The sequence below is a fragment of the Corynebacterium faecium genome, assembly GCF_027257105.1.
In the GTDB taxonomy this organism is placed as follows: Bacteria; Actinomycetota; Actinomycetes; order Mycobacteriales; family Mycobacteriaceae; genus Corynebacterium; species Corynebacterium lehmanniae.
In genome coordinates this window covers 229005-278662 of sequence record NZ_JAPYJX010000004.1, presented here as the reverse complement: position 1 = coordinate 278662, position 49658 = coordinate 229005, and the positions used below count along the sequence as shown (strand labels likewise).

50 protein-coding genes, 1 tRNA gene and 1 rRNA gene (1 of these 52 only partly in view) are annotated in these 49658 nt (G+C 66.0%); 32 read left to right on the top strand and 20 right to left on the bottom strand.

Features of this window, described 5'->3' with window-relative positions; genetic code table 11:
- The 19 genes from rrf to O5O53_RS06225 all read left to right on the top strand — a co-directional run.
- Positions 1 to 95 (top strand): 5S ribosomal RNA (gene rrf, locus O5O53_RS06315); the annotation flags it as partial.
- A gap of 975 nt (positions 96 to 1070) precedes the next feature.
- Complete coding sequence (locus tag O5O53_RS06310; protein WP_367616727.1) at positions 1071 to 1796, top strand: tetratricopeptide repeat protein; 726 nt, start codon at positions 1071 to 1073, stop codon at positions 1794 to 1796.
- 4 nt (positions 1797 to 1800) lie between these two features.
- On the top strand, positions 1801 to 2784 hold the full coding sequence (locus tag O5O53_RS06305; protein WP_269510029.1) for an HAD-IIA family hydrolase: 984 nt from the start codon (positions 1801 to 1803) through the stop codon (positions 2782 to 2784).
- 5 nt (positions 2785 to 2789) lie between these two features.
- Positions 2790 to 2960 (top strand): hypothetical protein, encoded by a 171-nt coding sequence (locus O5O53_RS06300; RefSeq protein ID WP_269510026.1) that lies wholly within the window; start codon positions 2790 to 2792, stop codon positions 2958 to 2960.
- Between the two features lie 22 nt (positions 2961 to 2982).
- Positions 2983 to 3807, top strand: coding sequence for a TlyA family RNA methyltransferase (locus tag O5O53_RS06295; RefSeq protein WP_269510023.1), 825 nt, complete (start codon positions 2983 to 2985; stop codon positions 3805 to 3807).
- A complete protein-coding gene (locus tag O5O53_RS06290; protein ID WP_269510020.1) occupies positions 3808 to 4728 on the top strand; it encodes an NAD kinase in 921 nt (306 codons plus the stop codon). It begins immediately after the preceding gene.
- A gap of 21 nt (positions 4729 to 4749) precedes the next feature.
- A complete protein-coding gene (gene recN / locus O5O53_RS06285; protein WP_269510017.1) occupies positions 4750 to 6477 on the top strand; it encodes a DNA repair protein RecN in 1728 nt (575 codons plus the stop codon).
- 53 nt (positions 6478 to 6530) lie between these two features.
- A complete protein-coding gene (gene steA, locus O5O53_RS06280) occupies positions 6531 to 7763 on the top strand; it encodes a putative cytokinetic ring protein SteA (protein WP_239355724.1) in 1233 nt (410 codons plus the stop codon).
- A gap of 14 nt (positions 7764 to 7777) precedes the next feature.
- Positions 7778 to 8626, top strand: a complete 849-nt coding sequence (locus tag O5O53_RS06275) for a copper transporter (RefSeq protein ID WP_269510014.1) — start codon at positions 7778 to 7780, stop codon at positions 8624 to 8626.
- A 19-nt stretch (positions 8627 to 8645) separates the two neighbouring features.
- Positions 8646 to 9293 carry an NUDIX domain-containing protein gene (locus O5O53_RS06270; RefSeq protein WP_269510011.1) on the top strand — a complete coding sequence of 216 codons (648 nt, stop codon included), beginning with the start codon at positions 8646 to 8648 and terminating at the stop codon, positions 9291 to 9293.
- A 3-nt stretch (positions 9294 to 9296) separates the two neighbouring features.
- Positions 9297 to 10217 (top strand): site-specific tyrosine recombinase XerD, encoded by a 921-nt coding sequence (xerD, locus tag O5O53_RS06265; protein ID WP_269510008.1) that lies wholly within the window; start codon positions 9297 to 9299, stop codon positions 10215 to 10217.
- A 44-nt stretch (positions 10218 to 10261) separates the two neighbouring features.
- Positions 10262 to 11395 (top strand): hypothetical protein, encoded by a 1134-nt coding sequence (locus O5O53_RS06260; protein WP_269510004.1) that lies wholly within the window; start codon positions 10262 to 10264, stop codon positions 11393 to 11395.
- A gap of 61 nt (positions 11396 to 11456) precedes the next feature.
- Complete coding sequence (locus O5O53_RS06255) at positions 11457 to 12326, top strand: ParA family protein (RefSeq protein WP_181888381.1); 870 nt, start codon at positions 11457 to 11459, stop codon at positions 12324 to 12326.
- Positions 12326 to 13147, top strand: a complete 822-nt coding sequence (locus O5O53_RS06250; RefSeq protein ID WP_269510002.1) for a segregation and condensation protein A — start codon at positions 12326 to 12328, stop codon at positions 13145 to 13147. The genes O5O53_RS06255 and O5O53_RS06250 overlap by 1 nt, the downstream gene beginning before the upstream one ends.
- Positions 13148 to 13187: 40 nt before the next feature.
- Positions 13188 to 13760, top strand: coding sequence for an SMC-Scp complex subunit ScpB (gene scpB, locus O5O53_RS06245; protein ID WP_269509999.1), 573 nt, complete (start codon positions 13188 to 13190; stop codon positions 13758 to 13760).
- A gap of 11 nt (positions 13761 to 13771) precedes the next feature.
- Positions 13772 to 14701, top strand: coding sequence for a pseudouridine synthase (locus tag O5O53_RS06240; protein WP_269509996.1), 930 nt, complete (start codon positions 13772 to 13774; stop codon positions 14699 to 14701).
- A complete protein-coding gene (gene cmk, locus O5O53_RS06235; RefSeq protein ID WP_269509993.1) occupies positions 14702 to 15403 on the top strand; it encodes a (d)CMP kinase in 702 nt (233 codons plus the stop codon).
- A gap of 83 nt (positions 15404 to 15486) precedes the next feature.
- Complete coding sequence (gene der / locus O5O53_RS06230) at positions 15487 to 17031, top strand: ribosome biogenesis GTPase Der (RefSeq protein ID WP_269510057.1); 1545 nt, start codon at positions 15487 to 15489, stop codon at positions 17029 to 17031.
- A 5-nt stretch (positions 17032 to 17036) separates the two neighbouring features.
- The gene (locus O5O53_RS06225; protein WP_269509989.1) at positions 17037 to 17750 is read left to right on the top strand and encodes a CE1 family esterase; all 714 of its coding nucleotides are present in this window, start codon (positions 17037 to 17039) and stop codon (positions 17748 to 17750) included.
- Here the strand turns inward: O5O53_RS06225 and O5O53_RS06220 are convergent.
- Positions 17747 to 18529: a class I SAM-dependent methyltransferase gene (locus O5O53_RS06220; protein WP_269509986.1), complete on the bottom strand. Its 783-nt coding sequence runs from the start codon at positions 18527 to 18529 to the stop codon at positions 17747 to 17749. The two genes, O5O53_RS06225 and O5O53_RS06220, sit on opposite strands and share 4 nt — an antisense overlap.
- A 20-nt stretch (positions 18530 to 18549) precedes the next feature.
- Between O5O53_RS06220 and O5O53_RS06215 the strand changes: the two genes are divergently transcribed.
- The 4 genes from O5O53_RS06215 to O5O53_RS06200 are packed head-to-tail and all read left to right on the top strand — an operon-like array spanning position 18550 to position 22022.
- Positions 18550 to 19491 carry a CE1 family esterase gene (locus O5O53_RS06215; protein WP_269509984.1) on the top strand — a complete coding sequence of 314 codons (942 nt, stop codon included), beginning with the start codon at positions 18550 to 18552 and terminating at the stop codon, positions 19489 to 19491.
- Between the two features lie 48 nt (positions 19492 to 19539).
- Positions 19540 to 20505, top strand: coding sequence for a diacylglycerol/lipid kinase family protein (locus O5O53_RS11740; protein WP_269509980.1), 966 nt, complete (start codon positions 19540 to 19542; stop codon positions 20503 to 20505).
- Positions 20506 to 20548: 43 nt separating this feature from the next.
- Positions 20549 to 21085: a gamma carbonic anhydrase family protein gene (locus tag O5O53_RS06205; protein ID WP_269509977.1), complete on the top strand. Its 537-nt coding sequence runs from the start codon at positions 20549 to 20551 to the stop codon at positions 21083 to 21085.
- A gap of 55 nt (positions 21086 to 21140) precedes the next feature.
- Positions 21141 to 22022: a 3-hydroxyacyl-CoA dehydrogenase gene (locus O5O53_RS06200; RefSeq protein ID WP_269509974.1), complete on the top strand. Its 882-nt coding sequence runs from the start codon at positions 21141 to 21143 to the stop codon at positions 22020 to 22022.
- Here the strand turns inward: O5O53_RS06200 and O5O53_RS06195 are convergent.
- Positions 22019 to 22240 carry a helix-turn-helix domain-containing protein gene (locus O5O53_RS06195; RefSeq protein ID WP_269510056.1) on the bottom strand — a complete coding sequence of 74 codons (222 nt, stop codon included), beginning with the start codon at positions 22238 to 22240 and terminating at the stop codon, positions 22019 to 22021. The two genes, O5O53_RS06200 and O5O53_RS06195, sit on opposite strands and share 4 nt — an antisense overlap.
- A gap of 142 nt (positions 22241 to 22382) precedes the next feature.
- Between O5O53_RS06195 and O5O53_RS06190 the strand changes: the two genes are divergently transcribed.
- Complete coding sequence (locus tag O5O53_RS06190) at positions 22383 to 22742, top strand: VOC family protein (protein WP_269509971.1); 360 nt, start codon at positions 22383 to 22385, stop codon at positions 22740 to 22742.
- A 47-nt stretch (positions 22743 to 22789) separates the two neighbouring features.
- Here the strand turns inward: O5O53_RS06190 and O5O53_RS06185 are convergent.
- From O5O53_RS06185 to O5O53_RS06175, 3 genes are all read right to left on the bottom strand, one after another.
- Positions 22790 to 22863: transfer RNA gene (locus O5O53_RS06185), tRNA-Pro, on the bottom strand.
- A 97-nt stretch (positions 22864 to 22960) separates the two neighbouring features.
- Positions 22961 to 23362, bottom strand: coding sequence for a YchJ family protein (locus tag O5O53_RS06180; protein WP_269509968.1), 402 nt, complete (start codon positions 23360 to 23362; stop codon positions 22961 to 22963).
- The gene (locus tag O5O53_RS06175; RefSeq protein ID WP_269509964.1) at positions 23362 to 24588 is read right to left on the bottom strand and encodes a bifunctional alpha/beta hydrolase/OsmC family protein; all 1227 of its coding nucleotides are present in this window, start codon (positions 24586 to 24588) and stop codon (positions 23362 to 23364) included. The genes O5O53_RS06180 and O5O53_RS06175 overlap by 1 nt, the downstream gene beginning before the upstream one ends.
- Before the next feature lie 109 nt (positions 24589 to 24697).
- Between O5O53_RS06175 and secA2 the strand changes: the two genes are divergently transcribed.
- The 5 genes from secA2 to O5O53_RS06150 all read left to right on the top strand — a co-directional run bounded on the left by secA2 (position 24698) and on the right by O5O53_RS06150 (position 29529).
- Positions 24698 to 26989 (top strand): accessory Sec system translocase SecA2, encoded by a 2292-nt coding sequence (gene secA2, locus O5O53_RS06170; RefSeq protein ID WP_269509960.1) that lies wholly within the window; start codon positions 24698 to 24700, stop codon positions 26987 to 26989.
- An 87-nt stretch (positions 26990 to 27076) separates the two neighbouring features.
- A complete protein-coding gene (odhI, locus tag O5O53_RS06165) occupies positions 27077 to 27502 on the top strand; it encodes an oxoglutarate dehydrogenase inhibitor Odhl (protein WP_181888397.1) in 426 nt (141 codons plus the stop codon).
- A gap of 20 nt (positions 27503 to 27522) precedes the next feature.
- Positions 27523 to 28284, top strand: a complete 762-nt coding sequence (gene ftsR / locus O5O53_RS06160) for a transcriptional regulator FtsR (RefSeq protein ID WP_370645816.1) — start codon at positions 27523 to 27525, stop codon at positions 28282 to 28284.
- Positions 28284 to 28844, top strand: a complete 561-nt coding sequence (locus tag O5O53_RS06155; protein ID WP_269509957.1) for a bifunctional nuclease domain-containing protein — start codon at positions 28284 to 28286, stop codon at positions 28842 to 28844. Before ftsR ends, O5O53_RS06155 begins: the two co-directional genes overlap by 1 nt.
- Before the next feature lie 127 nt (positions 28845 to 28971).
- Entirely contained in the window at positions 28972 to 29529 is a 558-nt protein-coding gene (locus tag O5O53_RS06150) for a MerR family transcriptional regulator (RefSeq protein ID WP_181889576.1), read from the top strand.
- Positions 29530 to 29696: 167 nt separating this feature from the next.
- On the opposite strand, the gene O5O53_RS11735 is transcribed toward O5O53_RS06150, so the two are convergent.
- From O5O53_RS11735 to gnd, 6 genes are read right to left on the bottom strand one after another with little or no spacing between them, the layout of a single operon-like run.
- Positions 29697 to 31160 (bottom strand): vWA domain-containing protein, encoded by a 1464-nt coding sequence (locus O5O53_RS11735; RefSeq protein WP_269509955.1) that lies wholly within the window; start codon positions 31158 to 31160, stop codon positions 29697 to 29699.
- Positions 31161 to 31208: 48 nt separating this feature from the next.
- Positions 31209 to 32066: a 3-methyladenine DNA glycosylase gene (locus tag O5O53_RS06140; protein ID WP_269509952.1), complete on the bottom strand. Its 858-nt coding sequence runs from the start codon at positions 32064 to 32066 to the stop codon at positions 31209 to 31211.
- Positions 32067 to 33119: a hemolysin family protein gene (locus O5O53_RS06135; RefSeq protein WP_269509949.1), complete on the bottom strand. Its 1053-nt coding sequence runs from the start codon at positions 33117 to 33119 to the stop codon at positions 32067 to 32069.
- A complete protein-coding gene (locus tag O5O53_RS06130; protein ID WP_269509946.1) occupies positions 33116 to 34516 on the bottom strand; it encodes a hemolysin family protein in 1401 nt (466 codons plus the stop codon). The genes O5O53_RS06135 and O5O53_RS06130 overlap by 4 nt, the downstream gene beginning before the upstream one ends.
- A 17-nt stretch (positions 34517 to 34533) precedes the next feature.
- The gene (locus O5O53_RS06125; RefSeq protein ID WP_269509943.1) at positions 34534 to 35862 is read right to left on the bottom strand and encodes a DEAD/DEAH box helicase; all 1329 of its coding nucleotides are present in this window, start codon (positions 35860 to 35862) and stop codon (positions 34534 to 34536) included.
- Positions 35863 to 35904: 42 nt separating this feature from the next.
- On the bottom strand, positions 35905 to 37374 hold the full coding sequence (gene gnd / locus O5O53_RS06120; RefSeq protein ID WP_269509940.1) for an NADP-dependent phosphogluconate dehydrogenase: 1470 nt from the start codon (positions 37372 to 37374) through the stop codon (positions 35905 to 35907).
- A gap of 52 nt (positions 37375 to 37426) precedes the next feature.
- Here gnd and O5O53_RS06115 point away from each other — a divergent pair, with 52 nt between their 5' ends.
- A complete protein-coding gene (locus tag O5O53_RS06115) occupies positions 37427 to 37876 on the top strand; it encodes a PaaI family thioesterase (protein WP_239355745.1) in 450 nt (149 codons plus the stop codon).
- On the opposite strand, the gene O5O53_RS06110 is transcribed toward O5O53_RS06115, so the two are convergent.
- From O5O53_RS06110 to O5O53_RS06090, 5 genes are all read right to left on the bottom strand, one after another.
- Positions 37877 to 38947: a magnesium and cobalt transport protein CorA gene (locus O5O53_RS06110; protein WP_181888405.1), complete on the bottom strand. Its 1071-nt coding sequence runs from the start codon at positions 38945 to 38947 to the stop codon at positions 37877 to 37879. It lies immediately after the preceding gene.
- A gap of 187 nt (positions 38948 to 39134) precedes the next feature.
- Positions 39135 to 40010, bottom strand: a complete 876-nt coding sequence (gene pflA, locus O5O53_RS06105) for a pyruvate formate-lyase-activating protein (RefSeq protein ID WP_181888406.1) — start codon at positions 40008 to 40010, stop codon at positions 39135 to 39137.
- A 3-nt stretch (positions 40011 to 40013) separates the two neighbouring features.
- Entirely contained in the window at positions 40014 to 40265 is a 252-nt protein-coding gene (gene grcA2 / locus O5O53_RS06100) for an autonomous glycyl radical cofactor GrcA2 (protein ID WP_181888407.1), read from the bottom strand.
- Between the two features lie 45 nt (positions 40266 to 40310).
- Complete coding sequence (locus tag O5O53_RS06095) at positions 40311 to 42428, bottom strand: pyruvate formate lyase family protein (protein WP_269509937.1); 2118 nt, start codon at positions 42426 to 42428, stop codon at positions 40311 to 40313.
- 265 nt (positions 42429 to 42693) lie between these two features.
- Complete coding sequence (locus tag O5O53_RS06090) at positions 42694 to 44031, bottom strand: NAD(P)/FAD-dependent oxidoreductase (RefSeq protein WP_181888409.1); 1338 nt, start codon at positions 44029 to 44031, stop codon at positions 42694 to 42696.
- A 134-nt stretch (positions 44032 to 44165) separates the two neighbouring features.
- On the opposite strand from O5O53_RS06090, the gene O5O53_RS06085 reads away from it, so the two are divergent.
- Positions 44166 to 45485: an SAM-dependent methyltransferase gene (locus O5O53_RS06085; protein WP_269509934.1), complete on the top strand. Its 1320-nt coding sequence runs from the start codon at positions 44166 to 44168 to the stop codon at positions 45483 to 45485.
- Positions 45486 to 45636: 151 nt separating this feature from the next.
- Here O5O53_RS06085 and O5O53_RS06080 read toward each other — a convergent pair whose 3' ends face one another.
- Entirely contained in the window at positions 45637 to 46347 is a 711-nt protein-coding gene (locus O5O53_RS06080) for a YceI family protein (protein ID WP_269509931.1), read from the bottom strand.
- A 7-nt stretch (positions 46348 to 46354) separates the two neighbouring features.
- The gene (locus tag O5O53_RS06075) at positions 46355 to 46705 is read right to left on the bottom strand and encodes a hypothetical protein (RefSeq protein ID WP_420840227.1); all 351 of its coding nucleotides are present in this window, start codon (positions 46703 to 46705) and stop codon (positions 46355 to 46357) included.
- Between the two features lie 115 nt (positions 46706 to 46820).
- On the opposite strand from O5O53_RS06075, the gene O5O53_RS06070 reads away from it, so the two are divergent.
- Entirely contained in the window at positions 46821 to 47198 is a 378-nt protein-coding gene (locus O5O53_RS06070; protein WP_070473852.1) for an RNA polymerase-binding protein RbpA, read from the top strand.
- A gap of 81 nt (positions 47199 to 47279) precedes the next feature.
- On the opposite strand, the gene O5O53_RS06065 is transcribed toward O5O53_RS06070, so the two are convergent.
- Positions 47280 to 48275, bottom strand: coding sequence for a polyprenol monophosphomannose synthase (locus tag O5O53_RS06065; protein ID WP_437177845.1), 996 nt, complete (start codon positions 48273 to 48275; stop codon positions 47280 to 47282).
- A 4-nt stretch (positions 48276 to 48279) separates the two neighbouring features.
- A protein-coding gene (gene lnt / locus O5O53_RS06060) for an apolipoprotein N-acyltransferase (RefSeq protein WP_269509924.1) crosses the window boundary here: on the bottom strand, positions 48280 to 49658 show its 3' portion. It continues 199 nt past the right edge of the window; the window shows 1379 of its 1578 coding nt (coding positions 200-1578); the start codon falls outside the window, past its right edge; it ends in the stop codon at positions 48280 to 48282.

Genomic DNA, 49658 nt, shown 5'->3' with positions numbered 1-49658 from the left:
AAACGCCCGGTCCCATTCCGAACCCGGAAGCTAAGCCCGCCCGCGCCGATGGTACTGCCCCCGGGAGGGAGTGGGAGAGTAGGTTACCGCCGACCCAACAACTTCACACACAGCACCCGCCACGCAACCGTTTGTGTGGCGGGTGCCTTCTTTTGGTGTTGCATGTTTGCGGGTGTCCGCATTGCGGACAACCCCACCCCCACCAACAATTGGTGTGCACCCACGGATTGTACGAATCAACACAACACCCCCGCCGACGCAAACCCGACCTGGGGAAACGCAACATCGCCGTCGATTCGTGCACAACCGGTGCCCCGCATAGCCTCCTCGTCGCCGTCTAACGCTTGCGGACTTGCGCATTGCGGACAACACCGAGCTCACCAATAATGGGTACGAACCAACCAATGAGCCCGGCGGGGAAGTGGCGGTCTCGTAAATCCTGACAACGTTGATCCACGACTTTGGGAAACAGCGGGCGAAAACCGTGCGGTCGTCAACTTCTACGAGACCGCCCCCGGCTGCCGGCGCCCTCGCGGACTTACGCATTGCGGACAAACACCCCTGCGCCCATCATTGGTGCACACCCACGAATTGTACGAATCGACGAAACAGTCTCTTCGCCGGAGCATCGACCTGGGTAAACACGGCACCCCTGTTGATTCGTGCACAAAAGCGGCAGATAGACCAGCAGGTTGATCCCAGATATTGACGCAATGAGGCCGGGCGGGGTGGGGGAAGGCGCAGGTGGTGGGAGCCAGATGTGCCCGGGTGCTCGGCTTTCCTATAATGGTCGAGATTAGAAACGGAGGTCCCCAATGGCAGATGTGGACGAAGGAAGAGGGCAGGAGCGCTCTTTCGGTGACAGCGGTCGCGAGGACCGCCCGCGTAGGGAGCGCGGTGGTCGTGACGCCCGCAACCGCGATGGTCAGCGCGGGGCTCGCGGAAACGACTCCGATCGCGGAGAGCGCCGGGGCGAGGGCCGGGACGGACGGCGCGGCGAGCGTCGGGGCGACGGCCGCCGTGGCGAGCGTCGTGGACGCGACGGTGACCGCCGCCGGGGTCGCGGTGGTGTGCGCCACGACCGTTCCAACCCGCGCCGCGAAGGCTTCCGCGAGGACCGCATGGCGCAGAGGGAGCTGGAGCCTGATCTGCCGCAGGGCCTGGAAATCTCCGACTTGGACCCGTCGGTGCTGCAGGATTTGAAGGTGCTGTCGAAGGATAATGCGGAGCGCGTCGCAAAGCATATGCTCATGGCGACCGACCTGCTGTACGACGACCCACAGCTTGCGCTGCAGCACGCCCGCGCCGCGAAGAACCGCGCGGGACGCGTGGGCGTGGTGCGCGAAACCAACGGTGTGGTGGCGTACCACGTCGGCGAGTGGAAGGAGGCGCTGTCTGAGCTTCGTGCCGCGCGCCGAATTTCCGGCGGTCCCGGCCTGCTTGCCGTGATGGCGGACGCGGAACGCGGTCTTGGGAGGCCGGAGAAGGCACTGGAGCTCGGTCGCAGCCCCGAGGCACGCGAGTTGGACGAGGAGGGTCAGATTGAGCTGGCCATCGTTCTGGCTGGTGCGCGCCACGACCTTGGGCAGCACGACTCAGCGGTGGCGCAGTTGCAGCGACTGAATCCGTCGCTGGATTCCCAGGGTTTTGAACAGGCGCGGCTGAGCTACGCCTACGCAGATGCGCTCTTGGCCACCGGCGAGAAGGCGGAGGCGAAGCGGTGGTTTGAGCACGTCGCCAAGATTGACGTGGACGGCATGACCGACGCGTCCGAGCGTGTGGCGGAGCTGGGCTAGAGCGATGACGCTTGCGTCGAACCATGACGGCCTGCTGCTGGACCTCGACGGCACTGTCTGGTCTGGCGGTGTGGCGATTGAGCACGCGGTCGAGGCGATTAACGCCTCCGGGCTGCCGGCGATGTACGTGACCAACAACGCTTCGCGCAGTGCCAAGGATGTCGCGGAGATGCTCCGTGCCATTGACTTGCATGCGGGTGAGGAGGACGTGCTCACGTCCGCGATGGCGGCGGTGAATATGGCGGAGCGCTACCTCGAGAAGGGGGACGCGGTCTACGTCGTGGGTGCGCCGTCGCTGCGGCAGCTGATCCAGGACTCCGGCTACCGGGTCGTGGAGAGCGCCGATGATGCGCCCAAGGTGGTGCTGCACGGACACAACCCCGACACGGGGTGGCGCGAGCTGTCGGAGGCGGCGCTGAGCCTGCAGCGCGGCGCGAAGTACCTGGCCACGAACCTGGATACGTCGCTGCCGATGGAGCGCGGCTTCATGGTGGGCAACGGGTCCATGGTGGCTGCTGTCACCTCGGCGACCGGGGTTGTTCCGGAAGCGGGGGGTAAGCCGGAGCCGGCGATGTTCACCCAGGCGGCGAAGTCGCGCGGCATGCAGAAACCGCTCGCTGTGGGCGACAGGCTGGACACGGACATTGCGGGCGGCGTTGCCGCTGGCATGCCCGCGCTGCACGTGCTCACTGGCGTTTCTGGCCCGTATGCGCTGCTGCAGGCGCCCAAGGAGCACCGCCCGACGTACATCGCCGCGGACATGCGCGGGCTGAGCGTGTCGCCGGAGACACTCGTCCCGGGTGCGCAGGAGGGCTTCGCGGCGCGTATCGACGGCTCCGCCATCGTCCTTTCCGGCGGCAACCCCGGCGCCTCCAGCTTGGCTGCGCTTCGGACTGCCCTCGACGTGGCGTGGCGGCAGCCCGAGCCGCCGGCCGATGTGCGCGCAGAGTCAGATGCCGCTGCGGTAGCCGTCGCGAAGTGGTGGTGACGCAGATGAGCCCTGCGCCGATTCCCCGCGACCCGCGCGCGCCCAAGGTCAGCGCCGAGGAAGTCACCGAGCGTGTCGAGTCGATTCTCGCGGAACCGACTGAAGGCCTTGCGGCAGAGGTGGACGCGCTGACCCGGGCGCACGCGGTGCTGCACGAAGCGCTGTCCGACAGATAAGCAAAGAAAGGGGGCCGCTACCGTGGCACCGAAACGCACCCGGCTCGACGCGGAGCTGGTCCGCCGGAAGATCGCGCGCTCGCGAGAGCAGGCGCAGACCTGGATCAAGGAGGGCCGCGTCCAGGTCGGGGGATTCACCGCCACCAAGCCGGCGACGGTGGTGGAGCCGGAGGCGTCCATCAAGGTCAACACCGACGACGTGGACAATTGGGCGTCGCGCGGTGCGCACAAGCTGCTCGGCGCGCTTGAGGTGTTTGGCGGGGACGGGTTGGTCGTCGAGAAGAGAAAGGCGTTGGACGCTGGAGCCTCCACCGGCGGGTTTACCGATGTGCTGCTGTCGCGAGGCGCGAGCGAGGTCGTCGCGGTGGATGTGGGCTACGGCCAGCTGGTGTGGCGGCTGCAGAACGACGAGCGGGTGCGGGTGCTGGACCGCACCAACATCCGCAACCTCACCCCGGAGATGATGGACGGGCCGGCGGATCTGATGGTCGGCGACCTGTCGTTCATCTCGCTGAAACTGGTGCTGCCGGCGCTTGCGGAGTGCATGGTCGACGGCGCGGACATGCTGCCCATGGTCAAGCCACAATTCGAGGTAGGTAAGGACCGCCTCGGCAGCGGCGGCGTGGTGCGCTCGCCGGAGCTGCGCGCGGAGGTCACGCTGGACGTCGCGCGTTTTGCGCAGTCGCTGGGATTGTCCGTGCGCGGGGCGACGGCGTCCCCGCTGCCGGGTCCGAGCGGCAACGTGGAATACTTTCTGTGGCTGGTCAAAGACGGGGGCAAGCACAAGCTTGACGACGACGCACTGGCCGCGCTGGTCAACCGCGCGATCGAGGAAGGACCGAAGTAGATGGGTGAGACCACACGCCGCGAGATCCTGCTGGTGCCGCACCTGTTCAGGGCCTCCAACATTGATTCGGCGGCGCGGGCGGCGCAGCTTTTGCAGCAGGCGGGCATTGAGGTCCGTCTGCTCGAGCAGGAGCAGATGGACGTCATCGAGACCAACCCTGTGCTGTGTGGGCTGACGCGCGCGAAGGCGGACGATTCCGCTGCGGCGGGCTGCGAGCTGGTGCTTGTGCTCGGCGGCGACGGGACGTTTTTGCGCGCGGCGAGCTACGCCCGTGCGCAGGACATCCCGGTGCTGGGCATCAACTTGGGGCACGTGGGTTTCCTCGCCGAAGGGGATGCTGCGAGTCTGGAGAAGGTAATCGGCCAGGTGATCGACCGCTCCTACCGCGTGGTGGAGCGCATGACGCTGGACGTGTCCGTGATCGGCGAGGGCGGGGAGGTGCTCGGCCGCAGCTGGGCGCTCAACGAGTGCAGCATTGAAAACTCCGACCGCACCCGCGTGTTGGACGCGACGCTGGAGGTGGATTTCCGGCCGGTGTCCTCCTTCGGCTGCGACGGTGTGCTTATCTCCACGCCGACAGGCTCGACAGCGTACGCGTTTTCCGCGGGCGGGCCCGTGATGTGGCCGCAGCTCGACGCGATCCTGGTGGTGCCGAATAACGCGCACGCGCTGTTTGCCAAGCCGCTGGTGGTGGCGCCGACGTCGACTGTGGCGGTGGAGTCGGAGCAGCAGACCACGCAGGCCGTGGCGGTGATGGACGGGCAGCGCCGCCTGACGGTGCCCGCTGGTTCCCGCGTGGAAGTGGCGCGGGGCGAGCGCGGGGTGCGCTGGGTACGCTTGGACGACAGGCCGTTCACGGACAGGCTCGTGGACAAATTCCAGCTCCCGGTTTCCGGGTGGCGCGGCCCGCGCGGGGCTTGAATCTGACAGGGAGGCACGTTTTTGCTCGCTGAGATTGCTATCTCCAACCTTGGTGTGATCCGCCATGCCTCGGCTGAGCTTTCGCCGGGGCTGACCGTGCTCACTGGCGAGACGGGCGCTGGTAAGACGATGGTGGTCACGGGCCTGCGCCTGCTCACCGGTGGCCGGGCGGATGCCTCACGCGTGCGCACCGGCGCGGACGGCGCGGTGGTGGAAGGCGCGTTCGGCACCGAAGAGCTGCCGGAGGAGGTGCGCGAAGCCGTCGGCGCGATAGCCGCGGGCGCTGGAGCAGAAGCTGATGAAAACGGCGAGTATTTGGTCTCGCGCTCGGTGAAGGCCTCGGGGCGCTCCAGCGCGCACCTGGGCGGGCGCAAGGTGCCGGCGGCGACGCTGAGCGAGCTGGCGGGCCACCTGCTGACGATCCACGGCCAGAACGACCAGTTGCGCCTGATGGCGCCGGAACAGCAGTTGGCCGCCCTCGACAGGTTCGACCCGGCCATCCAAGCAAAGCTGGATGCGTACCGCGAGGCGTACACCGCGTGGCGAGCGGCGGCGAAGGATTTGAAGGAGCGCACCGAAAAGCGCTTGGAGCTGGCGCAGGAGGTAGACCGCCTCCAGTTCGCCATCGACGAGATCGATGCGGTGGCCCCGCAGGCTGGCGAGGACGAGGAGCTGGTTGCCACCATCAACCGTCTCCAGGATGTGGACGCGTTGCGCGAGGCCGCCGAGACTGCGCTTATGGCTATCGACGGCGCGGACGCCGTCGGCGGTGTCGGCGGGGAAGAGGAACCCGCTTCCGACCTGATCGGGCGCGCGCAGGCGGCGCTAGAGGGAGCCAGCGACCAGGAGCTGCGTGATCTGGGGGCCAGGCTGGGCGAGGTCGCCGGCGTGCTTTCGGACGTTTCCGCGGAGCTGGGCAGCTACACCGGCAGCCTGCCGTCCGACCCGGAGGAGTTGGAGCGGCTCCTGCAGCGCCAGCAGGAGATCAAAGGTCTGACCCGCAAGTACGCCCCAGACGCGGCAGGGGTGGTGGCGTGGCGCGACAAAGCTGGGGCACGGTTGGCGAAGATCGATACGTCGGAGGGTGCCGTCGAAAAGCTGAAGGCGAAGGTTGCGGAGCTGGAGCAGGCGATGACAAGGCACGCCGCCGCGTTGACGAAGGCGCGCACCAAGGCCGCGGGCAAGTTGGGCAAGGCGGTGACCGAGGAGCTGCACGGGCTGGCGATGCCGAAGGCGCAGCTCACGGTCAACGTCGCGAAGGCGCAGTACGGCCGCGACGGGGCCGACGCGGTGGAGATCCTGCTCGCGCCGAACAGCGCGCTTGAGCCGAAGCCGCTGGCCACGAGCGCGTCCGGCGGCGAGCTGTCGCGCGTGATGCTCGCGCTCGAAGTGATCCTGTCCGAATCCTCCAGCGGCGCGACGCTGGTGTTCGACGAGGTGGACGCAGGCGTGGGCGGGCGCGCGGCGGTGGAGATCGGCCGGCGCCTCGCGCGGCTGGCGCGCGGCAACCAGGTCATTGTGGTCACGCACCTGCCGCAGGTCGCGGCGTATGCCGACACGCACCTGCACGTGTCCAAGGACATCGGCGACGTGGCCGTGACCTCCGGTGTTGCGGCGCTGCAACCGGAGGAGCGCATCGAGGAGCTGGCCCGCATGATGGCGGGCATGGACGATTCGGACACCGGCCGCGCCCACGCCGCGGAACTCTTCGAGCGCGCGCAGGGTGAGGTGGAGCAGTTGCGCGGCTAACGTCCCCGCGCGCCTCCCCGGTTCAGGCAGGTCACTGTTGCACAATGGTGCGCATGACTGCTGCACCCTCCACCCAAGACCCCACGAAGGAACCGCCCGCGGCCGAGCTGCGCGGCACCTTGCGCGACTGCACCCCGCAGGGCAAGGGCCTTGGCAGGCTCAGCGAGGGCGACATCGTGTTTGTGGACGCCCCCGACATGCAGCGCCGTTTGGCGGAGCAAATCATTGCGCGGCGCCCGGCCGCGGTGGTCAACCTCGCGCCGTACTCCACCGGCACGCTTCCCACGTTCGGGCCGCATTTGCTTCTCGACGCAGGCGTTCCCCTGTTCGAGGCGGCAGGCACAGACATGCGCGGAAAGATCCGCGACGGCAAGAAGGCCGTAGTCTCGCCGACCGGCCAAATCACCGTGGGGCGCAAGGTTGCCGGCCAGGCACAGCCGGTGACCCGCACTGAAGTGGACGCCACATTCGCCCAGGCCCAACGCGGTTTGGTGGAAAACATGGAGGCCTACTTCGGCAACACCATCGAGTTCATCCACTCGGAGGCAGCGCTGCTCATCGACGGTGTGGGCGCCCCGGAACTCGGCGACATCATGGCCGAGCGCAAGGTGCTGGTGGTCTCGCCTGCTCCCGACACGCGTCAGCGTCTGGAGGAGCTGAAGAACTTCATGCAGGAGTACACGCCGGTGGTCATCGGCGTCGGCTCCGCGGCGGACACGCTGGCGTCCATGGGGTACGCGCCGGACGTCATCGTGGGGGACCCGAAGGACGTGGCCTCGGAGAACCTGCGCTCCGACGCGAAGGTGATCCTGCCGGCGGAGCCGGACGGATACGCGCCCGGGTTGGAGCGCATTCAGGATCTCGGAGTGGGCGCGATGACCTTCCCGGCGGCGACGGATTCGCCGACGGACCTGGCCATTTTGCTGGCCACATTCCATGACGCCGAGATGATTGTCACCGTCGGCCAGCCGGTGGAGCTGGACCGCATCTTCGCGGATTCGGCTACCACCGCGGGCACCCCGGCAACGGAACCGGCGGCGCTGCTCGCGCGCCTGAAGGCGGGGCGCAAGATCGTGGATTCCACCGTGATCACCAACCTCTACGCCGTCGAGTCCGGTGCGGGTGTGGCGTGGGCGTGGGCGATCCTCGGCGTGCTCGTTGCCGCCGCGGTGGTGATCCTGATCGCCGGCCTCGGCGGTGACGGCAACTTCGCCGACAACCTCGTAGACACCTGGAACACCATCGCGCTGACGGTGCGCGGCTGGTTCGACGGCTGGACCAGCTAGGAGGGCAGTGGCAGATGGCGAAGACTAAAGGCAGGGCCGGGCTGATTGCGGCCGGTTTGGGTTGGGGCGCAGCGCTGGGTATTGCGCTGGGCGCTCTCGTGCTGGTTCCGGCGATGCCGGGCGAGGTTGACCTCGGCTTTTCCGAATTCAAGGCCGACGCTCCGGCCAAGCCGGACGCGGACGACTCCGAACTCACTGAGGCGGAGGCACGTGCGGAAGAAGCAAACGACTTGTTGGCCCAGGAGTCCGGCTCCATCGTCTCCGGTGCCCTGAAGGACGTGCCGGTGACCATTGTGCGCACCGCCGCGGCGGACGCTGACGATGTGGAGTCCGTGCGCTGGTTGCTCAACGCCGCTGGTGCCTCCGACTCCGGCGAGCTGACCTTGACGGAGCGCTTCACCGACCAGGCGGGTGCAGACGAGCTGTCCAGCATTGTCGCCAACACGCTGCCTTCGGGCGCGAAACTGTCGGTGGAGGAACGCTCCCCAGGGCTTCATGCAGGCGAATCTCTCGCGACCGTGCTTTTCGACGACGGCACCAACGGCGAGTCCAAAACCCTGCCGGCGGACCGCACCTTGGTGCTGGACACGCTGCAGCAGGCTGGATTTATCGAGTTCAACGGTTCTATTGTGCCCGCTGGCGCAGTGGTGATTGTGGACGGGCCGTCGCGAGGCACCGACTTCGGAGCCAAGGTGTTGGGCGATTTTGCCAAGGCACTCGGCGCGGAAGGCAAGACCGCGCTTGCGTCTCAGGGCACTGAGCCGGATGCGATCGACGGGGTGAAGACTGTCGGCGGCGTGGACTACGAGGCAGGACGCATTAAGTCCGTGCTTGCAGTGTCTAGTGGTGGCGGCGAGGCCTAAGGCTCGTAGGCTGGTTGCCATGAGCCACGAATTCACTGTCACTGGGTCCGAAGTTGTCCTCGACGCGCCGATCATCGCGGTGCGCCGCGACCAGGTGGTCATGCCGGGCGGCAACGAGGCCGCGCGAGAAATTGTGGAGCACTTCGGTGCTGTCGCTGTGGTCGCGCTGGATGAACATGGCCGTGTGGCGCTGGTGGAGCAGTACCGCCACAGCGTCGGCGAGCGTCTGCTGGAGCTTCCCGCCGGTCTGTTGGACATGCACGCCGAAGACGAGCTGACCTGCGCGAAGCGCGAGCTGCAAGAGGAGGCAGGCCTGGCTGCGGACGAGTGGGGCGTGCTGGTGGATCTGGTCACCTCACCGGGATTCGCGGAGGAGGCGGTGCGGGTGTTCATCGCCCGCGGCCTGCACGAGGTGGAGCGGCCCGAGCCCGAAAACGAGGAGGCCGACATGGACTTTTCGTGGGTGGACCTGGAGGATGCCGCGGATATGGCGTTGCGCGGCGAGGTGGTCAACTCCATCGCGGTCTCCGGCATCCTCGCAGCCGCGCGCCTGGTTGCGCGGGGTGATGCGCCCCGGCCTATCGACGAGCCGTTCCGCCTGCGCCCGACTTCCCTGGCCGCACGTCGCGCCAAGCAGGGCATCGTGCCGGACATGAAGCGGATCTAGCAGGTGGATGCGGAGGCGCTGGCGCAGCGTTGGCTGACCCATCTTGCCGTTGAGAGGGGAGTCTCACCCCACACGTTGAGCAACTACACCCGCGACGTGAACCGCTACACCACGTGGCTGGCGGCCGCGGGCAAGACGGATTTGCGCAAGGTCACCACCACCGACATCGAGGCCTACGTGGCGGATCTGCGCCGCGGGGTGGACGGGGCGAAGCCTCTGGCAGTGTCGTCGGCAGGGCGGGCGCTGACCGTTGCGCGCGGCCTGCACAAGTTCGGGGTGGAAGAGGGCGAGCTGCCGGCGGATGCGGCGGCAGAGGTCTCTCCGCCGCAGACCGGCGAGCGGCTCCCGGACACCTTGAGCATCGATGAGGTGGCAAAGCTTCTCGACGCGTGCCCGACCGAGACCCCCTCCGGCCTGCGCGACAAAGCACTGCTGGAGACGCTATACGCAACCGGCGCCCGCGTCTCGGAGGTGCTGGGCTTAAGCGTCGACGATGCAAACGCTGCTTTAGACAGCGAGTACGGCGGCGTGCTGGCGGTGACCGGCAAGGGCAACAAGCAGCGTTTGGTGCCGCTGGGGTCGAAGGCACAGGAGGCGCTGGAGGCGTATTTGGTGCGCGGCCGGCCGGCGTTTGCCAACGGGACCTCGCACGCGCTGCTGTTGAACAAGCGAGGCGGGGCGTTGTCCCGCCAAAGCGCGTGGAATGCGATCAAGGCAGCGGCTGCACGGGCGGGCATTGAGAAGGACATCTCGCCGCACACGCTGCGCCACTCCTTTGCCACGCACCTGCTGGAGGGCGGGGCGGACGTGCGCAGCGTTCAGGAACTACTCGGGCACGCCTCAGTGACCACCACGCAGATTTACACGCACATCACAGCCGATAACCTGCGTGAAGTTTGGCGCAGCACGCACCCGCGTGCGTAGACTCGGCTGCTTGATTGATCTTTTGAGCAACGAGAGGATGGTCCATGCGACCCGCATCCCGAACTCTGCACGGTAAGCGCGGCTCCGCGCTGCTTGCCGTGCCCGCCGCAATGCTGCTTGCGGCGCCGATGGCCGACGCGCAGCTTCCGGGCGGAATGAGCCCGGAGGAGGTGCAGTCCATGATCCCCGGCGAGATCTCCGTGCCAGCCGGTGAAAGCACGACCGTAGACGTGGGTGTGCCGGTGGACGTGAACTACTCCTCGGGCGGGTGGACGGTGACGTCGTCAGGCACGTCCGTGACCGTGAGCGCCCCGGACCAGCCGGGCGCGACCGCCGCGGTGCCGGCAAGCGCCGGCGGCTATTCGGCGACGGTCAACTTGGTCGCCGTCGGCGACGGCTCCGCGGACGTCGGCGGAAACGCAGGCGAGTCCGGTCAGCCCGGTGGCGCTGAAGGGGGAGCAGGCGGCGCGGCTGCCGGCGGTGGGACCGCGGATAGTGAAACTGACGGCGGCTCGGAGGCATCAGGCAGCGGAAGCGGGTCCAAGGACAGTCATGATGCCCCGGCGAGCGAGGCCGACGAGATCGGCAAGGCTGGCAGTGCAGACAGCGCGGGCAACGCCGGTGGCGGCGCCCCGGCAGCGGCGCACCCGTCGCGATCCAAGGCGGAGCCCGCCGACGATGCCGCCGCGACGAAGCTGTACTTCGACGGTGAGATCCAGGACAACAAAATCGTGGTGAAGGTGCCGCTGAGCCGCGTCAAGGACCTGATGAAGTACGCCAGCTACGACACCGAGGGCGCGACCCTGCGCTACTTGGACGTCAACGGACAGGTGATCGAAGGCGTCGAGCGCAAGGTGGACAAAACCAGCCGCACGATCACCCTGACCTACCCGGAAGGCGAAACACCGGACAACCCGTTCATCATGGAAGTCGTGCGCGACGGCAAGGCGGATTTCGTCGCGGTGATCACCTCCACCAACGTGCCGGTCGAAAAAGCCGACGACAGCAACGACGACAACCAGTACGGCAACTACGCGAACCAGGATGGTCAAGGACGAGGCGTTGACGAAGGGTCGTCGATAAGCGATGTAGTGCCCCTCGCAATCGCTGGAGCTGCGTTGCTGGCCGCGATCGCGCTGTTGATTGTGTTCCTTCGCCGGAGGCGCGGGCGGGCGTAATGACAACGTTGTAAGATGACGGAAGTCAAGGGTTTGGACGTGATTGAGGGAAGGACCGGCCATGGCGGACGAGGCGCTGTTTGACGCTGCGGACCAGAAGACGTTTCTGACCGGGCGGCCGTGGCGCGAGTTCGCCAAGCCGAAGGAGCTGGACAAGCACGGTCCCGCAACGGTGATCTCCATGGTCAACCAGAAGGGCGGGGTGGGCAAAACTACCTCCACGATCAACCTCGGCGCGTGCCTGGCCGAGCAGGGCCGCAAGGTCCTGCTGGTGGACCTGGACCCGCAGGGCGCGCTTTCCGCTGGCCTGGGCGTGTCCTACGAGGAGGACCAGGTCACGGTTTACGACCTGCTGTTCGACAACACCGCCAGCATCCACGCCGCGATCAACACGACCAATGTCTCCGGCTTGGACGTGGTCCCCGCAAACATCGACCTGTCGGCGGCGGAGATCCAGCTGGTCAATGAGGTCGGCCGCGAGCACACCCTGGCGCGCGCGCTGCGCCCGGTGCGCAACGAGTACGACTTCATCATCCTCGACTGCGGGCCCTCCCTCGGCCTGCTCACCGTCAACGCGCTGGCGTGCTCGCACGGCGTGATCATCCCGATGGAGTGCGAGTACTTCTCCCTGCGCGGCCTGGCGCTGCTGACGGACACGGTGGAGAAGGTGCGCGACCGCATCAACTTCGACCTGGACATCGTGGGCATCCTGGTGACCATGTTCGACCGCCGCACCACCCACGCCCGCGAAGTGATGGACAGGGTGGTGGAGGTCTTCGGCGAGCGTGTCTTCGACACCGTGATCACCCGCACGGTCCGCTTCCCGGAGACATCTGTGGCCGGTGAGCCAATCATCACTTGGGCGCCGAACTCTCAAGGCGCGGACCAGTACCGCAACCTGGCGCTCGAAGTACTGGAGCGCACCAGCTAGTGGCAGCGGCCGCGCCCGAGCAGTACCCCCAGCCTGAGATCACCGGGTTCACCCTGGCTCTGCAAAACTTCGAGGGGCCGTTCGACCTGCTGCTCACCCTGATCCAGTCGAAGAAACTGGACGTGACAGAGGTGGCGCTGGCCGAGGTGACCGACGAGTTCATCGCCTACACCCGTGCGCTCGGTGAGACCGAGGCGCTCGACGAGGTCACCGAGTTCCTCGTGGTGGCGGCGACGCTGCTGGACCTGAAAACCGCGCGGCTGCTGCCGGGTAGCGACGGCGAGAACATCGAGGACCTGGAGTTGCTGGAAGCGCGCGACCTGCTGTTCGCACGCCTGTTGCAGTACCGCGCCTACCAGCGTGTGGCCGACCAGTTCGCGGAGTGGCAGAAACACGCGCTGCGGCGCTACCCGCGGGCGGTGTCCATGGAGCCGCGGTTTGTGGACCTGTTGCCCCCGGTGGACCTGGGGCACACCCCGGCAAGTTTTGCCGAACTGGCGGGCAGCGTGTTCCGCCCCCGCCCGCCGGAGGAGGTGCGCACCGACCACCTGCATGCGCAGGCGGTGTCCGTGCCGGAGCAAGCCGGCAAGATCCTGGACACCCTGAAGCTCGCCGGCACCGGGTCGTGGCTGACGTTCGCTGCGCTCACGCGCGACTGCACCCGCTCCATGGAAGTGGTGGGCCGTTTCCTCGCGCTGCTGGAGCTGTATAAAGCCAAGGCCGTGGAAACGGAGCAGCCGGAAGCGCTCGGGCGCTTGGACGTGTCCTGGACCGGGCTCGAGGTGGACCCAGCGGTGGTCGCCGCCTCGAACTGGACGTAAGCGCCGGACCGGCACGCGGCACCCGATACACTGCCGAAGCATGGATAGCTTGCCCATGGTCTCCCAGTTGCGCTCGCGCATAGAGTCGGTGCTGCTGGTCATCGACGCGCCCGTCGCCGTGGAAGAACTGGCAAGTGCGCTCGGCGCGACCAACGAAGAGGTGTCAGACCAGCTACGCGAGTTTGCACGGGAGCTGGACGAGCGCGGCTCCGGCATCGACCTGCGCGAAACGGCGGAGGGCTGGCGCCTGTACACCCGCACCGAAAACGCCGACGCGGTGGAGGCGTTCCTCCTGGATGGCACGCAGAAAAAGCTGTCGCGCGCGGCGATGGAAACTCTCGCGGTGGTGGCCTACCGCCAGCCGGTCACCCGCGCGCAGGTCGCGGGCGTGCGCGGAGTCAACGTCGACGGCGTGATGCGCACGCTCGCGCTTCGCGGTCTCATTGCGGAGATGGACCCGGCTGAGGCCGGGGAAGAGGTCCCTGATCATGGCGCGCACCGTTACGTCACCACCGAGCTGTTTTTGGAGCTGCTCGGCATCGATTCTCTCGAGCGGCTGCCGGAGCTTGCGCCGCTGCTTCCGGACATCGATTCCATCGAGGATGCCTGGTAAACTCCCGGGGCATGACACCACCCGCTCGCCGAGATGGCACACCGGAAAAGCGTGGGAAGGACGATACGTTCTACATCTCCTACGCCAAGCCGGCTAAGAAACAGCATGTCCGCCTAGACAAGAGGCGCCAGAACGCCGCGAAGAACCAACCGAACCCGCTGGATGATAACTGGTGGGACGAAGACCCGACCGCAGCGAAAGCGGCGGCTGAGGGTGTCCGCCTGCAAAAGGTGCTCGCGCAGGCCGGTGTCGCTTCCCGTCGTCACGCGGAGGCGATGATCGAGCAGGGCCGCGTCGAGGTCAACGGTGAAATCGTGACGCGCCAGGGGATGCGCGTGAACCCGAACGTGGACATCATCCGCGTCGACGGCGCCCGCATCAACGTCAACGAAGATCACGAGTACTTCGTGTTCAACAAGCCGCGCGGCGTGCACTCGACCATGAAAGACGAGATGGACCGCGTCTCCGTGGGCTCTTACCTGGCCGAGCGCACCGCGTCTGGCCAGCGCCTGTTCCATGTCGGCCGCCTAGATGCGGACACAGAAGGCTTGCTGCTGCTCACCAACGACGGCGAGATGGCCAACCGCCTGACCCACCCGAAGTACGAGGTGGCCAAGACCTACTTGGCCACGGTGCTCGGCGAGGCGAACAACGCGGTGGTCAAGCAGCTCAAAGAGGGCATCGAGCTTGACGACGGCCCCGCGAAGGTGGATTACGCGCAGGTGGTGGACGTGCACAACGGCCAATCCATCATCCGCGTGGAGCTGCACGAGGGACGCAAGCACATTGTGCGCCGCATGCTGAAACAGGCCGGGTACCCGGTGCAGCGCCTGGTGCGCACGAAGTTCCACACGGTGCAGCTCGGCGACATGAAGCCGGGCTCGATGCGCGCGCTGAACTCTTCCGAGCTGGCGTCGCTGTACAAGGCGGTGGGGATGTAAATGGCTGGCACACTTTCCAACATGCCGGGCGGCGGGCTCATTGTGGCTGTGGACGGGCCTTCGGGCACCGGCAAATCCACCATGTGCCGCGCGCTGGCGAAGCGCCTGGACGCAAAATATGTGGACACCGGTGCGATGTACCGCGTGGCTACCCTGGCTGTGCTGCGCGCGGGCGTGGACCCGGCGGACACGGCGAAGGTGATCGAGGCGACCGCGGACTTGCCGCTGGAGGTCTCCGACGACCCGGATTCCACCGAGGTGCTCTTCGCTGGCGAGGACGTCAAGGGAGATATCCGCGGCGCCGAGGTGACCAAGCACGTCTCCGCCGTCTCCGCCATCCCCGAGGTGCGCGTGAACCTGGTGGAGCTGCAGCGCAAGCTCGCCCGCGAGGCCGGTCGCGCGATTGTGGAAGGCCGCGACATCGGCACGGTAGTGCTGCCGGACGCACCCGCGAAGGTGTTCATGACCGCAAGCGCCGAGGTGCGCGCGAAGCGCCGTTATGACCAGGACGTCGCGGCGGGGCGCGAGGCAGACTTTGACGCAGTGCTTGCGGACGTGCAGCGCCGCGACGAGGCAGATTCCTCCCGCGCGACCAGCCCGCTCAAGCCCGCGGACGACGCGGTGCTGGTGGACACCTCCGAGATGACGCCGGACGAGGTCCTGGCGGCACTGACTGAGGTCGTGGAAAGGAGCGCGCGATGAGCGAGCGCAACAACAAAGGCGAGCACCTCGAGCCGGAAACACAGTTTATCCAGCCCGGCATCGACCGGTCCGGCTACACCGACATGGATGCGTACGTGGTCGGCGCCGACAGCGCTGAGTACTACGAGAACAAGAACTTCAACGCCGAGGAGGACCTGCAGGGCTTCGAGGAAGCCGGCATCGACGAGTCCGAGTTCGGCGAGGCCGACTTCGGCGAGGGCTACGACTCCGACGACGAGCTGACCGAGGAGGAGTGGGCAGAGCTCGAGGCCGAGTACGGCATCGCCCAGCCCGACGTGGTCACCGAGGCGCTGCCGACGGTTTCAATCGTGGGCCGCCCGAACGTGGGCAAGTCCTCGCTGGTGAACCGCTTCATCGGCCGCCGCGAGGCCGTGGTGGAGGACCACCCGGGTGTCACGCGCGACCGCGTCAGCTACATCACCGACTGGGGCGGGCGCCGCTTCTGGGTGCAGGACACTGGCGGCTGGGATCCGGACGCGAAGGGCATCCACGCCGCGATTGCCCGCCAGGCGGAGGCCGCGATGGCCACCTCCGATGTCATCGTCATGGTGGTGGACTCGAAAACCGCCATCACTGAAACGGACGCGGTGATGGCCCGCAACCTGCAGCGCTCCGAGGTTCCCGTGATCCTGGTGGCGAACAAGTTCGAGTCCGACAGCCAGTGGGGCGACGTGGCCGAGTTCTACTCGCTCGGCTTGGGCGACCCGTGGCCGGTCTCCGCTCTGCACGGCCGCGGCGGCGCGGATGTGCTCGACGAGATCCTGAGCCTGTTCCCGGACGAGCCGCGCGTGAAGGAATCCATTACCGGCGGCCCGCGCCGCGTGGCGCTGGTGGGCCGGCCGAACGTGGGCAAGTCCAGCCTGCTGAACAAGCTGACCAGGTCCGACCGCTCCGTGGTGGACAACGTGGCCGGCACCACCGTGGATCCGGTGGACGAGCTCGTGCAGCTGGACGAGGACTTGTGGACCTTCATCGACACCGCCGGCCTGCGCAAGAAGGTGAAAAACGCCCAAGGCCACGAGTACTACGCGTCGCTTCGCACCCGCGGCACCATCGAGGCCGCCGAGGTGTGCGTCGTGCTCATCGACGCCTCGGAGGAAATCTCCGAGCAGGACCAGCGCGTGATCTCCATGGTGCTGGAGGCCGGCAAGGCCATGGTCATCTGCTTTAACAAGTGGGACCTCATGGACGAGGACCGCCGCTACGACTTCGACCGCGAGTTCGACGAGACGATGGGCCAGCTCAAGTGGGTGACCAAGCTGAACATCTCCGCCGACACCGGCCGCGGCCTGCACCGCCTGGAGCCGGCGATGAAGGAGGCGCTGGAAAACTGGGACAAGCGCATCTCCACCGGCCAGCTGAACAACTGGCTGCGCGACGCGATCGCGGCGAACCCGCCGCCGATGAAGAACAACCGCCTGCCCAAGCTACTGTTCGCCACCATGGCCAGCACCCGCCCGCCGACAATCGTGCTGTTCACCACCGGGTTCTTGGACGCCGGTTACCGCCGCTACCTAGAGCGCAAGTTCCGCGAGCAGTTCGGCTACCACGGCACCCCCGTGCGCATCGCGGTGCGCGTGCGCGAGCGCCGCGGGAAGAAGGCCTAGGGCATATGCGGCAGCGCACGGTGGAAGTCGACGGCGTTGAGCGCAGCTACCACGTCTGCGTTCCCGCGGGTCACACCGGCGCGCTGCCGGTGATCGTCGCGCTGCACGGCAAGGGCGATAACGGCCGCGACTTCCTCGCCGGCACTGGGCTGCACCGGGCGCGTGCCATCGTCGCAGCACCCACGGGCGCGGGCCTTGCCTGGTCGCCGGCGCCGTACGCCCGCACCACCTTCGGCGAGGATCAAGCGTTTGTGCGTGCGCTTCTCGACGACCTCCGGTCCACCTTCGCCACCACCAACACCTACCTGGTCGGCTTTTCCAATGGCGGGGGACTCGCGGTGCACCTGAGCCTGACCGGTCTCGAGCTCGCAGGGGTGGCCACCGTGGCCGCCGCGGTGCGCGCAACACCGGACGAGATCGCCGACGCCCGACAACCGGTGGATTACCTGAACATCCACGGCACTTTCGACGATGTAGTGCCGTTTGCCGGCGAGCAGCGCTCCCCGTACAGCGGGGCAGAAGACGACACCACTTTTGGCGCGCCCGACGTGGTGGCGGCGTTTCAGCGCCGCAACAGCGGCCGCGCCCGCGCGGAACTGATCTCGGTGGAGGGCATGGGGCACGAGTGGCCCACCGGCCCGCGGGCAGCCCGGCGCGGCGTGGACGCCACTCAAGCGATTCTGGAGTTTTTCGGGGTCGAGTACAGCCGCGCCGGCTAGGCGCGCTCGTAGACGAACGCGTCGGTGCGGTACGGCAGCGGGATGGTGTCGCCGCGGTCGAAGCCGAGGCGCTCGTAGAGGTACCAGGTCAGATTCGCCTCCATCTTTGCGCGGGTGCGCTCGTTCGCTTTCAGCCAGTAGGAGCGGGTGGCCATGAGCTCGAAGCAGTCTTCCACGGCGATGGGGTGCAACCATTCCTGGCGCAGCTCGTCAGTGAGCCGCCAGGGGGCGGAAACCTCCGGGTAGAAGCCCTCGCGCTGCACGTCGCCGGAGTGCATGATGCGGCTGAGCCGTAAAACCCAGGGGTGGCGTACGGCCAGCGTGTTCCAGCACAGCACCAGGCGGCCGCCGGGTTGGATCACGCGGTCTGCCTCTCGGCTTGCGGCGGGCACATCCACCCAGTGCCAGGTCTGCGCGCACGTCAGCGCGTCGACGGAGTCGTCTGCGAGTCCGGTCGCTTCCGCGGTGGCGCGCCACACGGGTACTGCGGGCAGCACCGTGTGGAAGACCCGGGTCATGTCGCCGCTGGGGTCGCAGGCGAACACGGAACGTGAGCCGTCGTCAAGCAATTGTGTGAACTTGCCGGTGCCTGCACCGACGTCGCAGACGGTGCCGGGGCCGACGAGCTCTCCGAGTGAGGCTGGGTAGGTGGGGCGTGCGGCGTCGTAGCGGGTTGCGTCGCGGGTGAACGCCTCGGCCGCGCCGCTGCGGTGCGCGGAGTTTCTGAACCTCGGTCCCGCTTTCCTGCTGGGGCCTGGCTGTGTTCCGCTCGCGTGCACAATGGTCTAATCTACCTTGCGTGTTTTACCGCCCAGTGATCCGCGCCGCGGCCGCCATTGGCTTAGCCGCAACCTGCTTCACCGTCGCGGGGTGCGCGGGTGACGCGGCGCGGCTGCGCACCGCGATCACCACGCAGCCGGATGCGCCCGAGGACATTGTCCGGGAGGTGGAGCCGTGGACGGATCCAGCAATTGAACGCAGGCAGACGACCTCGGCCGGGCTGAAGCGCGACTACATCCTTTCGGTGCCGCGGGGCGCGAAGCAGCGCGAACGGCTGCCGCTGATCCTGGTGTTCCACGGCTACAAGGAGGACGCGGACCGGATCATGCAGCACTCCCAGATGGATAAGGCGGACGCCGTTGTGGCGTTCATGGACGGCGTCGGCGAAGCGTGGGCGCCCGCCCCGTACGCGGTGACGAGCGGGGAGCAGGACCTCGCGTTCGTGGACGACGTGCTCTCACAGCTCGAGGGCGAGTACTCCATCGACCGCACCCGGATTTTCGCCGCCGGGTTCTCAAACGGCGGCGGGCTTGCGGCCTTTGTAGGCTGCCAGCGCCCGCAGGCGTTCAGCGGCATCGCCACGGTGGCGGGCGCGTTTTACCAGCGCGTCGCAGAAGGGTGCTCGAGCATCCCGATGAAGCACGTCGACTTTCACGGCACGGCCGACCCGGTCATCTCCTACGGCGGCGGTGAACGCCACGAGACGGTGTACAACTCCACACCGGAGATGCTCGAGGAGGCCGCGGTGCGCAACCACTGCGCGGGGCGCAGGGAAGACGTCGAGTTGTCGCACACGGTGACAATGCTGAGTTGGGACGACTGCGACGCTGCGCTGTCGCACTACCGGATTGAGGGCGGGCCGCACGTGTGGCCCGGCGGCACCTCAGACAACACAGGCCTGGTGTCCAAGGGGTTTGCCACCCGCACGCTGCTGGAATTCTTCGGCGTCGGCATGTCCTAGCCGCGCGGTGCGCCGCGGTCGAGCGCCGTCACCGCTACCATAAGGCGCGTGAGTGACGCGTCTAAGCCCCGGGTGACGGTGGTGTACAACCCCGTGAAAGTCCACCTGGAACGGCTGCGCCGGGCGGTAGAACGCTACGCCTGGGAGGGCGCGGACATCGAGTGGGCGGCAACGACCACCGAGGGACCCGGGTTTTCCCAGGCTGTCCGCGCGCTCGAGCAGGGTGCGGACTTGATCATCGCTGCCGGCGGCGACGGCACGGTGCGCATGGTCGCGCTAGCTGTGTCAGGTTCGAAGACACCGATGGCGATTGTGCCGGCGGGCACCGGCAACATGCTCGCGCGCAACCTCGGCGTGCCGCTTTTGCTGGAGGCGGCGGTGCATCGGGCGTTTTCCGGCACCGACCGGCTCATCGACCTCTGCCGCGCCGAAATGGTCTACCCGGATGGCCGCACCGAGCATTCCGGCTTCGCGGTCATGGCCGGCGTCGGCGTGGACGCGGGCATGATCCACCGCACCCGCGAAAGCCTCAAAGCCGCGGTCGGGCCACTCGCATATGTGCCGGCTGTGTTCCAATCGCTCGGCGGCGGCAACAGTGTGGACGTGGACATCACGCTCGATAGCGACCCTGCGGTGGCCACGTCCGTGCACACCTGCATCGTCGGCAACTGCAGCGACCTCGTCGGCGGGATCCCGTTGTTGCCGGACGCGCTGCCTGACGACGGCGTACTCGACGCCGTCGTACTGCGCGCCGAGGACGTCGCCGACTGGGCGGGCATCGGCGGCAAACTCGCGCTGGACACCGTGCGCGGCGGCATTAACGCGCTGCTGCCGAGCGAGGTGCAGCCGCGCCCGCCGGCGTCCCTGCCGCCGAGCATGGAGTACCTCGAGGGACGCCGTATCACCCTGGAGTTCGCCGAGCCCGAGCAGCTTGAGCTCGACGGCGACGCCGCCGGCGCGGTCAGCGCCGTGACCTTCGACGTGATGCCGGGCACCCTGCGGGTGGTGTGCTGAGCGCCGCGTGCCGTCGAGTAGCAGCGCAGGCACAATGGTGGCCATGATCTACAGCTTTGAAGGCGCAACCCCGCAGATCCACCCCTCGGCGTTTATCTCCGACGAGGCCACCATTATCGGCAACGTGACCATCGGCGAAGACGCGAACATCTGGCCCGGCGTGGTCATCCGCGGCGACGTGGGCGCGATCCGAATCGGCAACCGCGTCAACGTCCAGGACGGCTCCGTGCTGCACGTGGACACGGACGGGGAGACCGTGCTGGAAGACGACGTCACCATCGGCCACCTGGCCATGGTGCACGGCTGCCACATCGAGCCCGGCTGCCTGATCGGCATGAGCGCGACCGTGCTGTCGCGCTCGCGCGTGGGCAAGGGCAGCATCGTCGGCGGCGGGGCAGTGGTGCTCGAAGGCCAAGAGCTGCCGGAGTTCTCTCTGGCGGCCGGCGTGCCCGCCAAAGTGAAGCGCACGCTCGAGCCGGACACCTTCGAGGCCAGGTTGCGCCACGCGGCGTACTACGTGGAGCTGGGCCGGCGGGCGGCGACTGGTTTGGTGCCGGTGGAGCGAGACTCGCTTGCGTAAAAGTTCACAGTGAAATTGTCGTCAAAGTCACGCAATGAGGCGTAACGTGACGAGTATGACATCCAATAACGTAACAGTACTTGGTGCAGGTGTCCTGGGCGCGCAGATCGCTTTTTGCTCCGCGTTCGCGGGCAAGAAGGTTGTGTCCTACGACATCAACGAGGAGGCCCTCGCGGCCGGCAAGAAGCGTTTCGACGCTATCGGCGAACAGATGAAGGCGGAGCTCGAATCCGCCAACGACGAGACCGTCGCGGCAGCGCACGCGAACCTAACGCAGACTTCGGACCTGAAAGAAGCGGTAGCGAACGCGGACCTAGTTATCGAGGCGATCCCGGAGAACCTCGAGCTGAAGCGCAAGGTCTGGGCTGAGGTGGGGGAGTACGCCCCGGATACCGCGGTGTTTGCCACCAACACCTCCACGCTCATGCCGAGCAAGTTCGCAGACGCGACGGGCGCGCCGGAGCGTTTCTTGGCGTTGCACTTTGCCAACCACATCTGGATCCAGAACACCGCCGAGATCATGCCGCACGAGGGCACTGACCCGAAGTATGTGGACCAGCTTGTGGAGTTTGCGGAGCAGATCAATATGGTGCCGGTCCCGCTCAAGCGCGAGCAGCCCGGCTACGTGCTGAACACCCTGCTGGTGCCGCTGCTCAGTGCCGGCATGTACCTGCTGCACCACGACATCGCTGACCCCGTCGACATCGACCGCGACTGGTGCAACTCCACCGGGTCCCCGCGCGGGCCGATTGAGATCATGGACCTCGTCGGCGTGCGCACCTTGGTCGCCGTGATCGAGTCCAACGACAACGCCCCGCAGTGGCAGAAGGACTTCGTTGAGACGACGTTGAAGCCGATGGTCGCAGAAGGTAGGACCGGCCTGGAAGCTGGGCAGGGCTTCTACACCTACGACGCGAACGGCAAGATCGTTTCTTAGAGCATTTGCTCAATCAAGGCCCGGCCGCGATCGTGCTCCATCGGATCAACCGCAGCTTCTACACGGTCGAGTAGTTGGAACGCGCGGCACACTCGGAGAAAGTTTTCCAGCGTCGCGCCGTGGCCTTGTTCCAAGCGCCGCAACGTGGACACGCTCACATCGGCGCGGTACGCAGCCTGCTCGATGGTGAGACGGTTGAGGCGACGCCAGCGCTGCAGATCTTTGCCGATCTCGATGAGCCCACCTTCGACCGCGCGGGGGTTCGACGGCTACACATATGTGACGTACTTACGCCCAAATTCTTTCATATTTGAGTAATCTGTGGGACTCCAATTCATTCTGAAGGAAGTGAGTGCCCAAATGAACCGCGAGATCGTCTTCATCGTTTACGTGACCGACATTGAGAGATCAGTCGAGTTCTACTCAGACCTCCTGGAGCTGGAAACCGATTTTGTTTCACCCCGCTATGTGACGTTCGCTTTGGCGGACGGTGTGGCTCTCGCACTGTGGACTGGGAACTCGGATGCACTTGCCGACGCTCCGGCACGCACCACCGAAGTGTGCCTCAACGTCAATGGCGAAGAAGTCATGGACATGTTTCAGGCTTGGACTGACAAGGGGGTCGACGTCATCAAAGAACCCCACCAGGACGTGTTCGGAACGACGTTTGTGGTCGCCGATCCCGACGGGAACCAGATCCGCGTGGCACCTATCGACTAGCAACGTACCCGAAAGAGAAACCCCCGAACCCCCAGAAGAAAAATTTGTCGGACTGACAGGATTTGAACCTGCGACCCCCACACCCCCAGTGTGGTGCGCTACCAAACTGCGCCACAGCCCGATCCGCTACCTAAACGGTAACTGCGCAAATATTACAGCACTGTCATACGGACCCAAAACCGGCAGGTCACCAAACAGTCACTGCCGACATCCCAGGTTTAGCGGACCACGCCGTCGACGTAGACCCATCGCCCGGCCCGGCGCTCGAATCGGGAGCGTTCCCGTATGACGCCGCCGGGGTGGTGGGCGGCGAACTCGACTACGCCCTCGGCGTCGAAAGGCCCGCCGCCGGCGGTATCCAGCACCTGGAGCCGGGTAAACGGCTCACCTGAGGGGTCCACGGACAGGTCCGCGGGCCGGGTTTCATCCGCCCAGGTCTCGGCCACATAAGAGCCCGCGCCGCGCACGTAGGCGGTGTATCGCGAGCGCATCAGCGCTTCAGCGGTGGGTGCCGCAGAGGAACCGTCGATGAAGCGCCCGCAGCACGCCTCGTACGGCAAGCCCTGCCCGCAAGGGCACAACCCCCGCACGTCGGCCCACAGACCGGTTGCGTCAGCCATTACTTACCCAGGCGCTCCGCGCGGTGGAGCTTGTTCTGCCGGCGGCGACGCTCAAGCGAGGCGGTTTCCGCGGTCGTCTCAATCTCGTCCTTCGCCACGTAGCCGTCCACGGTGGAGGACGCGCCCGCGGCGCGCAGGGTCTCCACCTCATCGTCGGTCAGGTCGCCGTAGAGGGTGATCAGGCGGGTGAAGGTGCCGTCGCCGTTGTGGTTGACTTCCACGCGGACGTCGTCAAGCTGCATGCCCTTGGCCGCCTCGCGCACCGCCTGCGAGCAGCTGACGGCGAGCGCGGACATGTACAGGCCAGTGGAGGTGACACCCTGGCCCTTGCCGCCGGTGTTCTTGGAGCGGTCGGTGGTGATCGCGCGGTCGGAGGTGCGCACCACGTCGCCGTACTTCGTGCCGCGCGCGGAGTAGGACACGGCGTTGGTGTCCGTGGTCTTCGCCGGGACGAACAGCGGCTGGATGTACTGCTGCGCCCAGGAGCCGATGATGTCCGCGGCGCGCTGCGCGGTGCCCTGGCGGGTGAGCAGGTGGTCCGCTTTGTCCAGCGCCATCAGGGACTTGGGGTAGCGCGCCAGGGAGAAGATGTTCTGGGCGTTGTCGATGCCGACGGTGACGTCGATAGGCGAGTGCACGACAAGCAGCGGCTTGCGCAGCTTGGGCAGGTACTCCTCCGGGTTGGTGTCGGCGAGATCCTCGAGGAACTCGCGCGAGATGGTCAGCTCGCGGCCGCCGAGCACCACCCCGACCGAGCCGTTCGCATCCGCCTCGCCGATCGCGTGAGCGTAGTGCAGCACCGAGTGCGCGGGGTCGAAGGGCGCGCCGACGGTGGCCACCGCCTTGATCATCTTCTTCAGCTCCGGGCGGGTGGCCGCCTTCAGGGTGGCGGCGCCGCCGAGGGAATGGCCCATGAGCAGCTGCGGGGCCTTGTAGTTCTCCTCCAGCCACAGGGCGGCGGCGACGATGTCGTCCACATTCTCGGAAAACGAGGTGTCTTTGAAATCGCCCTCGGACTGGCCCAGGCCTGGGAAGTCGAATCGCAGGGTGGCAATGCCGTGCTCAGTCAGCCGCTTGGCAATGCGGGAGGCACCGGGCGTGTGGCGGGAGCCGGCGAAGCAGTGGGCGAAAATGGCGTAGGCCTGCGCGGGTCCGTCGGGGCGGTCGATGGTCGCGGCCATCATGTGGCCCTTCGACGACGGAACTTTCACGTTCATAGACAGCATGGGTAGCCGTTTCCTCCTGCGGCTCGGCGGTTCAACGCAACGGTTACTTTCGCTGCAAGACTAATCGTCGCACCAACTGTTTGGCACGTTGGCGTTATTCTTAGCCCTTATGGGCAAGTTTGACTGGTTCTGGAAGGCCATGGGCTCCACCACGGAGCGCAACAACAAGAAGTCGAAAGCCGTTGTCGCGGACGCGCACGGGTTGATCGAGGAGCTTTCGCTTCTCGACGATGCTTCGCTCGCCTCCGCAGTCGCCTCCACCGTGCGCGACGGGGCCATCGCCGAAAAACCGCGTTTTTTGGCCGGGTTGTCCGTCGCCTCCCAGCGCACCCTGGGCATGACGCCGTTTGAGGTGCAGAACCAGGCTGTGCTGCGCCTGCTGGAGGGCGACGTGATCCAGATGGCCACCGGCGAGGGCAAAACGCTCGTCGGCGCGATGGCCGCCACCGGGTTCGCGCTGCAGGGCAAGCGCGTCCACCTGATCACGGTGAACAACTACCTGGCCGCGCGCGACGCGGAGTGGATGCGCCCGCTCGTGGAGTTTTTCGGGTTGACGGTGGCGGCGGTCACGGAGTCGTCGACACGCGAAGAGCGCGTGAGCGCCTACCGCAGCGACGTCATCTACGCGCCGGTGACCGAGATCGGCTTCGACCACCTGCACGACAACCAGATCACCTCCCGCGACCAGACGGTGCAGCTGCCTGCCGACGTCGCGCTGGTCGACGAGGCTGACAGCGTGCTCGTGGACGAGGCGCTCGTGCCGCTCGTGCTCGCCGGCTCCGAGGGCTCCAAGCAGGCCACCGGACAGATCACCGAGGCCGTGTCGAAGCTGGACGAGGACACCGACTACACCATCGACGCCGACGGGCGAAACGCCTTCCTCACCGACGACGGCGCGGCGAAGATCGAACGGCTTTTGGGCATCGACTCGCTCTACTCGGACGAGCACATCGGCACGACTCTCGTACGTGTGAACCTGGCGCTGCACGCGAAGGCCCTGCTGATCCGGGACGTGCACTACATCGTCGACGACGGCAAAGTCGCACTTGTGGACGCCTCCCGCGGGCGCGTGGCGGAGCTGCAGCGCTGGCCCGACGGCCTGCAGGCCGCAGTGGAATCCAAGGAGGGGCTGGACGTGTCCGAGGGCGGGCGCATCCTGGATTCCATCACACTGCAGGCGCTCATGCGCCGCTACCCGCTGGTGTGCGGCATGACCGGCACCGCGGTGGAGGCAACCGACCAGTTGCGCAGCTTCTACGGCCTCCGCGTGTCTGTGATCGACCGCGCCAAGGAGCTGCAGCGCTTCGACGAGGCTGACCGGATCTACGCCACGATGGAGGAGAAGAACTCGGCGATCGTCGAGGAGATCGCCCACCTTAACTCCACCGGCCAGCCGGTGCTCGTGGGCACCCACGACGTGGCGGAGTCCGAGGCGCTGGCGGATGCGCTTCACGCTCGCGGCATGGCGGTCAACGTGCTCAACGCGAAAAACGACGCGGAAGAGGCCCGCATCGTCGCCGAAGCTGGCGACGTGGGACGCGTGACCGTCTCCACGCAGATGGCGGGCCGCGGCACGGATATCCGCCTCGGCGGCGCGGATGAACGCGACCACGACAAGGTGGCCTCGCTCGGCGGCCTGGCCGTGATCGGCACAGCCCGCCACCGCACCGCGCGCCTAGACAACCAGCTGCGCGGCCGCGCCGGCCGTCAGGGCGACCCGGGGCTGAGCGTGTTCTTCGTCTCCCTCGACGACGACATTGTCACCTCCGGCGGCGACGGGGAGCAGTTCTCCGCCCAGCCGGAGCCGGACGGACGCATCACGGGCAACCGCGCCCAAAGCTTCATCGAGCACTGCCAGCGCGTCACCGAAGGCCAACTCCTGGAGATCCACTCACAGACCTGGAAGTACAACAAGCTGCTGGCGGACCACCGAGACATCCTGGACGAACGGCGCGCCGCGTTGCTGGACACGGACACCGCGTGGCGCGAACTGTCGGAGCGCTCCCCGCAGCGCGCCGCCGAGCTTTCGCACCTGCCGCAGGACGTGCTCGAGCAGGCGGCCCGGGAGATCATGCTGTTCCACCTGGACGCCGAGTGGTCCGAGCACCTGGCGCTGATGGACGATGTCCGCGAGTCCATCCACCTGCGCGCCATCGCCCGCGAAACGCCGATCGACGAGTACCACCGCATCGCTGTGCGCGAGTTCAAGGACTTGGCCAACCGGGCGATCGCCGCGGCGGTAGAAACATTCAACACCGTGGACATTGACGCCGACGGCGCGCACCTGGCGGACGCAGGCTGGAAGCGCCCGAGCGCGACGTGGACGTACATGGTGTCCGACAACCCGCTGGCGGGTTCCGGCAACTCAGTCATTTCCGGTATCGGCAACATTTTTCGCTAGGCATTATCCGGTAGCCGCCCCTCGCGGCGGGCCGGACGCTATTATGGCGAGAGATCTCAACCACGACTCGAAAGTCAGGAGTTACCCATGAGCGACAACACGCCGCAGAACCAGGTCGAAACCACCTCGGTATTCCGCGCAGACCTGCTCAAGGAGATGGAGTCCGGAGCTGCGACGTCTGCGGACTCCGCCGCCGGTGCGGACCAGCTGTCGGATGGGGAGGCACTCCTCGTAGTCAAGCGCGGCCCGAACGCGGGTGCGCGTTTCCTGCTGGACCAGGATTCCACCACTGCGGGCCGCCACCCGGAGGCCGACATCTTCCTCGACGACGTGACCGTGTCCCGTCGTCACGCAGAGTTCCGTCGCAACGAGGGCGGCTACGAGGTCGTGGACGTGGGCTCGCTCAACGGCACCTACGTCAACCGCGAGCCGCGCAACTCCCAGGAGCTGACCAACGGCGACGAAATCCAGATTGGTAAATTCCGTCTGGTCTTCATCACCGCCGGCAACTAGTTAGAGAAGAGTTCGATCACGTGAGCGCAATCCGTCAAACGGCACCAGCCGCTACCCCCGCGAAGCCGGCGAAGGCCGCCAAGGCAACCAAGACCGCGAAAACGATGTCCATCGGCGTGGTGCTTGAGCGTCTGCGCACCGAGTTCCCGGACGTGACCGTCTCCAAGATCCGCTTCCTCGAGTCCGAGGGGCTGATCACTCCGCAACGCACCGCCTCCGGCTACCGCCGCTTCACCGAGGAAGATGTGGAGCGTCTGCGCTACATCCTGGTCACCCAGCGCGACAACTACCTGCCGCTGAAGGTCATCCGCGAGCAGCTCGAGGCGATGGATTCCGGCCACGTCACCGCGATCCTGTCCGCCGGCGAGTCCGAGCCGATGATCTCCCCGGAGAACTTCCGCGCACCGGCGGCGACCCAGCTGACCGACGCGGACGTGGCGGAGCAGGCCCAGGCGGATCCGTCGACGGTGGAGGAGTACATCAAGGTCGGGCTGATCACCCCGGATGCTGCCGGGTTGTTCAATGCCGACGACGTTCGTACCGTCACCACCGCGCTGTCGCTGTCCGAATTCGGCTTCGACGCCCGCCACCTGAAGACCCTGCGCACCGCCGCGGCACGTCAGGCCGACATGATCAACCAGGTTGCGGAGCCGGTGTCGAAGTCCGGCAAGGTCACCGCGAAGCAGAAGGCCGAAGAGATCGGTCAGCAGATGTCCGCGCTGGTGGTGTCCCTGCACGCGTCGCTGGTGAAGAACGAGCTGCGCAAGCAGCTGGGGAGCTAATGGAGGCCGTCAACCTCATCGGCGTTTTTCCGGTCGGCCCGGAAGATTTCCTGTGCGCCCTGCTCCAACGGCCCACGAACGGGCGCTGCATTCCGGTGTGGCTGCCGCCGATGGAGGGCGCTGAGCTGGCCATGCGCCTGGACGGGTGGGCCCCGAACCGCCCGCGTCCCGTCGACGCGATCGCGGAGCTCATCCGCACCTCCACCAACGGCGCGGACAGCCTCGAACTTTCCAGCTACGTCAACGGCACCTTTATGGCCACCCTGACAATCTTCGGCGGCACCGAAATTGATCTGCGCGCTTCCGACGCGCTGCTGTTAGCCGAGGAGCTGGACATGGAGCTGACCGTCGACGACACGGTCGCCGCCCAGGCCTCGGTGTTTCTGTCGCAGGGGGATGCCCAGCGCTACCTGCAGGCGGAGATCGAAATCGAAGATTTCGCGGATGAAGCTGTCTCCGCCAGCGGCGACGCCCAGGCTGACGCGGACTTCGAGGCGCTGATGCGCAGCCTCGGGGTGGAGGACTCGGATTTGGGGGAGGATAACCCCAAGGAGGGGTAAAACCCTCAAGTATTCCTTGAGAGTTTCGGCGTGTTACGCATGTGACTATTGACCAGCTCCGTATGCTTACCCTTTAATAGTCATTAGGCTTCGAGCTAACTTTCATGGGAGTAATTACGTGAGCATCATCGAGGAAAATCAGGACGGCCTGTTCGACGCTGTGCAGGAGTCGCTTTTCGACGTCGGCCCGTCCGACGAAGTCGGCTACCGCGTGCCGATCGCCTGCCAGGTCGCCGGCATCACCTACCGCCAGCTCGACTACTGGGCACGCACCGGCCTTGTGCGCCCGTCCATCCGTGGCGCTAAGGGCTCCGGCTCTCAGCGCCTGTACTCCTTCAAGGACATCCTGGTCCTGAAGATCGTCAAGGGTCTGCTCGACACCGGTATCTCGCTGCAGAACATCCGCCTCGCAGTGGACAAGCTGCGTGACCGCGGTGTGTCCGACATCGCCGAGATCACCCTCGTCTCCGACGGCGTGACCGTCTACGAGTGCCGCTCCAACGAGGAGATTATCGACCTCCTCGGCGGCGGCCAGGGCGTGTTCGGCATCGCCGTGCCGCAGATCATGAAGGAACTGACCGGCACCATCTCCGCGTTCCCGTCGGAGCGCGTCACCGAGGACGACGCCGACAACGTCATTGGCTTCGACGAGCTGGCGGACCGCCGCCGTCGCAAGACCTCCTAAGCGAAGCGTTTAGGCCCGGGCTGGGATCACTCCCACCAGCCCGGGCCTTTTTCTATGTCCTCGCCGCACAGACCCTGGGAGGCAGAGCCTGCGATCGCTCGATTTTCGCCCGATCCCAGGCTTAGGATCCCAGGGTCTGTCGCAGGGGGGGGTGGCTGACCGGATGCCTACAGGCCGGATGCCTGCTTCACGGCGCCGTCGATGCCGTCGGCTTGCTTCGCATCCACGGTTTTCGCGGACAGGGCCTCGACCGCCTTGTCTGCTTCGCCCTCGCCGACGCGCACGACGGTGATCTCCACCTTGTCGCCCGCGGCACCGCGCACCGCGTCCTCGAATGCCTTGTCGTCGCCAGCATCGGCCGTGCCAGTGGTGACCAGGACGACGCGGATTTTCGCTTCGCCAGCACCATAGGCGCCTGCGGCTGCCTCGACGGCCTGGCGGGTCTGGGGCACGCCGCCGGTGAGGAAGCGTCGCACCGCCACGGCGACGGAATCGGCGTCGGGGGAGACGCTGATGTTCTGGCGGTAGCCCACTACAACGCCTGGGTTCAGCGGGGAGGAGTAGTTCCACAGGCCGACCTGCTTGCCCTTGCCGCCGAGCTCGAGCGCGGCGTTTGCGATGGCGTCCTTCGCCGGCTGGAGGTACGGGCTCATCGCGTCGGAGGTGTCTAGGAGGAACAGGGTGTTTTCGGGCTGCAGGGCGCTGGCATTGGCACCGGCGGCGTCAGCGCTTTCGCCGCCAGCAGCCTTGTCAGCGTCAGCGCCATCCTGCGCTCCGTCCTTCTTCGCGTCCGATGTGATGGCCTCGCCGCCGGCCGGCAGGGCAGCGGCCCACACCAGGTCGGAGACGGCTGGCTGGTCGTTGGCGGTGCCGTCGAAACGCTCGGAGGCGAAGCGGGCGAAGTCCTGGCCCGCGCGGGCCTGGTTCTCGTCGACCTTGTCGTTCTGGTTCAGCGGAAACGCCGTGTAGACGGCGTCGGAACCGACCGGGGTGAACTTCAGGCCTTCCGGCACGGCGTCCTCGGTGGTGGCGAGGTACTCGCCGGCATCTGCGTTGAGCTCGTCGGCGCTGCCGATGCGCTGATCGGTCAGCGCCTGCACGGCGTCGTTGTCGTTTCCGGCCACCTTTGATGCCACCAGGGCGGAGGCTGCAGACTCTTCGGATACGGGGAAGCGGACCTTGTCCACGGTCAGGTCCTCGAGCTTGACCTCGTCCTTGCCGGCCACGCCGACGGCTTCGCTGTACGCAGCCTTCGGGTCAGATACGGCGGGGGTGCGACCTGCGTTCTCCAGCGACTGGTGGGTCACCGTCGTGTTCGGGGCGATAAACACCGCGACGTCGGCAACAGAGTCGACCAGCTGGGGCTTGACGCAGTAGTCGCGGACGACGGGGGAGGACGCACCGTAGGCGTCCACAAGCGATTGGCCCGCGCCCTTGTCGGAGGCCGCGACGGGGAGCACGAGCTCGCCCGCGACGCAGTCCTCGGCCTGCGCCTCAGTGCTGCCAGCGTCCTCGCCGCGGCTGGTCAGCCACCAGATGATGGCCGCTGCGATCAGGGCCAGCACCACCAGTAAGGCGATGAGCTCTCCGGACAGCCTGTAGTTGTTCTTGCCGCTTGCGTGCTTCGCCACCGGAATCGCCGCCTTTTTCGATCGAACGAGTGAAAACCGTCTTCGAGTCTAGCCGTGATAGGCGGCGTCGATGACCGCGACAAGCCGCTGGCGCAGCGGTTGTGCGCGGCGGCTGAGCTCGCGTTGGCGGGCTACGTACTCCGCCTTGCCCTCGGGCGTTTCCACAGCCACCACGCCGAAGCCCAAGCTCTTGCAGTCGTACGGGGAGGCCTCCATGTCTAGGCGCCGGGCGTCGGCGGCGAGCTCGAAGCAGTCCATCAGCAGCTCGCCGGGCACGAGCGGTCCGAGCTTCATTGCCCACTTGTACAGGTCCATGCTCACGTGCACGCACCCGGCCTGGTCGTTGTCGGGTTGCCCCTCGCGCGTGAGCACCGTGAGGTTCAGTGGCCGCGCCGCAGGGGTGAAAAACCGGAAGGCGTCGAAATGCGTGCACTTGACGTTGTGCGCCTCCACCACGGCGTTCGTGCCCTCCGCCCCCAGGCGCAGCGGCAGGCTGTGGCGCGGGCTGTCCGTGCGGTACACCATCGCCCACTCGTGCATGCCGAAGCAGTCGAAGTGGGCTTCACGCCTATCGACGGACCGAAGGATGGCCTCCACCTCCTCCACGTCGCCTCTGCGGTGGGTGAGGAACCGTTGGACGTCGAGAAGCACAGTGCCCTTGTTACAGACATAGTCGCGCCAGCCGGCGTGGGGGAGCGAAGCGGCGTCTTCGAGCGCGACGCCGACGCCCGGGTGCCAGCGCTTCAGATGGGCGGGGCGCTGCGGGTAGTAATCGAAGAGGAAATCCCACACCGGGTGATACTGGCCGCGTGCCCGGCGCGCCACCCTTGGCGCGGTCCAGCGTTCGGCGCGGGCGGCGTGAGCTGCGATGCGCGGCATGTACTCCTCGGGGGTGAGTACCTGCATTTACTCGCCCTCGTGGGTCCAGTCGGACACCGTGCCCACGTATTCCTCGATGAGGTCTTCCAGCGCGACCACGCCGACGAGTTTGCCGTTGTCGTGCACCTCCGCCATGTGCGCGGAACGGCGGTGCAGCATCGCGAGCGCGTCGTCCATGGACTGGGCGGCATCGACTGTAGTCAGCGGGCGGATGCGCTTGAGCGAAACCCGCGGATCGCCCTGCGGGAACTCCATCAGGTCCAGGATGTCCTTGACATGGACGTAGCCGGCGAGCGAGCTGGCGTCGATGCGGACAGGGAAGCGGGAGTAGCCGGTGTCTTGGACCGCCTGCTCGATGACGGAGAGGCGGATGCCGCGAGGGTCGTACGGGATCGTCGTGACCTGGGCCAGCGGGATCATGGCTTCCTTGAGCTGGCGGGAGTCCTGGCGCAGCGCCTTGGCCAGGCGCACGGTCTCTTCGGCGTCCAGGAGGCCCTCCTCGCGCGACTCCTGGATCATGGTGGCGAGCTGTTCCTGGTCCACGGTGGATTCGAGCTCGTCGCGCTGCTCGATGCCGAACAGCAGCAGCGTCTTGCGCGCGACCCAGTTGAGGAATTCCAGCAGCGGATGCGTGAGCTTCATCCACAGCGTCATCGCGGGGGTCAGCCACATCGCCATGCGTTCCGGGCCCGCGATGGCAATGTTTTTCGGCACCATCTCGCCGAACAAGATGTGCAGAAACGAGATGATGAGCAGGGCGAGCACGAACGCGACGGGGTGCAGCAGGTCGCCGGGCATGCCCAGGGCCTCAAACGGCGCCTCGATGTAAAAGGCGATCGCAGGCTCGGCCACCTTGCCCAGAATCAGCGACGCCACCGTGATGCCGAACTGTGCGCCGGCAAGGTAGATCGAGAGGTGCTCGGTGGCGTAAAGCACGCCCTCAGCCTTGGTTTTGCCCTGCGCAAGGAGCGACTCCAAGCGGTCCTTGCGGGAGGAGACGAGTGCGAATTCGACGGCCACGAAGAACGCGTTGACGCCGAGCAGCGCGACGATCAGCAGTGCTGCCAACCAGATACTCACTTGGTGTCCACCGCCTCTCTAACTTCGCCTGCTTCATCGGGCGGGACCGGACGCAGCAGCGCGCGGTCGATGCGGCGGCCGTCCATCTCGGATACCTGCGCCAGCCAATTGCCGGCGCCGCCGGATTGCAGCTCCTCCTGGAAATTCGCCGCGGAGGCGGTGCGCAGCACGACCTCGTCGCCGAGCTCGGGGATGCGGCCCAGCGTGGCCATGATCAGGCCGCCGAGGGTTTCGTAGGGACCGTCCACGGCGGCGAACCCGGTGCGTTCCTCCAACTCGTCGAGACGCACGAGGCCCGCAACCTCCCAGGACGTGCCGAAGCGGGTGAAGTCCTTCTCGCTTTCTTGGTCGTCGTACTCGTCGTAGACCTCACCGAGGATCTCCTCCACAAGGTCCTCGATGGTGACCAGGCCCTGGGTGCCGCCGTACTCGTCGGCCACCAGCACCACCTGAGAGCCTGCGGAGCGCACGCGGTTGAGCACCGAGTCGCCATCGAGCGTGCCCGGCACGAACGGCACCCGCCGCGCCAGGGAGGCCAACTTCGTCGTGGCGCGGAACTCGTGCGGCACAGAGAAGGCATCCTTGATGTGGACCACGCCGAGGGTGTCGTCCAAGTCGCCGCGGCGTACCGGGAAACGGGAGTGGCCAGTCTCGCGCGCAAGGGCGATCAAATCCGCGACGGTGTCGTCCGCGTCCAGTGAATCAATGGTTGAGCGCGGCGTCATCACTTCCTCAGCCGTCGTCTCGCCGAAACGCAACGAACGGTCGATCACTGCGGCAGTAGCCGCATCCAGGCCGCCCGCTTCAGCGGAGTTTCGCACCATCGCGCCAAGCTCCTGGGAGGAGCGGGCGGACGCGAGCTCGTCGGCAGGCTCGATGCCCATCTTGCGCACCACCCAGTTCGCGGCGGTGTTGAGAAACAGGATGAACGGCTTGGTCGCCATGTTGAAGTAGTGCACGGGCGGCACCACCGTGCGGGCCGTGTTCAACGGGTCCGTGATGGCGACGTTTTTCGGCACCAACTCGCCGAACACCATGGACAAAAACGTCGCCACCACCAGTGCGAGGACAAGCGCGACGGTGGTGGACGCGCTTGCAGGCAGTCCGACGAGCTCGAGGACCGGGGTGAAGAATTTGCCCAGCACCGGCTCTGCGAGGAAACCGGCGGCAAGGGTGGTCACCGTAATGCCCAACTGCGCGCCGGAGAGCACGAACGAGAGGTTTGCGTGGTCGCGCGCAATCGCCCGCGCTGTGGCGTCGCCCCGCTCCTTGACGTGGGCGTCGATGGTCGAGCGTTCCAGGCCCGTCATGGCGAATTCGATCGCGACGAAAAGCCCGGTCGACGCCGTGAGCAGCACGAACGCCAGTAGGGCTAGGATGGATAAGAGTATGTCCATGGATGGTGGTCTGTGCCTTAGCGGCCGTTACTCCTTCGACTTCGGTCCGTACGGCGGGCGCGGTTGCGGTTGTTGCTTCCGCCGCGGCTGGCATTGCGGCTACGGTTGCCGCCTGCCTTGCGGTTGCCGGAGGCAGCGGTCCTCTTCGGCCGCTGGGGTTGGCCCGGCGGAGGAAGCGGCGTGCCTTCCGGTGTGCGTGCACCGGTGATTGTAACCAAGGATTCCGAAAGCGGAGCCACCCTGACCTCGGGCGCGTCCACGCCGGCCTTGCGCAGAAGCTGCGCGACTTCCTTGGCTTGGTCGTCCATCACGAGGGTGACCACGGTGCCGGACGTGCCGGCTCGTGCTGTGCGGCCTGCGCGGTGCAGGTACGCCTTGTGCTCCGCGGGCGGGTCCACGTGCACGACCAGGGAGACGTCATCGACGTCGATGCCGCGGGCCGCGATGTCCGTGGCCACCAGCACAGGGGTGGAGCCGTCGGCGAAGCCCTCCAGCGCTCGTGTGCGCGCGCCCTGGCCCTTGTCGCCGTGGAGGCCTTGGGCGTGGATGCCGGCGCGGCGCAGCTTTTTCACCTGGCGGTCCACGCCGTGCTTCGTGCGCATGAACATGATGGTCTTGCCCTCGCGCGCGGCGATCTGCAGGGCGATCTCGTTGCGCTCCTCGCGGCCGCCCACCATGAGGCGGTAGTGGTCCATCGTGTCTACCGCCGCCTGCACCGGGGCGGTGGAGTGGGTGACGGGGTCGTGCATGTAGCGGGCGATGAGCTTTTCCACGTCACCGTCGAGGGTGGCGGAAAACAAAAGGCGCTGGCCGTCCTTCGGGGTGCGGTCCAAAAGCTTGCGCACCTGCGGCAGAAAGCCCATGTCCGCCATCTGGTCCGCCTCATCCAGGGCAGTAATCGCAACCGAATCGAAGGACAGCTTCTTCTGGTTGATCAGGTCCTCGGCACGGCCGGGGGTGGCCACCAGCAGGTCCACCGGGGACGCGAGCGAGCGGATGTGGTGGTTGATGTTCACACCGCCCACAACATCGAGCACGCGCAGGCCGAGCGCGGCCGCGGGATCCTCGAGGCGTTCGCGGATTTGCGAGGCGAGCTCGCGCGTCGGCGCCAGCACAAGGCCGCGCGGGTGGCCCGGGGTGCTCGGAGCGCCTGCGAGACGAGCCAGCATGGGCAGGCCGAACGTGAAGGTCTTGCCGGAGCCTGTCGGGCCGCGGCCCAGCACGTCCTTGCCGGCCAGCGCGTCGGGGATCGCCGCTTCCTGGATGGGGAAGGGCTCAGTGATGCCTTGCTTGCCCAGGACGTTGACAATGGCCCGGGGCAAACCGAGATCGGCGAATGTAGTCATTCAGTGCAGTCTACGCGGTCGGACGAAAGGGGAGAAGCCGAGCTAGTAGCTCAGTTCCTCGCGTTCGCCGGACCACGTGGTGTGGAACGTGCCCTCCATGTCCACGCGCTTGTAGGTGTGGGCGCCGAAGAAGTCGCGCTGGCCCTGGATCAGCGCAGCCGGCAGGCGCTGCGCGCGCAGCGAGTCGTAGTAGGACAGCGAGGATGCGAACACCGGCACCGGCAGGCCCAGCTGGGTTGCGGTGACAACCACGCGGCGCCAGGAATCCACCAGGCCCTTGTCCAGCTCGCCCTTGAAGTACGGGTCCAAAAGCAGCGACGGCAGCTCCGGGTCCTTTTCGTAGGCCTCCGTGATGCGGTCGAGGAACTTCGCGCGGATGATGCAGCCGCCGCGCCAAATGCGCGCGAGATCGCCGGGCTTGATGTCCCAGTTGTGTTCCTGGGAGCCGGCGTTGATCTCGTCGAAGCCCTGCGCGTACGCCACCAGCTTGGAGGCGTACAACGCGCGCCGCACGTCCTCGACGAACGATTGCTTATCGACGCCTCCGGCCTCCAACGTCGTTGTCTCACCCGCAGGCAGACCGACCTCCTGGGCCGCCTCGCGCTGAGCCAGCGCAGACGACAGCGCGCGGGCGAAGACGGCCTCGCCGATGGCGGTGGTGGGAACCCCGAGGTCCAGCGCTTCCTTGACCGTCCAGCGGCCGGTTCCCTTCTGGCCGGCGGCGTCCACGATGACGTCGATGAACGGTTTGCCGGTGCGCGCGTCCACCTGGCGCAGCACCTCCGCTGTGATCTCGATGAGGTAGGAGTCCAGGTCGCCCTTGTTCCACTCCGTGAAGATGTCCGCGATCTCCGCCGGCTCGAGGCCTGCCGCGTAGCGCAGCAGGTGGTAGGCCTCGCCGATGACCTGCATGTCCGCGTACTCGATGCCGTTGTGCACCATCTTGACAAAGTGGCCGGCGCCGTCCGGGCCGATGTGGGTCACGCACGGGGTGCCGTCCACCTTCGCGGAGATGTCCTCCAGCAGCGGCCCGAGAGTCTCCCAGGATTCCACCGGACCGCCCGGCATGATCGACGGGCCGCGCAGCGCACCCTCCTCGCCGCCGGAGATGCCGGCGCCGACGAAGTGGCGGCCAGCTGCAGCGACTTCACGTTCGCGGCGGATGGTGTCCGTGAACAGGGAATTGCCGCCGTCGATGATGATGTCGCCGTCGTCCATGGCCTCCACGAGCTGCTTGATCACTGCATCTGTGGCGGCGCCGGCCTGCACCATGATCACTGCCTTGCGGGGGCGCTCCAGCGATGCGACGAAGTCCTCGATCGACTCGGAGGGGATGAAATTGCCCTCGTGGCCGAACTCTTCAACGACCGCGCGGGTCTTTTCCGGGGAGCGGTTGTAGATGGCCACGGTGTGGCCCTTGGACGCGAAATTGCGGGCAAGGTTGGAGCCCATCACCGCCATGCCGACAACACCGATTTGAGCGAGCTGGTCACCGTTGTGTTCTGCAGTCATACGCCGGATTCTACGCGGGGTGCGCCCGCTTTCGCCCGTAAGATTGGCCGGCATGGACATGGAGAAGAATCTGCGCCTGTACCGAGAGGTCATCGAGGCCCCTCTGACGGAAGAAGAGCTGTCCTACATCAATTCCGGCGAGTTTGATTTCGCCCAGACGCTGGGGTTGAAGCTGACGTACTGCTCCAAAGACCGCCTCGATGGGGCGCTGGAGGTGGAGCAGCGCCACCTGCAGCCCACCGGCATCGTCAACGGCGGACTGTACTGCGTGATCGGGGAGACGCTTGCCTCCATCGCAGCCGTGGCGGCGAGCGCGAAGCCTGCAGTAGGCATGAGCAACTACACCGACCTGCTCGGCAGCGTGCAGCTAGGCCAGACGATTCGCGCGGTGGCCGAACCCGTGCACGTCGGCAAGCGCACGCACCTGTGGCGCGTGGAGATGACAGCCGACGGCAAGCTGGCCGCCGTAACCAACCTGAAGCTGATGGTGCTGGACCGCTAGCTACAGCCAGTTGTTCTTGCGGAACCACCACCACATCGCGGAGATGGCCAAAAGCATGACCAAAAGCGCGGCGGGGTAGCCGTAGCGCGACCCAAGCTCCGGCATGTGCTCGAAGTTCATGCCGTAAATGCCCGCGATCAGCGTCGGCACCGCGGCCATGCCGACGACAGCGGAGATGGTGCGCATGTCCGAGTTCTGCTGCATGGTGATCTTGGCTACCGACGCATCGAGCAGCGACGTCAGACGCTCGTCGAAGCCGGACAGGCGGTCGCTGACGATCGTGGAGTTGTCCTGCACGTCCCGGAAGTAGGTGCGCAGGACCTTACGCATGAAGTCCTTGTTGCTGGTCAGGCCGTTACGCAGGGCAGGAGCGAGCGGATCGATTGCGTGCCGCATCTCCAAAATCTCACGCTTGTAGGTGTAGATCTTGTCGATGTTGATGGTGCGGCGGGGCGTGAACACCTCATTTTCCAACTCGTCCACGTCGTCCTCGAGCAAGTCGGCGACCTTGAGGTAGTTATCCACCAGGTAGTCCGACACCGCCCAAGCGACGGCGGTGGGGCCGAGCACGGCGAGATCTTCTTCGTCCTCAAGCTTTGGCGTGAGGTCCGGCAGGCGAGCACCGTGACGAATGGTGATGGCGAACTTTTCGCCGACGATCATCTGCACCTCGCCGGTGGAAATGATTTCGCGGGCGTCCGCGACCTCTTCATCGTCGCGGTAGGACACGGACCGCACAACCATGAACAGTTGCTCGTCGTGTCGCTCGATCTTCGGGCGCTGGTGCGCATCCACGACGTCGTCGACGACCAGGTCCTCGATGTCGAAGACCTCCGCGATCTTCTCCATCTGCTCCGTGGTCGGCTCTTTCAAGCTCAGCCACACGAAGGCGTTTTCGTAGCGCTCCACAACCTCGAGCGCGTGCGACATCCGCACATTGCCCGGCTGGCGTTTGCCGTCCACAAAGACGCGGCAGAAATCGATCTGGCGCTCGAGGGGGACCGGAATGCTGCGCGTGGGGGGCTGTACCTTCTTCGGTCGTTGACCCGGCATTGGAATACGTGGTGGCATTGCTTCAGCCCCCTTTCACTCGTGCGAGGGGCCGGTAGCAATGCAGGATCTTGGCGCTGCGGCGCAGTGGCCCCCGTGCGGCGGGAGAGTGCGCCCCTGGCGCGCTCGACAACTTAGGTAATACTACGCTGATCGCGACGGTTGTCTAGCGGGGGTGCGCCCGGGTGTCCACCCGGGCGAAAAGCCGCTAGAACACCGTCAGCCCGCGACTGCGGAAGATGTCGCGCGCGTGCTCGACAGCCTCCGGGCTGGGGGGCTTGACGTCCGCCAGCTCATAATCCAGCCCGATTTTTTCCCACTTATCGGCGCCCATGTTGTGGAAGGGGAGCACCTCGACGCGCTCCACGGTGCCCTTCCAACGCGCGACAATGTCGGCGACGTTCCGGATGTTCTCTTCGCTGTCCGTCAGGCCGGGCACCAGCACGAAGCGGATCCACACGGGCTTGCCTTTCGCATGCAACCGGTCGCCGAAGTCGATGGTCGGCTGCAGCTGGCGGGCAGTCACGTGCTCGTACGTTTCCGAATCGCCGGACTTCACGTCCAACAGGAAGAGGTCGATATTGTCCAGGTCCTCGTCGGTGAGTCGCGCACCAAGAAAGCCGGACGTGTCGATCGTGGTGTGCACGCCCGCGTCGTGCACCGCCTTCAGCAGGCGGCGCGTGAACGCGATCTGGAACAGCGGCTCGCCGCCAGAGAGCGTGAGCCCGCCACCGGAAGCGCTGAAGACCGGCTTGTAGCGCAGCACGCGACGCACGACATCGTCGATACGCTCGAGCGTGCCTTCCTTCATTTCCATCGTGTCCGGATTGTGGCAGTACTTGCACCGCAGCGGGCAACCGGACAAGAAGATGGTCATCCGGGTGCCGGGGCCGTCGACAGCTGTGACCAGCTCCCACGAGTGGATGAGGCCGATTTCGCCTGTGCGGCGGGCCTCGAACAGCTCGGGGCGGGTGATCTCCAGGTCGTCGGTGGACAGTCCGCCTAAACCGGCAGCGACGCCGCGCACGCGCTCGCCCTGTTCGGGCGAAAGCGTGACGACGCCGCTAGTTCCGTCCTGCGCCATATATTAAGCGCCCTTGTGGAAGGTACGGGAGATAACGTCGCGCTGCTGCTCCTTCGTCAGCTTGACGAAGTTGACAGCGTAGCCGGAGACGCGAACGGTGAGGTTCGGGTAGTTCTCCGGGTGCTCCATTGCGTCCTCAAGGGTGGACTCGTCCAGCACGTTGATGTTTGCGTGGTACAGGCCAGAGTCCATGTGGTGAGCGGAACGGGAAGCCTTCATGGAAGCGAGGCGCTCGTCGAAAGTAGGGGTAGCCATGATGTTGTCTCCTTCAGAGTGAAAAGGTGGATGGGGAAGTCTTGGTTAGGCGGGGTTGATGACCGAGTCGGCGTTGTCCATGATGAAGCCTGCATCCAGGACACCGACCAGGTTGGTCACCTGCTCCTCCTTGTTGCGGCCCAAGCCCGTCGGGGTGATCGTGTTGGTCAGCGAGATGCCGTCCAGCGCGTCGTTGTAGTCGAGCTTGCCCACGGAGAGCATGGAAGCAACCATGCCGTGGTTGTCCGCGCCGTTCTCCGGGTTGGCGCCCGGTGCGAACGGGGTGCCGGCCTTGTGGCCGGACGGGAAGGAACCGGTGGCCTTGCCGTAGACCACGTTGGAGGTGATCGTCAGCACCGACTGGGTCGGGATGGCGTCGCGGTACATCGGGATGGCCTTGATCTTCTGCATCACCGTGTGCACCACCGTGGCGGCAATGTCGTCCGCGCGGTCGTCGTCGTTGCCGTAGAACGGGAACTCGCCTTCGGTGATGTAGTCGACGACCAGGCCGGTCTCGTCGCGGACCGGGGTGACCTTGGCGTACTTAATCGCCGAGAGGGAGTCCGCCACGATAGACAGGCCGGCAATGCCGCAGCCCATGGTGCGGACGATGTCGGAGTCGTGCAGCGCCATCTCGATGGACTCGTAGGCGTAGCGGTCGTGGCAGTAGTGGATGATGTTCAGCGCTTCGACGTAGGTGCCGACAACCCAGTCGAGCATCTCCTCGTACTTCTGCCAGACCTCGTCGAAGTCCAGCGGGCCGTCGCCCTGGATCGGGGTGTGGTCGCCGTCGGTGACCTGCTTGCCGGTGACCTCGTCGCGGCCGCCGTTGATGGCGTAGAGCAGAGCCTTCGCCGCGTTGACGCGGGCGCCGAAGAACTGCATCTGCTTGCCCACCTTCATCGGGGACACGCAGCAGGCGATGGCGGCGTCGTCGCCCCACTGGCCGCGGATCTGCTTGTCAGACTCGTACTGCAGAGACGAAGTCTCGATGGAGATTGCGGCGCAGAATTCCTTGTAGCCCGCCGGAAGCTCCGGGTCCCAGAAGATGGTGATGTTCGGCTCCGGCGCCGGGCCGAGGTTACGCAGCGTCTGCAGCAGGCGGAACGAGGTCTTGGTCACCTGGTGACGGCCGTCCTCGGAGAAGCCGGCGTCGGACCAGGTTGCCCAGTACGGGTCGCCGGAGAAGATCTGGTCGTAGTCCTCGGTGCGCAGGAAGCGCACGATGCGCAGCTTCATCACCAGTGCGTCGATGATCTCCTGGGCCTCAACCTCGGTCAGGGTGCCGTTGGCCAGGTCACGCTCGAAGTACGCGTCCAGGAAGGGGGAGAGGCGGCCAATGGACATGGCGGCGCCGTCCTGGCTCTTCACGGAGGCGAGGTAGCCGAAGTAGGTCCACTGCACGGCTTCCTTCGCGTTGGTTGCCGGGCCGGAGATGTCGAAGCCGTAGTCTGCGGCCATCTTCTTCAGTTTCTTCAGCGCCTTGATCTGCTCGGCGTGCTCCTCGCGGTAGCGTGCCCAGTGCTCAGAGAAGCCCTTCTCCACGGACGCGTCCTTGGCCTGCTGCTTTTCCTCGATGAGGAAGTCCACGCCGTAGAGCGCCACTCGGCGGTAGTCGCCGATGATACGGCCGCGGCCGTAGGCATCCGGAAGACCGGTGACGATGTGGGAGGAACGGGCTGCGCGGATGCGCGGAGTGTAGATATCGAAGACAGCGTCGTTGTGGGTCTTGCGGTACTGGGTGAAGATCTTCTTCACGTCCGGGTTGACCTCTTTGCCGGCCTCCTTGATGGCCTGCTCGACCATGCGCCAGCCACCGTTGGGCATCATCGCGCGCTTGGTCGGGGTGTCGGTCTGCAGGCCGACGATGACATCGTCGTCATCCGAGATGTATCCCGGCTTGAACGCGTCGATGTCGGCGGGGGTTTCGGTGTCGACGTCGTAGACGCGGCGCTCGCGTTCGACGGCGAGGTAGTTCTTGTCCAGGTAGTCCCACAGGCGCAGCGTCTTCTCGGTGGCGCCTTCGAGGAACGAAGCATCCCCGTCGAACGGGGTGTAGTTGCGCTGGATGAAATCGCGAACGTCGATGCGTTCCTTCCACGGTCCCGGCGTGAAGCCTTCCCACGCGCGGTTTTCGGTTTGCGGCTCTGTAGAAACAGTCACAGTTGCACAGTCCTTCGGTAAAGCTTATGAGGATCTCTCGCGGCTGCACTTGCCCAATCAACATGCCCATGTACTTTCAAAGCGCGGGCCGCTCACACACGATTGTAGGGGACGTGAGAACAATAAAGGTAATACGATAGGTGTGATTCTTCCCACTCGAATGGTTACGCTCTAAGCGGGACGAAAAATGGCCCCGAGCCTGGGTAAACAGGTTCGGGGCCGGGGGAGAGGCGCGGCTACAGCACGCCCGGAAAAAGGCGAGGGACTACTTCTCGTTGTCCAGTTCAGAGACCTCAAGCTGGCCCTCAGTTACCGCCAGGTTGTGGCGGGCACGGGAGAAGGCGTTGGTGGTCCACTCGGTGGCAGCCACAAGACGGTTGCGGGTGCCAGTGAGGAAGGACAGGTGCACGCCCAGCCACATCAGCCAACCGATGAAGCCGGTGATCTCCACCTTGCCCATCTTCACCACAGCGTTGAAGCGGTTGATGATGGCCATGGAGCCCTTGTCGAAGTACTCGAACGGGTCGCGGCTCTCCGGTGCGACGTCGTGCTCGACCTGCTCCTTGATGATCTTGCCGACGTACGCGCCGGACTGGATGGCCACCTGCGCCACACCCGGGAGACGGTCGCGGCTCATCATGTCGCCGACGATGAAGACGTTCGGATCGTCGCCGACAGACAGGTCGGCGTTGACCGCGACCTTGCCCGCGCGGTCTGCTTCAACGCCGAGCTGGTCTGCGACCTGCTTGCCCAGCGGGGAAGCGGCCACACCGGCGGACCAGATCTTGGTCGGGGTGCTGATGGTGGTCTCCTGCTCGGACTTCATGTCCTTGTAGGTCACGCTCTCTGCATCCACGTTGGTCACCATCGCGTTGAGGATGACGGTCACGCCGGCCTTCTCAAGCTCGCGCTGCGCCTTCTTGCCCAGGCGCTTGCCAAACGGCGGCAGCACCTGCGGAGCGCCGTCAAGGAGGTAAATCTTGGCCTGCTCGGTGCTAAAGGAGTAGCGGCCGGAGGTGAACGCGCGGTGCGCCATCTCTGCCACCTGGCCAGCCAGCTCCACACCGGTCGGGCCAGCGCCGACGATGACGAAGGTCAGCTGGCGGTCGCGCTCTTCCGGGGTCTCGGCAAGCTCGGCGCGCTCGAAGGCGGCGATGAGGCGGGCGCGGATCTCAAACGCGTGGTCCAGCGTCTTCAGGCCCGGAGCGAACTCGGCGAAGTGGTCGTTACCGAAGTAAGACTGGCCAGCGCCGGCGGCGACGATGAGCGAGTCGTAGGAGAAGGTCGATTCCTTGCCGCCCTCGACGGAGGTGACGGTCTTCGCCTTCACGTCAACCGTTTCTACGGTGCCGCGCACGACGCGGACGTTCTGCTGGTTGCTGAACATCTGGCGCACGTCGCCGGTGATCTCACCGGAGGACATCAGGCCGGTTGCCACTTGGTACAGCAGCGGCGGGAAGAGGTGGTGGTTGGTGTTATTGATCAGCGTGATGTCGACGTCTGCATCTGCGAGCTCCTTTGCCGCGTTCACGCCGCCAAAACCTGCGCCCACGATGACGACGTGGTGGCGGCTACCTTCGGGGCGGTACACCTGAGAGGCCATGAGTGATATCTCCTCGGGTCAATGACGTAATTAATCGGAACGGCATACATAGTACGCGCCCGCCAGCAAACCGCGCGGCCAGGCTCCGCCGTGGCACTCCGCATCTGAGCTGCCGGCGCAGTAGCATCCGAGGAATGTCCGAGAGCACTCCCGCGAACACCCCAGCGCACCTACAGTCGGTCGATGCAGACGCTTGGCCGGGAGTGGCTTCAGTGCCGCAGCCAGGCAGATTACGCACGAGGCTTGCGGAGGCGGGCTTTGCCCGCGCGTGCGCGAAAGCGGGACTGTCCTTCGAGGGCGACGGCGCGGATCTCACGGTTGAGCGCGCGGAGGTGTTCCAGCGCATCGCCGCGAGCGGGTGGGTCGGGCTCGCGGAGGGCTACATGGCGGGAGAGTGGTCGACCGGGGGTTCGCAGCAGCTTGTCGACGTCCTCACGGCCCTCCTGCGCACCGGCTACCTCCCGCGCACCCGTAGGGTGGACGCGGTGCGGCCCGCGACACCGGGCGAGCTGCCGCCGGACTTGGTGGCCCATTTTTCCGGAGACGGGCTCAGCGCATTTCAGGGCCATTTTTCCACAGGCGTGGCCACCACGGAGCGCATGCGGGTGAAGTCGCACACCAAAGGTGCTGGTAGGGGCCGTGAACCTCGGGATCATTTCGTCGACGTGACGGAATTCGGGTCCCCGTTAGAGTCTGACCGCGCGGACCTGAAGGACGCGCAAACCCGCAGCGTACGAGCTATTTTGGACCTTTTGGGGGCGGGTGCGGGTACGCACCTGTTGGAGTATCCGTCCGGCGGCGGAGCGGTTGCTTTCGCCGCGGCAGAACGGGGCGCGACTGTAGATGCGGTCGTGCGCGACGCCCGCCTGTATGCGGCCATGCGCGAGCAGCTCGTGCTGGCAGGCACGGACGGATCGGTCACTGTGGACCGCATCGCGGAAGGCCCGGACGCTGTGGCAAAGCAGCGCCGCGGGGTCTATGACGCAGTTGTGAGCATGGAGATGCTGGAGACGATGCCACGGCGACAGCAGCGGCAGTATCTGCTCGCTGTGGACGCGTTGCTGGGCCAGGGCGGCAGAGCTGGTTTGCAAACCGTGGTGCGCGCCAAGGCGTACAACCGGACGGCGGATCTCGCGTTGGAGTCTCTGCGGGCGTACATCTGGCCGGGGTTGCATTTCACGACGGCTGCGGAGATCGGCAAGACGGTCGACCGCGAGACGGATCTGCGCGTTGTGGCGCAGACGTCGGCGCCGGAGCATCTCGTGGCGTCGTTGCGCCTGCAGCGCATCACGTTTGACGGCAAGCTGCGCGACGCGGCGGCAGACGGCTACGACGCCGTGTTCCGCCGCCTGTGGGTATGGCAGTTCGCGTTACGTGAAGCGATGGCGCGGCTGGGGATGATCGATCTGGCTCAGATCACGTTGGCGCGGCGGAACAGGAGAGGCCGTCGCTAGGCAGGAGCCCCAACCAGGAGAACGTTACTTGACATAATGTACATTATCGGACAGTTATATATGGTGGAACCATAAAAGGCGCCGAGCACTCCTCGCGCCCGACGCCCTTCCATATGCCCCTTTTAACGTAACGTTACGTAAATAAGACCATCTACTTGGTCATGTTGATGCGGACATTGACTTCGCCTTCTTCGGCGATTTTCGCCGCGACGAGCTCCGGGGTCTCCACGCCGTAGTCCAAGCGGTTGATCGGAATGTCGCCCGCGACAATCAGATGGTCGCCCGAGCGCGCGACGTCGAACTCTTGCGTGATGTCGTTCGTCTTGCCATGAATAGTCAGCTCGCCGGTGAGCTCCACGGACCCCACAGTGCCGTCCTCCGGAACGCCGGAAACGTCAGCCGGACGCGTGACCTTAAACGTCGCCTCCGGGTACTCGTCCGTGTGGAAGATGCGGCGGCGCACCGACGAGTCGCGCTTGTCGCTGTCGGACGACAGGTGCTGCATGTCGACGGTGATTTCGCCGGCGGTCAGCGTGCCTTCGTCAATGGTCGCGAAGCCTGTGACCCCGCGCGTGGACGCCGACGTGCTGCGGCGCTCGCCCGGCAGCACCTCCTCGAAGGTGAAACCGGCGGACGTGACGTTGTCGCCTGGGCGGTTAGTCACCTCCCAGTCGCCGTCGATGTCCGTCGAGGCGGCCGAAACCTTGTCGGCGGTGATGCCCTCCGTCTTCACGCCGCCGCCCTTAAACAGGGTCATGAGTAGCGGAACCATGGCCACCAGCACCGCCGCGACGATGAAAATGGATACGACAACGATCAGGGTTGTTCGTGTCTTTGCGCTGGTTGCCGCGCTTTTCTCCACCTGGAAATCACCTCAGCCTTTCAAGTTGCTGGGCTAATTCTACTAATTCGTCACAAAGCGGAGCCAAATCGTCAGGCCCCGCGCCCTCCGCGGCCGCCGTGCGGATGTCCTCCGCTGCGCAGCGCAGCGCAAACAAGCGGTCGCGTATCTCGGCCACTTTGTTGCGGTTCAAAATCACCGCATCCTCGTCGACCGACGTGCCGGCTAGCATCGTGCGCTGTTCGTACGCACGCTGCTTGCACGACGGCCCGCAGTACTTCCGTTTCCTGCCGCGACCACGGTTGACGGGGATTTCCTTCCCGCACCATGCGCACACGGCTTGCTTCTTGGTAAGAGCACGTAGTTTATCCGTCACAATTATGCAGTGTATTACAACTGTCGATTACGCAAAAGTAGCCGGGAACAATTCGCGGAACTGCACCGTTATACTGGAGCGACTGAAAACAAACGGGTTGAAAAGGATGGTGAGTGCCATGGCTGATCGAGTTCTTCGCGGAAGCCGCATGGGTGCAGTCAGCTACGAAACGGACCGCGACCACGATCTCGCGCCACGCCAGATGGCGAAGTACCGCACCCCCAACGGCGAGGTGTTCGAGGTGCCGTTCGCGGACGACGCTGAAATCCCCGAGGAGTGGATGTGCAAGAACGGCCAGGTGGGCACCCTCATGGAGGGCGAGGGCGTGGAGTCCAAGCCCGCCAAGCCGCCGCGCACTCACTGGGACATGCTGCGTGAGCGCCGCAGCATCGAGGAACTCGACGTGTTGCTCGAGGAGCGCCTGGAGCAGCTGCGCAAGCGCCGCCGCACCGCCGCCCGCATCGCCAAGGAGCAGCAGCAGGCTAACGAGAGCTAGGTAGCTTTTCGACGGCTAACGCTAGTGCCCGCCCCCGCGAAACTCTCTCGCGGGGGCGGGCACTTCCCCCATTTCGTAGCGCTACTTCTTACGCTTGCCGTCGACGCCCAGCGCGTGGAGCGCCTGGCGGACGGTCTCCTCGCCCAGGTGGATTGCGTCGTTGACGCGGCGGGCGGCGTTGGACTGGACCTTGCCCAGGTTGGCGTTGTCGATTTCGTGCTTGGCCACGGAACCGAACTCGCCGAGCGCGTTGATGATCTGCTCTGGCTCGTCGGCGGCCTTGCGTCGGACGTCGGAAAGCTTCGAGTGCTCCACGGCGTACACCAACTGGCGCACGGTCTCAGAGGTGAAGTCCTTGACAAAGGTGGCCTTGTCCGCCGCACCCCACTTCGTCACCTCGGCCAGCGATGCGGTGGCGAAGCTGGCATCCAGCTTGGACTCGCCGAGCTTGCGGTCCTCAAACGTGATCGGCACCTCGCGGATGTCGAAGCCCAGCTTGTCCACCTTGTGCGCGATCTCCACCTGGAAGATGTAACCCTTCTTTGACAGCGAGTCCAGGTCCAGCTCCTCCAGCACCTCGCGCTTGAAGGCGCGGTAGCCTGCGGTCATGTCCGCCACGTCGGTGCCGAGGGCGACCGAGACGTACTGGTTGCCCAGCTTGGACAAAAGGAACCGCTTCTTCGGCCAGTTGACCACTTCCCCGCCCTCGATGTAGCGGGAGCCGATGGCCAGATCGGCGCCGTCATCCAGCGCGTCGAGAAGCCTGTGCAGCTCCTCCGGCGCGTGGGAGCCGTCGGCATCCATCTGCACCAGCACCTGGTAGTCGCGCTCCAGGCCCCAGTTGAAGCCGGCGCGGTAGGCGGCCAACAGGCCGTCCTTGCCAGTGCGGTGCAACACGTTGACCTCGTCGTGTGCGGCGGCGAGCTCATCGGCCTTCGCGCCGGTGCCGTCCGGCGAGTTGTCGTCAACGACGAGGATGTCCACGGCATCCTTCGTAGCCAGCACGCGTTCGACGATAAGCGGGAGGTTCTCCACCTCGTTGTAGGTCGGAATGATCACCAGAGTCTGGTTGGCCACGGCGCTAATTCTCCTCGTATTTACGCTGTTGTTGTCCGGTAGGAGCATACCCCCGCCCGCTGCGGCGCGCGGACACGGATGCGGCAACCATGAGTGCCGCCCCGGCGACGACCAACAACCACTCCAAAATCTGCCCGAACCGTACCGCGGGCGTCGTGCCGGTGCGCAGCGGAAGCGTCTCCATCAAGTGCGCGGGCTCGAAGATTTCCGTCTGTTGGGACACGTGCCCGTCCGGGTGCACGATCGCCGAGACACCCGAGGTGGCGACAACCACCACTGCCCTGTCGGTTTCGATCGCGCGCATCCGGCTCATCGCCAGCTGCTGGTACGTCATGTCCGTGAAACCGAAGGTGGCGTTGTTCGTCGGCGTGGACAAGATCTGCGCGCCGTCGCGCACTGCCATGCGGTACGCCTCGTCTTCCGCCACCTCGTAGCAGGTGGCCACGCCTACTGGGATGCCGCCCATGTGCACCACGCCGTTGTCGCTTCCGGGCTTGAAGTCGCCCGCCAAGTCCACCAGGTCGGAGAAGTTGCGGAAGAAGTCCCGCATGGGCATGTACTCGCCGAACGGCTGCAGGAAGCGCTTGTCGTGGCGCTCCCCCGGCCCAGTGTCCGGATCGAAGACCACCATGGTGTTGCGGGCGCCGACGTCGTCGCGGGTGAGCGTGCCCACCAGCAGGGGCGTATCGACGCCACGCACCGCCGCGCCCACCAGCGCCTCGGCTTCTTTGTCGGCAAACGGGTTGACGTCGGAGGCGTTCTCCGGCCAGAACACCATGTCCAGCTTTTCTCCGGATTCCTTGGCCTCCTCCGCCAAGCGCAGCGTCTCGTTGACGTGGTTGCTCAGCACCGCCCGGCGCTGCTCGTTGAAGTCCAGGCCCATGCGCGGCACGTTGCCCTGCACGGCCCCTACGCGGGCCTCGTCGACGGTGGAGCTGTCCTTGCCGACGCCGAGGTTGGCGACGAGACCGGCGGCCAACGGCAGGATGATGGCGGCGACGGCGGGGCGGCGCGACGTGGCGTCGAGAAGCGAGATGCACCCAACCGCCACGAACACTGTGGCGGCGGTGACCAGCGCGGGCCCACCCCAGGCCGATAGTGCCGCCAGCGGGCCGTTGATTTGGCCCCACGCCAAGCGCACCCACGCGAACCCGCCGAAGGGCCATGAGGAGCGCACGAACTCAACCGCCAGGTAGACCAGCGGGAACGCGAACGCGCCGAAGCGCCAGCGCGCCACCAACACGCCGAAGGCGCCGGTGGCCAGAGCGTAGAGCGCCATCGTGATCGCCAGCGCGATGTACGGCATGGCTCCGACAAACTCGCCCACCCACGGCAGCAGGAACAGGTAGCAGAACAGGCCGTGGGTGAACCCGAGCAGGGCGC

What these genes read in the sequence shown, in the direction of transcription:
- O5O53_RS06305 (WP_269510029.1), top strand. Translation starts at nt 1,801, where the DNA reads ATGACGCTTGCGTCGAACCATGACGGCCTGCTGCTGGACCTCGACGGC.
- O5O53_RS06300 (WP_269510026.1), top strand. Translation starts at nt 2,790, where the DNA reads ATGAGCCCTGCGCCGATTCCCCGCGACCCGCGCGCGCCCAAGGTCAGC.
- O5O53_RS06290 (WP_269510020.1), top strand. Translation starts at nt 3,808, where the DNA reads ATGGGTGAGACCACACGCCGCGAGATCCTGCTGGTGCCGCACCTGTTC.
- steA (WP_239355724.1), top strand. Translation starts at nt 6,531, where the DNA reads ATGACTGCTGCACCCTCCACCCAAGACCCCACGAAGGAACCGCCCGCG.
- O5O53_RS06275 (WP_269510014.1), top strand. Translation starts at nt 7,778, where the DNA reads ATGGCGAAGACTAAAGGCAGGGCCGGGCTGATTGCGGCCGGTTTGGGT.
- O5O53_RS06270 (WP_269510011.1), top strand. Translation starts at nt 8,646, where the DNA reads ATGAGCCACGAATTCACTGTCACTGGGTCCGAAGTTGTCCTCGACGCG.
- O5O53_RS06260 (WP_269510004.1), top strand. Translation starts at nt 10,262, where the DNA reads ATGCGACCCGCATCCCGAACTCTGCACGGTAAGCGCGGCTCCGCGCTG.
- O5O53_RS06255 (WP_181888381.1), top strand. Translation starts at nt 11,457, where the DNA reads ATGGCGGACGAGGCGCTGTTTGACGCTGCGGACCAGAAGACGTTTCTG.
- scpB (WP_269509999.1), top strand. Translation starts at nt 13,188, where the DNA reads ATGGATAGCTTGCCCATGGTCTCCCAGTTGCGCTCGCGCATAGAGTCG.
- O5O53_RS06240 (WP_269509996.1), top strand. Translation starts at nt 13,772, where the DNA reads ATGACACCACCCGCTCGCCGAGATGGCACACCGGAAAAGCGTGGGAAG.
- cmk (WP_269509993.1), top strand. Translation starts at nt 14,702, where the DNA reads ATGGCTGGCACACTTTCCAACATGCCGGGCGGCGGGCTCATTGTGGCT.
- der (WP_269510057.1), top strand. Translation starts at nt 15,487, where the DNA reads ATGGATGCGTACGTGGTCGGCGCCGACAGCGCTGAGTACTACGAGAAC.
- O5O53_RS06225 (WP_269509989.1), top strand. Translation starts at nt 17,037, where the DNA reads ATGCGGCAGCGCACGGTGGAAGTCGACGGCGTTGAGCGCAGCTACCAC.
- O5O53_RS06205 (WP_269509977.1), top strand. Translation starts at nt 20,549, where the DNA reads ATGATCTACAGCTTTGAAGGCGCAACCCCGCAGATCCACCCCTCGGCG.
- O5O53_RS06200 (WP_269509974.1), top strand. Translation starts at nt 21,141, where the DNA reads ATGACATCCAATAACGTAACAGTACTTGGTGCAGGTGTCCTGGGCGCG.
- O5O53_RS06190 (WP_269509971.1), top strand. Translation starts at nt 22,383, where the DNA reads ATGAACCGCGAGATCGTCTTCATCGTTTACGTGACCGACATTGAGAGA.
- O5O53_RS06180 (WP_269509968.1), bottom strand. Translation starts at nt 23,362, where the DNA reads ATGGCTGACGCAACCGGTCTGTGGGCCGACGTGCGGGGGTTGTGCCCT.
- O5O53_RS06175 (WP_269509964.1), bottom strand. Translation starts at nt 24,588, where the DNA reads ATGCTGTCTATGAACGTGAAAGTTCCGTCGTCGAAGGGCCACATGATG.
- secA2 (WP_269509960.1), top strand. Translation starts at nt 24,698, where the DNA reads ATGGGCAAGTTTGACTGGTTCTGGAAGGCCATGGGCTCCACCACGGAG.
- odhI (WP_181888397.1), top strand. Translation starts at nt 27,077, where the DNA reads ATGAGCGACAACACGCCGCAGAACCAGGTCGAAACCACCTCGGTATTC.
- O5O53_RS06155 (WP_269509957.1), top strand. Translation starts at nt 28,284, where the DNA reads ATGGAGGCCGTCAACCTCATCGGCGTTTTTCCGGTCGGCCCGGAAGAT.
- O5O53_RS06140 (WP_269509952.1), bottom strand. Translation starts at nt 32,066, where the DNA reads ATGCAGGTACTCACCCCCGAGGAGTACATGCCGCGCATCGCAGCTCAC.
- O5O53_RS06130 (WP_269509946.1), bottom strand. Translation starts at nt 34,516, where the DNA reads ATGGACATACTCTTATCCATCCTAGCCCTACTGGCGTTCGTGCTGCTC.
- O5O53_RS06125 (WP_269509943.1), bottom strand. Translation starts at nt 35,862, where the DNA reads ATGACTACATTCGCCGATCTCGGTTTGCCCCGGGCCATTGTCAACGTC.
- gnd (WP_269509940.1), bottom strand. Translation starts at nt 37,374, where the DNA reads ATGACTGCAGAACACAACGGTGACCAGCTCGCTCAAATCGGTGTTGTC.
- O5O53_RS06115 (WP_239355745.1), top strand. Translation starts at nt 37,427, where the DNA reads ATGGACATGGAGAAGAATCTGCGCCTGTACCGAGAGGTCATCGAGGCC.
- O5O53_RS06110 (WP_181888405.1), bottom strand. Translation starts at nt 38,947, where the DNA reads ATGCCACCACGTATTCCAATGCCGGGTCAACGACCGAAGAAGGTACAG.
- pflA (WP_181888406.1), bottom strand. Translation starts at nt 40,010, where the DNA reads ATGGCGCAGGACGGAACTAGCGGCGTCGTCACGCTTTCGCCCGAACAG.
- grcA2 (WP_181888407.1), bottom strand. Translation starts at nt 40,265, where the DNA reads ATGGCTACCCCTACTTTCGACGAGCGCCTCGCTTCCATGAAGGCTTCC.
- O5O53_RS06090 (WP_181888409.1), bottom strand. Translation starts at nt 44,031, where the DNA reads ATGGCCTCTCAGGTGTACCGCCCCGAAGGTAGCCGCCACCACGTCGTC.
- O5O53_RS06085 (WP_269509934.1), top strand. Translation starts at nt 44,166, where the DNA reads ATGTCCGAGAGCACTCCCGCGAACACCCCAGCGCACCTACAGTCGGTC.
- O5O53_RS06070 (WP_070473852.1), top strand. Translation starts at nt 46,821, where the DNA reads ATGGCTGATCGAGTTCTTCGCGGAAGCCGCATGGGTGCAGTCAGCTAC.